The organism is Kineosporia sp. NBRC 101677 (assembly GCF_030269265.1).
Taxonomy (GTDB): Bacteria; Actinomycetota; Actinomycetes; order Actinomycetales; family Kineosporiaceae; genus Kineosporia; species Kineosporia rhizophila.
In genome coordinates, this window is record NZ_BSTA01000016.1 from 55,859 (window position 1) to 109,661 (window position 53,803).

At 69.2% G+C, this 53,803-nt stretch carries 61 protein-coding genes and 1 pseudogene (2 of these 62 cut by a window edge); 32 read left to right on the forward strand and 30 right to left on the reverse strand.

Annotated elements, in window-relative coordinates; genetic code table 11:
- On the forward strand, positions 1–275 hold the end of the coding sequence (locus QSK18_RS32655) for an ATP-binding protein (protein WP_285627302.1). It extends 853 nt beyond the left edge of the window; only the last 275 of its 1,128 coding nucleotides appear in the window; the start codon falls outside the window, past its left edge; its stop codon occupies positions 273–275.
- Between the two features lie 244 nt (positions 276–519).
- On the opposite strand, the gene QSK18_RS32660 is transcribed toward QSK18_RS32655, so the two are convergent.
- Together QSK18_RS32660 and QSK18_RS32665 are read right to left on the reverse strand one after the other, a co-directional pair.
- Positions 520–684 (reverse strand): hypothetical protein, encoded by a 165-nt coding sequence (locus QSK18_RS32660; RefSeq protein WP_232813198.1) that lies wholly within the window; start codon positions 682–684, stop codon positions 520–522.
- 185 nt (positions 685–869) lie between these two features.
- Entirely contained in the window at positions 870–1,445 is a 576-nt protein-coding gene (locus tag QSK18_RS32665; protein WP_232813197.1) for a TetR/AcrR family transcriptional regulator, read from the reverse strand.
- Between the two features lie 64 nt (positions 1,446–1,509).
- Here QSK18_RS32665 and QSK18_RS32670 point away from each other — a divergent pair, with 64 nt between their 5' ends.
- The 4 genes from QSK18_RS32670 (at position 1,510) to QSK18_RS32685 (ending at position 3,982) form a co-directional block, all read left to right on the forward strand.
- On the forward strand, positions 1,510–2,325 hold the full coding sequence (locus tag QSK18_RS32670) for an SDR family oxidoreductase (RefSeq protein ID WP_285627307.1): 816 nt from the start codon (positions 1,510–1,512) through the stop codon (positions 2,323–2,325).
- Positions 2,326–2,361: 36 nt separating this feature from the next.
- Positions 2,362–2,715, forward strand: coding sequence for a DoxX family protein (locus tag QSK18_RS32675; protein WP_232813195.1), 354 nt, complete (start codon positions 2,362–2,364; stop codon positions 2,713–2,715).
- Between the two features lie 267 nt (positions 2,716–2,982).
- Positions 2,983–3,396, forward strand: a complete 414-nt coding sequence (locus tag QSK18_RS32680; protein WP_232813194.1) for a DUF6326 family protein — start codon at positions 2,983–2,985, stop codon at positions 3,394–3,396.
- Positions 3,397–3,583: 187 nt separating this feature from the next.
- Positions 3,584–3,982: a peptidoglycan-binding domain-containing protein gene (locus tag QSK18_RS32685; protein WP_232813193.1), complete on the forward strand. Its 399-nt coding sequence runs from the start codon at positions 3,584–3,586 to the stop codon at positions 3,980–3,982.
- 32 nt (positions 3,983–4,014) lie between these two features.
- Here QSK18_RS32685 and QSK18_RS32690 read toward each other — a convergent pair whose 3' ends face one another.
- The 3 genes from QSK18_RS32690 to QSK18_RS32700 all read right to left on the reverse strand — a co-directional run bounded on the left by QSK18_RS32690 (position 4,015) and on the right by QSK18_RS32700 (position 6,356).
- A complete protein-coding gene (locus QSK18_RS32690) occupies positions 4,015–4,902 on the reverse strand; it encodes a glycosyltransferase family 2 protein (protein WP_232813192.1) in 888 nt (295 codons plus the stop codon).
- Between the two features lie 188 nt (positions 4,903–5,090).
- A complete protein-coding gene (locus tag QSK18_RS32695; protein ID WP_285627313.1) occupies positions 5,091–5,483 on the reverse strand; it encodes a four-helix bundle copper-binding protein in 393 nt (130 codons plus the stop codon).
- 66 nt (positions 5,484–5,549) lie between these two features.
- Positions 5,550–6,356: an alpha/beta fold hydrolase gene (locus QSK18_RS32700; protein ID WP_285627318.1), complete on the reverse strand. Its 807-nt coding sequence runs from the start codon at positions 6,354–6,356 to the stop codon at positions 5,550–5,552.
- Between the two features lie 37 nt (positions 6,357–6,393).
- On the opposite strand from QSK18_RS32700, the gene QSK18_RS32705 reads away from it, so the two are divergent.
- From QSK18_RS32705 to QSK18_RS32720, 4 genes are all read left to right on the forward strand, one after another.
- On the forward strand, positions 6,394–7,014 hold the full coding sequence (locus tag QSK18_RS32705) for a TetR/AcrR family transcriptional regulator (RefSeq protein WP_285627321.1): 621 nt from the start codon (positions 6,394–6,396) through the stop codon (positions 7,012–7,014).
- Between the two features lie 410 nt (positions 7,015–7,424).
- The gene (locus QSK18_RS32710) at positions 7,425–9,215 is read left to right on the forward strand and encodes an AbeC-like domain-containing protein (protein WP_285627324.1); all 1,791 of its coding nucleotides are present in this window, start codon (positions 7,425–7,427) and stop codon (positions 9,213–9,215) included.
- A complete protein-coding gene (locus tag QSK18_RS32715) occupies positions 9,212–9,613 on the forward strand; it encodes a hypothetical protein (protein ID WP_285627327.1) in 402 nt (133 codons plus the stop codon). The genes QSK18_RS32710 and QSK18_RS32715 overlap by 4 nt, the downstream gene beginning before the upstream one ends.
- Before the next feature lie 338 nt (positions 9,614–9,951).
- Positions 9,952–10,407: a hypothetical protein gene (locus QSK18_RS32720; RefSeq protein WP_285627329.1), complete on the forward strand. Its 456-nt coding sequence runs from the start codon at positions 9,952–9,954 to the stop codon at positions 10,405–10,407.
- A 121-nt stretch (positions 10,408–10,528) separates the two neighbouring features.
- Here the strand turns inward: QSK18_RS32720 and QSK18_RS32725 are convergent, their stop codons facing one another.
- Positions 10,529–10,807 carry a hypothetical protein gene (locus QSK18_RS32725; RefSeq protein WP_285627332.1) on the reverse strand — a complete coding sequence of 93 codons (279 nt, stop codon included), beginning with the start codon at positions 10,805–10,807 and terminating at the stop codon, positions 10,529–10,531.
- A gap of 168 nt (positions 10,808–10,975) precedes the next feature.
- On the opposite strand from QSK18_RS32725, the gene QSK18_RS32730 reads away from it, so the two are divergent.
- The 5 genes from QSK18_RS32730 to QSK18_RS32750 all read left to right on the forward strand — a co-directional run bounded on the left by QSK18_RS32730 (position 10,976) and on the right by QSK18_RS32750 (position 15,292).
- The gene (locus QSK18_RS32730) at positions 10,976–12,367 is read left to right on the forward strand and encodes a saccharopine dehydrogenase NADP-binding domain-containing protein (RefSeq protein ID WP_285627335.1); all 1,392 of its coding nucleotides are present in this window, start codon (positions 10,976–10,978) and stop codon (positions 12,365–12,367) included.
- Between the two features lie 167 nt (positions 12,368–12,534).
- Positions 12,535–13,005 (forward strand): Lrp/AsnC family transcriptional regulator, encoded by a 471-nt coding sequence (locus QSK18_RS32735; RefSeq protein WP_285627338.1) that lies wholly within the window; start codon positions 12,535–12,537, stop codon positions 13,003–13,005.
- A gap of 113 nt (positions 13,006–13,118) precedes the next feature.
- Positions 13,119–13,556: a hypothetical protein gene (locus QSK18_RS32740; RefSeq protein ID WP_285627341.1), complete on the forward strand. Its 438-nt coding sequence runs from the start codon at positions 13,119–13,121 to the stop codon at positions 13,554–13,556.
- A 157-nt stretch (positions 13,557–13,713) separates the two neighbouring features.
- Positions 13,714–15,024 (forward strand): APC family permease, encoded by a 1,311-nt coding sequence (locus QSK18_RS32745; protein ID WP_285627346.1) that lies wholly within the window; start codon positions 13,714–13,716, stop codon positions 15,022–15,024.
- A gap of 31 nt (positions 15,025–15,055) precedes the next feature.
- A complete protein-coding gene (locus tag QSK18_RS32750) occupies positions 15,056–15,292 on the forward strand; it encodes a hypothetical protein (protein WP_285627349.1) in 237 nt (78 codons plus the stop codon).
- 124 nt (positions 15,293–15,416) lie between these two features.
- On the opposite strand, the gene QSK18_RS32755 is transcribed toward QSK18_RS32750, so the two are convergent.
- Both QSK18_RS32755 and QSK18_RS32760 read right to left on the reverse strand, forming a co-directional pair.
- A complete protein-coding gene (locus tag QSK18_RS32755; RefSeq protein WP_285627350.1) occupies positions 15,417–15,977 on the reverse strand; it encodes a hypothetical protein in 561 nt (186 codons plus the stop codon).
- Between the two features lie 158 nt (positions 15,978–16,135).
- Positions 16,136–17,533 carry a sulfatase-like hydrolase/transferase gene (locus QSK18_RS32760; protein WP_285627353.1) on the reverse strand — a complete coding sequence of 466 codons (1,398 nt, stop codon included), beginning with the start codon at positions 17,531–17,533 and terminating at the stop codon, positions 16,136–16,138.
- A 163-nt stretch (positions 17,534–17,696) separates the two neighbouring features.
- Between QSK18_RS32760 and QSK18_RS32765 the strand changes: the two genes are divergently transcribed.
- From QSK18_RS32765 to QSK18_RS32785, 5 genes are all read left to right on the forward strand, one after another.
- A complete protein-coding gene (locus QSK18_RS32765) occupies positions 17,697–18,476 on the forward strand; it encodes a hypothetical protein (protein WP_285627356.1) in 780 nt (259 codons plus the stop codon).
- Positions 18,477–18,656: 180 nt separating this feature from the next.
- Entirely contained in the window at positions 18,657–19,472 is an 816-nt protein-coding gene (locus QSK18_RS32770) for a PIG-L deacetylase family protein (RefSeq protein ID WP_232813169.1), read from the forward strand.
- Entirely contained in the window at positions 19,469–20,680 is a 1,212-nt protein-coding gene (locus QSK18_RS32775; RefSeq protein WP_285627360.1) for a M20 metallopeptidase family protein, read from the forward strand. Before QSK18_RS32770 ends, QSK18_RS32775 begins: the two co-directional genes overlap by 4 nt.
- 152 nt (positions 20,681–20,832) lie before the next feature.
- Positions 20,833–21,591 carry an expansin EXLX1 family cellulose-binding protein gene (locus tag QSK18_RS32780; protein ID WP_285627363.1) on the forward strand — a complete coding sequence of 253 codons (759 nt, stop codon included), beginning with the start codon at positions 20,833–20,835 and terminating at the stop codon, positions 21,589–21,591.
- Positions 21,592–21,777: 186 nt separating this feature from the next.
- Positions 21,778–22,839 carry an SPL family radical SAM protein gene (locus QSK18_RS32785; RefSeq protein WP_285627366.1) on the forward strand — a complete coding sequence of 354 codons (1,062 nt, stop codon included), beginning with the start codon at positions 21,778–21,780 and terminating at the stop codon, positions 22,837–22,839.
- A gap of 533 nt (positions 22,840–23,372) precedes the next feature.
- On the opposite strand, the gene QSK18_RS32790 is transcribed toward QSK18_RS32785, so the two are convergent.
- From QSK18_RS32790 to QSK18_RS32810, 5 genes and pseudogenes are all read right to left on the reverse strand, one after another.
- Positions 23,373–24,752 (reverse strand): glycoside hydrolase family 43 protein, encoded by a 1,380-nt coding sequence (locus tag QSK18_RS32790; protein ID WP_285627369.1) that lies wholly within the window; start codon positions 24,750–24,752, stop codon positions 23,373–23,375.
- On the reverse strand, positions 24,749–26,218 hold the full coding sequence (locus QSK18_RS32795; RefSeq protein WP_285627371.1) for a family 43 glycosylhydrolase: 1,470 nt from the start codon (positions 26,216–26,218) through the stop codon (positions 24,749–24,751). Before QSK18_RS32795 ends, QSK18_RS32790 begins: the two co-directional genes overlap by 4 nt.
- Positions 26,219–26,236: 18 nt before the next feature.
- A complete protein-coding gene (locus QSK18_RS32800; protein ID WP_232813163.1) occupies positions 26,237–27,295 on the reverse strand; it encodes an arabinan endo-1,5-alpha-L-arabinosidase in 1,059 nt (352 codons plus the stop codon).
- A gap of 361 nt (positions 27,296–27,656) precedes the next feature.
- A pseudogene (locus QSK18_RS32805) lies at positions 27,657–27,851 on the reverse strand (4-hydroxythreonine-4-phosphate dehydrogenase PdxA); the annotation flags it as partial.
- An 8-nt stretch (positions 27,852–27,859) separates the two neighbouring features.
- Positions 27,860–28,687, reverse strand: coding sequence for an SMP-30/gluconolactonase/LRE family protein (locus QSK18_RS32810; RefSeq protein ID WP_232813162.1), 828 nt, complete (start codon positions 28,685–28,687; stop codon positions 27,860–27,862).
- 115 nt (positions 28,688–28,802) lie between these two features.
- Between QSK18_RS32810 and QSK18_RS32815 the strand changes: the two genes are divergently transcribed.
- On the forward strand, positions 28,803–29,483 hold the full coding sequence (locus tag QSK18_RS32815; protein WP_285627376.1) for a bifunctional 4-hydroxy-2-oxoglutarate aldolase/2-dehydro-3-deoxy-phosphogluconate aldolase: 681 nt from the start codon (positions 28,803–28,805) through the stop codon (positions 29,481–29,483).
- A gap of 61 nt (positions 29,484–29,544) precedes the next feature.
- Here QSK18_RS32815 and QSK18_RS32820 read toward each other — a convergent pair whose 3' ends face one another.
- The 5 genes from QSK18_RS32820 to QSK18_RS32840 all read right to left on the reverse strand — a co-directional run bounded on the left by QSK18_RS32820 (position 29,545) and on the right by QSK18_RS32840 (position 34,129).
- A complete protein-coding gene (locus QSK18_RS32820) occupies positions 29,545–30,597 on the reverse strand; it encodes an aldo/keto reductase (protein ID WP_285627378.1) in 1,053 nt (350 codons plus the stop codon).
- Positions 30,597–31,508, reverse strand: coding sequence for an NmrA family NAD(P)-binding protein (locus QSK18_RS32825; protein ID WP_285627384.1), 912 nt, complete (start codon positions 31,506–31,508; stop codon positions 30,597–30,599). The genes QSK18_RS32820 and QSK18_RS32825 overlap by 1 nt, the downstream gene beginning before the upstream one ends.
- A 67-nt stretch (positions 31,509–31,575) precedes the next feature.
- Positions 31,576–32,535, reverse strand: a complete 960-nt coding sequence (locus QSK18_RS32830) for an alpha/beta hydrolase (protein ID WP_232813158.1) — start codon at positions 32,533–32,535, stop codon at positions 31,576–31,578.
- Positions 32,532–33,317: an alpha/beta hydrolase gene (locus QSK18_RS32835; protein ID WP_285627394.1), complete on the reverse strand. Its 786-nt coding sequence runs from the start codon at positions 33,315–33,317 to the stop codon at positions 32,532–32,534. Before QSK18_RS32835 ends, QSK18_RS32830 begins: the two co-directional genes overlap by 4 nt.
- The gene (locus QSK18_RS32840; protein WP_285627397.1) at positions 33,314–34,129 is read right to left on the reverse strand and encodes an alpha/beta fold hydrolase; all 816 of its coding nucleotides are present in this window, start codon (positions 34,127–34,129) and stop codon (positions 33,314–33,316) included. Before QSK18_RS32840 ends, QSK18_RS32835 begins: the two co-directional genes overlap by 4 nt.
- A gap of 142 nt (positions 34,130–34,271) precedes the next feature.
- Here QSK18_RS32840 and QSK18_RS32845 point away from each other — a divergent pair, with 142 nt between their 5' ends.
- Complete coding sequence (locus tag QSK18_RS32845; protein ID WP_232813155.1) at positions 34,272–34,841, forward strand: TetR/AcrR family transcriptional regulator; 570 nt, start codon at positions 34,272–34,274, stop codon at positions 34,839–34,841.
- Between the two features lie 131 nt (positions 34,842–34,972).
- Entirely contained in the window at positions 34,973–35,866 is an 894-nt protein-coding gene (locus tag QSK18_RS32850; protein WP_285627399.1) for a hypothetical protein, read from the forward strand.
- Between the two features lie 103 nt (positions 35,867–35,969).
- Here QSK18_RS32850 and QSK18_RS32855 read toward each other — a convergent pair whose 3' ends face one another.
- Positions 35,970–36,866 carry a hypothetical protein gene (locus tag QSK18_RS32855; protein ID WP_285627402.1) on the reverse strand — a complete coding sequence of 299 codons (897 nt, stop codon included), beginning with the start codon at positions 36,864–36,866 and terminating at the stop codon, positions 35,970–35,972.
- A gap of 137 nt (positions 36,867–37,003) precedes the next feature.
- Positions 37,004–37,381 (reverse strand): hypothetical protein, encoded by a 378-nt coding sequence (locus QSK18_RS32860; protein WP_232813152.1) that lies wholly within the window; start codon positions 37,379–37,381, stop codon positions 37,004–37,006.
- Positions 37,382–37,553: 172 nt separating this feature from the next.
- Between QSK18_RS32860 and QSK18_RS32865 the strand changes: the two genes are divergently transcribed.
- From QSK18_RS32865 to QSK18_RS32875, 3 genes are all read left to right on the forward strand, one after another.
- A complete protein-coding gene (locus QSK18_RS32865) occupies positions 37,554–38,396 on the forward strand; it encodes a helix-turn-helix domain-containing protein (RefSeq protein WP_285627407.1) in 843 nt (280 codons plus the stop codon).
- A 126-nt stretch (positions 38,397–38,522) separates the two neighbouring features.
- Complete coding sequence (locus QSK18_RS32870; RefSeq protein ID WP_285627410.1) at positions 38,523–39,251, forward strand: SDR family oxidoreductase; 729 nt, start codon at positions 38,523–38,525, stop codon at positions 39,249–39,251.
- Positions 39,248–40,123, forward strand: a complete 876-nt coding sequence (locus QSK18_RS32875) for an SDR family oxidoreductase (RefSeq protein ID WP_352396708.1) — start codon at positions 39,248–39,250, stop codon at positions 40,121–40,123. The genes QSK18_RS32870 and QSK18_RS32875 overlap by 4 nt, the downstream gene beginning before the upstream one ends.
- Before the next feature lie 42 nt (positions 40,124–40,165).
- Here the strand turns inward: QSK18_RS32875 and QSK18_RS32880 are convergent, their stop codons facing one another.
- Both QSK18_RS32880 and QSK18_RS32885 read right to left on the reverse strand, forming a co-directional pair.
- Positions 40,166–40,720 carry a TetR/AcrR family transcriptional regulator gene (locus QSK18_RS32880; protein ID WP_285627416.1) on the reverse strand — a complete coding sequence of 185 codons (555 nt, stop codon included), beginning with the start codon at positions 40,718–40,720 and terminating at the stop codon, positions 40,166–40,168.
- Positions 40,721–40,776: 56 nt separating this feature from the next.
- Complete coding sequence (locus tag QSK18_RS32885; protein ID WP_285627420.1) at positions 40,777–41,211, reverse strand: nuclear transport factor 2 family protein; 435 nt, start codon at positions 41,209–41,211, stop codon at positions 40,777–40,779.
- A 97-nt stretch (positions 41,212–41,308) separates the two neighbouring features.
- On the opposite strand from QSK18_RS32885, the gene QSK18_RS32890 reads away from it, so the two are divergent.
- A complete protein-coding gene (locus QSK18_RS32890) occupies positions 41,309–41,779 on the forward strand; it encodes an Lrp/AsnC family transcriptional regulator (protein ID WP_232813146.1) in 471 nt (156 codons plus the stop codon).
- 117 nt (positions 41,780–41,896) lie between these two features.
- On the forward strand, positions 41,897–43,198 hold the full coding sequence (locus tag QSK18_RS32895) for an APC family permease (protein ID WP_285627424.1): 1,302 nt from the start codon (positions 41,897–41,899) through the stop codon (positions 43,196–43,198).
- Positions 43,199–43,232: 34 nt separating this feature from the next.
- Here QSK18_RS32895 and QSK18_RS32900 read toward each other — a convergent pair whose 3' ends face one another.
- Positions 43,233–43,946 carry a GntR family transcriptional regulator gene (locus QSK18_RS32900; protein WP_285627427.1) on the reverse strand — a complete coding sequence of 238 codons (714 nt, stop codon included), beginning with the start codon at positions 43,944–43,946 and terminating at the stop codon, positions 43,233–43,235.
- Between the two features lie 185 nt (positions 43,947–44,131).
- On the opposite strand from QSK18_RS32900, the gene QSK18_RS32905 reads away from it, so the two are divergent.
- On the forward strand, positions 44,132–45,334 hold the full coding sequence (locus QSK18_RS32905; protein ID WP_285627430.1) for a carbohydrate-binding protein: 1,203 nt from the start codon (positions 44,132–44,134) through the stop codon (positions 45,332–45,334).
- A gap of 57 nt (positions 45,335–45,391) precedes the next feature.
- Here the strand turns inward: QSK18_RS32905 and QSK18_RS32910 are convergent, their stop codons facing one another.
- From QSK18_RS32910 to QSK18_RS32920, 3 genes are all read right to left on the reverse strand, one after another.
- On the reverse strand, positions 45,392–46,456 hold the full coding sequence (locus QSK18_RS32910) for a CDP-glycerol glycerophosphotransferase family protein (protein ID WP_285627433.1): 1,065 nt from the start codon (positions 46,454–46,456) through the stop codon (positions 45,392–45,394).
- Positions 46,457–46,537: 81 nt separating this feature from the next.
- Positions 46,538–47,110 carry a TetR/AcrR family transcriptional regulator gene (locus tag QSK18_RS32915; RefSeq protein ID WP_285627436.1) on the reverse strand — a complete coding sequence of 191 codons (573 nt, stop codon included), beginning with the start codon at positions 47,108–47,110 and terminating at the stop codon, positions 46,538–46,540.
- 15 nt (positions 47,111–47,125) lie between these two features.
- Positions 47,126–47,866 (reverse strand): SDR family NAD(P)-dependent oxidoreductase, encoded by a 741-nt coding sequence (locus QSK18_RS32920; RefSeq protein ID WP_285627439.1) that lies wholly within the window; start codon positions 47,864–47,866, stop codon positions 47,126–47,128.
- A gap of 287 nt (positions 47,867–48,153) precedes the next feature.
- Between QSK18_RS32920 and QSK18_RS32925 the strand changes: the two genes are divergently transcribed.
- Positions 48,154–48,609: a hypothetical protein gene (locus QSK18_RS32925; protein WP_285627442.1), complete on the forward strand. Its 456-nt coding sequence runs from the start codon at positions 48,154–48,156 to the stop codon at positions 48,607–48,609.
- A 62-nt stretch (positions 48,610–48,671) separates the two neighbouring features.
- On the opposite strand, the gene QSK18_RS32930 is transcribed toward QSK18_RS32925, so the two are convergent.
- The 4 genes from QSK18_RS32930 to QSK18_RS32945 all read right to left on the reverse strand — a co-directional run bounded on the left by QSK18_RS32930 (position 48,672) and on the right by QSK18_RS32945 (position 51,673).
- Positions 48,672–49,004 carry a hypothetical protein gene (locus QSK18_RS32930; protein WP_285627445.1) on the reverse strand — a complete coding sequence of 111 codons (333 nt, stop codon included), beginning with the start codon at positions 49,002–49,004 and terminating at the stop codon, positions 48,672–48,674.
- Between the two features lie 123 nt (positions 49,005–49,127).
- Positions 49,128–49,640, reverse strand: coding sequence for a DUF6924 domain-containing protein (locus tag QSK18_RS32935; RefSeq protein WP_285627449.1), 513 nt, complete (start codon positions 49,638–49,640; stop codon positions 49,128–49,130).
- Positions 49,641–49,957: 317 nt separating this feature from the next.
- Positions 49,958–50,683, reverse strand: coding sequence for a UMP kinase (gene pyrH / locus QSK18_RS32940; protein WP_285627452.1), 726 nt, complete (start codon positions 50,681–50,683; stop codon positions 49,958–49,960).
- 99 nt (positions 50,684–50,782) lie between these two features.
- Positions 50,783–51,673, reverse strand: a complete 891-nt coding sequence (locus QSK18_RS32945) for a LysR family transcriptional regulator (RefSeq protein WP_285627455.1) — start codon at positions 51,671–51,673, stop codon at positions 50,783–50,785.
- Between the two features lie 108 nt (positions 51,674–51,781).
- Here QSK18_RS32945 and QSK18_RS32950 point away from each other — a divergent pair, with 108 nt between their 5' ends.
- The 3 genes from QSK18_RS32950 to QSK18_RS32960 all read left to right on the forward strand — a co-directional run.
- Entirely contained in the window at positions 51,782–52,570 is a 789-nt protein-coding gene (locus tag QSK18_RS32950) for an inositol monophosphatase family protein (RefSeq protein WP_285627458.1), read from the forward strand.
- Between the two features lie 3 nt (positions 52,571–52,573).
- Positions 52,574–53,173 (forward strand): NAD(P)-dependent oxidoreductase, encoded by a 600-nt coding sequence (locus tag QSK18_RS32955; protein WP_285627460.1) that lies wholly within the window; start codon positions 52,574–52,576, stop codon positions 53,171–53,173.
- 323 nt (positions 53,174–53,496) lie between these two features.
- Positions 53,497–53,803 carry the beginning of a glycoside hydrolase family 6 protein gene (locus QSK18_RS32960; RefSeq protein WP_285627463.1) on the forward strand. It continues 1,493 nt past the right edge of the window, so only the first 307 of its 1,800 coding nucleotides appear in the window; its start codon is at positions 53,497–53,499; its stop codon lies off the right edge, out of view.

Here is a 53,803-nt window from a genome sequence, read left to right on the forward strand (position 1 = left end):
CCGGCCTGCCCCCGGCCAAGTTCATCGATGCGGCGATCCGTTTCACTGCCATTCTCAATCGCTCCGATGGCCCTCAGCGGAGCCGAGCGTCGCTGACCTCCACTCAGCGGCGGGTTTATGACGCATTGGAGCGCGACTCCACGGTGAGGGATCTGGAGGACGTTCTTGGGCTGACGGGGGCAACTCTTCGGAAAGCCCTGCGGGTCCTGGTCAACTCGAACCTGGTGACGCAGCAGGGCGGGCGAGGGCGCCCAACCACCTATCGCCGTCTGTAACTCTTCTCCCGCGACCTGATGACGTGAGAGGTGCCGTCCGGTTACCAAGCCGCTGTTGCCGATCGGACAATGGTGATGATGTTCCCGGGCACTCGATCGGATCGGTTGCTGCGTAGGGCCGTCGTTCAGTCGACATCCATTGGGACGCAGTGGGAGTCGGTGGGGCGAAGAGGAGCGAGCGGTTGGCCGTTCCCGTCCACGACAACCCAGTGCGCCTCGTCATCGGTGAACGTGTACCGCTCTCCTACGGCTCGTCCTGCAGGCCCATGCCGACCGGCCCTTGACGGCCGTCTTCCCGCAGTTCGGAGGAGTAGCCGACCTCGACCTCCAGGCTGGGGGACGGCGTCGTGAAGCCGGCCTGGAGGGCGGCCTGCCACTGCGTGCCCATGAGTTCGCAGGTCTGCTGCACGGTCCGCCCCGGCCTGACGTTTCCCCGGATCCCCGTGCACTCCCGAGATGCGCACCGCATCCCCTCCGTGGCCTGTCGGCAGGGGCCTATCTATGGCCATTGGGTGGGGTGGATCGGTCTTCATCGAGGTGGCCTGCCGGGATGCGCGCCGGTGGACCGGGAGGGCAGCACGCCTACCTGGGTGATCAGACCGAATGGGTGGTTCCTGCGGCCGGGCGTGCTTGGTCGAGGCAGCGCTGCAGGCGGCCCAGGTAGTCGTCGAACGACTCCTCGGGGGCCCAGGTCTGGTAGGCCGTGCCGGCCGCGGCCTGGAGAAGATTGAGCTGCAGGGTGGTGCTCAGCCCGTCGCCGTGTTGCTGAACCGCCCATTCGACCAGGTCGGTGCGGAACTGTGCCCCGAAGGCCTGGGTGCGCTGGGCGAGGGCGGGGGAGGCGGCCTTCAGCCGGCGCTGCAGGGGCATCCGGTCGCGCAGGGTCTCGTTGAACCCGAGCATGATCGCGCTGAGAGAGTCCCACAGCGGCTCGTCGGCGGGGCGCTCGCTCATCAGGGCGCGCCAGTTCTCGCGTTCTTGCGGGTCCTGGTCGAAGACCACGGCTTCCTTGCCCGCGAAGTAGTTGAAGAACGTGGCCCGGGACACGTCGGCGGCTTCGGCGATCTGCTCGACGGTCGTGCCCTCGTAGCCCTGTTCCTCGAACAGCCGCAGCGCGGCGGCGCGGATGCCGCGCCAGGCGGCAAGCTTCTTGCGCTCCCTGAGATTCATCGTGGACGAGTGTACTCTCTGGACGTGTCTATAGTTAGACGCGTCCAATCTTGAGGAGTGAGTCATGAGTAAGGTCTGGTTCATCACCGGCACGTCCCGCGGCTTCGGCCGTTCCTTCGCCGAGTCCGCCCTGGAACGGGGGGACCGGGTGGCGGCGACCGCCCGCAACCTCAGCAGCCTGGACGACCTGGTGGCCAAGTACGGCGAGGCGGTGCTGCCGCTCGCGCTCGACGTCACCGACAAGTCGGCGGTCATCGCGGCGGTGCAGGCCGCGCACGAGCGGTTCGGCCGACTGGACGTGGTGGTCAACAACGCCGGCTACGGCCTGTTCGGGATGGTCGAGGAGATCACCGAGCAGCAGCTGCGCGAGCAGCTGGAGACGAACCTGTTCGGGGCGTTCTTCGTGACCCAGGCGGTGCTGCCCATCCTGCGCGAGCAGGGGGCCGGGCACATCGTGCAGATCTCCACCATCGGCGGCATCGGCGCCTTCCCCTCCCTGGGTGGCTACCACGCATCCAAGTGGGCGCTGGAGGGACTGTCGGAGTCGCTGGCCCAGGAGGTCGCCGGCCAGGGCATCAAGGTCACGCTGGTCGAGCCGGGCGGGTACGCCACCGACTGGGCGGGCAACTCGGCCGCGCACGCCGAGCCGAACCCGGTCTACGACGGAATCCGCCAGGCCATGTCCGAACGTAGTGGCGACGCCCAGTACGGCGACCCGAACGCGGCCGGCCCGGCGCTGCTGAAGATCGTCGACGCCGAGAACCCGCCGCTGCGCGTGCTGTTCGGCTCCCAGCCGTTGGACATCGTGAAGTACGTGTACGCCCAGCGGCTGCAGACCTGGGACGAGTGGAGCGAGGTCTCCCGGCAGGCCCAGGGCTGAGCCGAAATCTGCTGGATCTGAAGGAGGAGCGCGGCCATGGTGGTCACCGGTGTCGTCCTGAGCTTGCTGCTGGCCGCGCTCCTCGCGCTCACCGGCAGCGGAAAAGTACTGAATACGTCGTCCTCGCAAGGTATCCGGGATTCTCTGACGGTACCGCCGTCGTTGTGGCGGGCCATCGGCCTCTTCGAGCTGGTACTCGTCGTGGCCCTGATCCTGGGGGCCTTCCTCCCGGCGGCCACCGTGGTGGGGGCGATCGGCGTGGTGGTCCTCATGATCGGGGCGATCGTCACGAGGTTGCGGGCGCTGGGAGTCGCACAGCCGGCCGGCCTGGTGGCTGACGGCGTCGTCCTGCTTGTCGGCGTTCTCGCAGCGGTGCTCCGCACAGCCTGAGCCGGGACTCGGTCACGGCCCGGCGCTCACAGCTGAACGGCTCGCTCACAGACACTGATGTGGGCGACCCGCAGGAACCTCCCGAACGGTGAGGGGCTCAGCCGATCGGCCGGATGAGACTCACGATGCCTCCTTCTTCCGGTGGCCGAGCCCCAGGGATGCCTCAGGGACGCCACGGATCCCGAACCCGCTGCCGCCCGGACGACTCTGAGAAGAGCTCGCCGGGCGGCACGAGGCGGCCCGGCCCGAGGAGACCGAGGCCCTCCCATGCCGACCACGACCAGCGAAACACTCAGCACCCCAGCGAAAATCTCCCTGCTGTGGGTGTTCGTCTCACTCAACTACATCTACTGCGACGTGCTCGGGCACATGGACCGCCAGGTGCTCCAGGACTATCTGGCCGGTGAGATCAGCGGGGTCCAGGTCACGCAGCCGTTCCTGCTGGCGGCCGGGGCGCTGGTGGAGATCTCGTTCGTGATGGCGCTGCTGTCCCGGCTGCTGCCGGAGCGGGCCAACCGGCGGGCGAACCTGGTCGCGGGGGCCTTCCTGACCGCGGTTCAGGCGGCCACATTGACGTGGGGCACGGTGACGATCTACTACGCGTTCTACAGCGTCATCGAGATCATGGGCACCGGCTACGTGGTCTGGCTGGCCTACCGCTGGCGGTCCGGCCGGCCCTGAACCAGCGGAGGCTGGGTGCCCGAGGTCTGCCGTGGTCACGCTCGCCGCAGGGGGGAGCGGCGTAGCTGCGACGATACCCCAGTGATGCCCGGGCGAAACAGACCTGTTCTTCGTTTATGTGGTGATTTAGGGTGTGGGTCGGTCGCTGTCACGGCGGTCTGCAGCTGTGTAACGTCAAGGAGATGGCATGACCCTGCGCAAGTACTTTGCTGTTGCCGCAACCACTCTGGCCCTGACCGGTGGTGCACTTCTCGTGGGCCCGGCCAGCCCGGCGTTCGCGGCGTACAACTGCACCTTCGACCAGGATGCCCGCAACAACGCCTACGCCGGCTACTACGCGGGTAACACGACCCAGCCATCCTCTACCGGCCTGTCGCAGGCGGGTATCGAGGCGCAGTGCCTGCTGCAGTACCGCGGTTTCAGCCCGGGCACGATCGACGGCGTCTTCGGCACCAACTCGCAGAACGCCGCCAAAGCCCTCCAGCGCAAGGCGAACTCACGGTACGGCGCCGGACTGACCGTGGACGGCAAGGTCGGCCCGGCCACCTGGCCCTACCTGCGCAGCCTGAACTACAACTACCGGTAACACCTCCCGCTGGCGGGGCGGCGGGTAGAGCCTCAGCGCCCCGCCGGTACCCGTGTGTCATGCCCGACGACCTCGGGCTGCTGCCGGTAACCCACGTGCCATCCCAGCACCCACACCAGCGCCTCGGGTGAGGGGTGCCGGCGCAGCAGACGGCCCAGGCCGGCGAGGCGAGAACCGCCCCCTCGGGGCGCGGTCTGGGCCGTACTGAAACGCTTCTCCAGCAGGGCCTGAGCCCGCCCGTAACCCTTTCCCTGCTGCCACATTCCCCAGAAGGTGGAGCGAAGACGCACGTGCACCACGGCGTCCGGGGCGAACACCAGCGGCGTGCCCGCAGCCTGAACCCGCCAGCTCAGGTCCGTGTCCTCCAGAATCCGCACCTCAGGGTCGAACCCACCCACCGAGACGAAGACACTGCGCCGGATACCCAGGTTCTCGGCGCTGGCGTGAGGAAGGCCCGGCCCGAACGCGGACTCCTGCAGGCCGTCGTTCTGGGGAAGCGTGCGTGAACGAATAACTTTGGACGAGTTGAGCTGAGTCGCGTCGAGCCGCCCGGCGACGAACGGGGTCCGTTGCAGAGCAAGCATCATCTGCTCCAGCCAGTCCGGAGCGACCTCGTCGTCCGCATCACAGAACACCAGGAAGTCGGCCGTGGACGTGGCGGCGGCGACGTTGCGGGCGTACCCGGCGCCCGGGTACGCGCCCGCGTCGATGATGCGCAGACCCGGCAGGCGGTCGGTGTACTGCGCGGCGACCTGCCGGGTGTCATCGATGGAGCCGTTGTCACTGACCAGGACTTCCCAGCTGCCACGGTACGTCTGCCCGGCCAGCGCCTCGAGCTGCGCGGCCAGGGTGTGCGCCGCGTCGCGGCAGGGGATGACCACACTGACGGAAGGGCTGGCTGAAGGGCTGAGAGAAGACATGGGGGAGCCGACCTCCGAGCACGATGAGCGTGTCGTCGGACGCATCGGCGCACCCGGCGGGCGGGGCACCTTCGGCCAGCACTTCGCTGGTCATCCTGCCTGCCCAGGCGCGGCAAGTCTCCAGGTGTGCAGGCATTTGTACACACTGTTAACCCGGCCGACATCGCTGCGCCCGCGGCCGGGAGACCTCAGCTCATCGAGGCCAGCAGCTCGCGGCAGGCGCTCTCGCAGGCCCGGCACACCTCGGCGCAGATCCGGCAGTGCTCGTGCATGTCCGCGTGGCGCTCGCACTCGTCGCCGCATGAGCGGCAGGCCGCGATGCAGACCTCGAGCTGGGCGCGGATCACGGCCGTGTTGTGCCCGCTCTGCCGGCTCAGCACCCGCGCGGTGGTGGCGCAGGTGTCGGCGCAGTCGTTGTCCACCCGGATGCAGTCGAGCATCCCGTCGCCCAGGCAGGCGTCGGCGCAGGCCGTGCACGTCTGGGAGCAGGCCAGGGCCTGCTCGATCGCGGCGGCCAGCAGGTCGGGGTTGATGTCACTGGTGGCCGGAAAGCTCTTGATCATGGCCAGGACGTTGCTCATCGTTGCTCCTCAGCTGCTCGTGCGTGGACCCAGGCAACCAGCGGCGGCGTGACCACGCATTGTCAGCTACCCGTCCGCCGGGGCGCCCTCAGCCGGTTCACCAGCGCGGCGAGGTGGTCCGGGGCCTCGAGATGGGCCAGGTGGGCCTGCCCGGCCAGTTCGTGCACCGTGGCGGCTGGGACGCGACGGGCGATGTCGTCGAAGGTCGTGCCGTAGGGCGCCTGACCCCGGTTTGCGCTCGCCCACCACGAGGTCGATCCGGTCGGCTCTACGGGCGAGCACGGTGGGCAGTGGGGCCTGGTTGATGGCCAGCGTCTCCTGGTAGAGCGGTGCGCTGAGCTCGCGCAGACCCGACCAGACGCCGGAGTCGGACCGGAGCGCCTCGACGACCTCGCTGGGCATGGCGGCGACCTGCCTGAGTGCCACCTCGACGACTCGGTCGAGGTCCTGCGCGTCGTCGGCGGCCTTCAGGTCGGGCAGGGCCGGGGCTCCGAACGGAGCCATGATCGGCTCGTAGGCGATCAGGTGCGCGACCGGGACCCGGTCGGCCAGGTGCAGGGCGATCAGCCCGCCGTAGCTCCACCCGAGGACGGCCTGCACGTGGGAGAAGCTGCGCAGGACGGCCGTGGCGTCCTCGATCTCCGTCTCGAGGGTGTAGGTGCTGGTCAACGGGCCGGAGGGAGCCCGGCCGCGTCGGTTCACCACGGCGATCGTCGGCCAGCCTTCCAGGTGCTGGGCCACGGGGCCCCAGGCGGCGGCATCGGCCATGACGCCGGGGATCACGACGATGGCCGGCCCGTCCAGGGCTCCGTACACGTCCACCTGGATCCAGCTGCCGTTGACCTGGATCTCTTTCTGGATCATCTGCTCCATAATTCGATTCTGGAACGATCGCACTAGAATCGTCAACATGACCGCCCCCACCCGCCGCACCGCCGGACGTCCCCGGTCCTTCGACCGTGCCGACGCGCTGCGCCAGGCCGCGGTCCTGTTCTGGCGGCACGGCTTCTCCGGCACCTCGACCCGGATGCTGAGCGAGGCCCTGGGCGTCTCCAGTTCCAGCCTCTACGCCGCCTTCGGCAGCAAGGCCGGGCTGTTCGACGAGGCGGTGCGCACCTATGCGCTGCGCTACAGCGCCATCTACGAACGCGCCGTGGCCGAGCCCTCCCTGGCCCGGGTTCTCGAACGGGTGCTGATCGACTCCGTCGAGGAGTTCAGTCGCGTCGAGCAGGGGCACCCCGGCTGCCTGACCAGCAGTGCCGTCATGGCCGACACCTCGGCCACCCTCGACGTGCGCACCTACGTCGCCGATCTGCAACGGGCCGACGAGGCGCTCCTGCGTACCCGGATCGAGCAGGCCCGGGCCGACGGCGACCTGTCGGCAACCATCGACCCGATCGTGTTGACCGAGCTGGTCCAAGCGCTCTGGCAGGGGCTTTCGGTCCGCTCCGACCTGGGAGCCGGCCGGGACGAGCTGCTCGGCGCAGCCCGGTTCGCCCTCGTCCTCATCGCTTCGCCCGAGCGTTCCTGAGCCGGTCAGCCTTCACCCGCGTGGTCGCACGCCTCTGAGCGGTCACCCCTGGGTGGACCGTACACGGGGCAAGGCGACGTGGAAGCGCGGCCAGGCCACGGGAAGCTGGTGAGCCCGACGATCACAGGAGCCCTCTCGCGACGCGCCGACCCGTTCCCGCGGCTCGGCCAAACCGATATCAACGGGACGTTCGATCACGCACCCTTGGGGTGCGGAGCGTGAAGGGGCGGTGTGGCCGGCGCATCCCGGCCCGCACCGCGCTTCTGGGGGCAGGACCATGCGCCGACCGGTGTCCCCCTGAACGGGGTGGCGCAGCTTTCCGTAAACCCTGACTGCTCTCACCTTTCGGCTGCTAACTTGGCTGCGGGGGAGGTTCCTGCTCCGCTCTCCCTTTCTCGGGGGGAGAAATCATGACCACGTGGCCTGGCAGCATGGCCTTTTCCGGTCCCGACGGGCCGCGGGGGGAAAGTCCTTCAACGGCCGGTCCCGTCCTGGCCGACGGGAGAACCGGATCGCCCTGGGCCTCCAGTGAGGCGACCCGTTACCTGTGCGTCGGGGCGTACCTCGACCGGAACTTCCGGCGCCGGGTGATGAGCGAGGTCCTCGGCGCCGAACACCGGGCAGTAGCACCGTCGTACGGCATCGACATCATTCCGGTGCTACGGCACTGTCTGCGGGCCCAGACGCGAGAGCGACTGCGGAACATCGCCTTCGCCGTCCTCTTCATGGTGCTCCTGCTCATCAACGCTCCGCTGACCATCATGGCGCTGGCGACCGGGTACGGATGGCGCCTGACCTTCCTGACGTTCGGTGCCCTGGCGCGTCGCCAGTTCCTGCGGGCTGCAGGACTGTTGGTGCTCAGTGTCGCGGTCAGTGGCCTGGTGGCCCTGGTGCTGGTGTCCCTGGCTGCCCTGCAGTACATGGTCAGCACGGCCACCGGTTACTCAGGTGAACTGGGCAGTTCGTTCGGTGGTGAAGTCTCCGGCAGCGCAGCCGGCTTCGTCCTGCTCCTGTGGGGCAGCGCCTGGGGCATCCGGTTCGCCGAGATGGTGACCAATCACCGCACAATCCTGTCCGAGCTCTCCCCAGGCCGCTTCGTCCCCGACAACGCTCCGCAGGAACCCGCCCGTCACGTGCACCGGCTGGCGTTCCTGGCCCACGCCCAGACCGGTAACATCACCTACTACGCGCGCACGGTCGCCGACCGGCCCTTCGTCGGCTCAGGATATCTCGAAGAGCCCTGGCATCTGGCCGTTCCGCTGCGCAGGCGCTCCGACGCCGGGGATCCGGTCGAAGAACTCACGGTGCAGACTCTTTACCGGCGGATGCGACGAGCGCTGGCCTCCCTTGCCGACGAGACCCTGCCACCCGGACAACGCATCGTCGGGCTGTCGATGCAGCCGCGGCTGTTCGTGCCGGGCCTGCTGCGCCCGAGCGACGGCCTCATCGACCGCCAGCGGGGAAAGCCCCGTCACCATCTCAGCCGGGCCGAACTGGACGAGTTCGAACAGCACGACCGCAACCGGGCCACCGAGTACCTGACCGTCCGGATCGGGGCGTGGGAGGGCGAGCTCGAAGTCACGATCTTCGTCTACTTCAGCATTCGCGGCAACACGCTCTACATGGAGTTCGTCGGCGCCAGCCTGCCCTCGGTCCGCGAGCTCTACCACAGCGCCGACACCCAGCAGCAGTTGCAGCCGTCGGTCTACGCCAGCCTCGGATTCAAGGCCCTGGCCGGTCTGCCGATGCTGTTCCTGCTGGCGCCGGTGGACTTCTACCACCAGAGCCGCGACCGGATCCGCGCCGCGATGGCGGTGCGCCGAGAGGCCCAGGACATCAGCACCCGCCTGGCCTTCGACTACGGAGTGCGCAGCAGTGTGCGCGAACTCGGCGCCGACTACGAGAACGACCAGTTCTTCCAGCGGCTGGACGGCCGGCGGTACATCTTCCTGGTCGAACGCCGTGTGCGGGACGCCGTGGCCGAGGTCCTGCACGAGTTCGGTTACTCCACCGAGGAATTCCTGGAGCGCACCCAGATGATCATCAACAACACCACCCAGATCAACGGCGGAACGTTCAACAACCAGGGTGGCGCGATGGCTTTCGGGGCGTTCGCCCAGGCCATGGCCGAACCGGGGTCCGGCCCCGTCCCGTATCTGCCGCCGCGCTCCGGCCCACCGGCGGCCGGAGCCGGGTCATGAACCCGAACGGCGAGGTGAGCATCAGCGGGGGCACTTTCAACAACCAGGGTGGCGCGATCGCCTTCGGAGCCGGCGCGGAGGCCACGTCCCAGGTCTCGCAGGCGGCTTTCGCACAGCAGCCGCTGCCGGAGGTCCTCGGCGCCGACGAGATCCGGCTCCTTCGGGCCCAGCTCGCCGAGCTGCAGGTCCTTCTGGCGCAGGAGGGCGTAGACACAGACCAGGCCGGGGCGGTGGCGTTACAGGCTGGACTGGTCGACCAGGCCCTTACCACCTCCGAGCCCAGGCGGCGCACCGTTGCGGCCCTCGTCCAGGGCATGGCCGAATCGGCCAAGGCCCTCACCGCGGTGGGCGAGTTCGCCGGGCGTCTGGTGGGCCTGGTCACCACGGGAACGTTCTGATGCATCCCGCCCAATGCCCGCTGTGCAAGGCCACAACCAGGCCCGGCGACCTGATCTGCGGGCTCTGCGGAGAGGAACTCATCGCCCCTGAACCGGCGCACCTACCTGAGCCAGGACCGCAGTTCTCGAGTTCAACCGCGCATTCCGCGGGCCGGTCCAGGCCAGGGCTGCGACCGGTGGCCGTGCTCCTGGCCGTGGCGGTGGTTGCGACGGTCGGCATCCTGGTGGTCCGGGGCTTGGGAAAGGATCAGAACGGCGAGTCCATCACGGCATCCGGAACGGCCGCGAGCTCCGATCGCCCCAGTGAGTCTCCCGTTCCGACGGTCACGGTCTCAGACGTGTATGCCACCGAGGATGCCCAGGGAGCGGCCCAGGCCCTCGATGAGGAGGTGATGACCGATGAGGAAGCAGCCGCCGAACTGGACATGCTGGCTGACAGCAGCCTACATACCAGGTATCTCGACGGCCGTTGGCTGGCCCAGCTCTCGTCCAAGTCGCCCGGTACCCACGACCCGCTCCAGGTCACGGCCGACGGCCGTCACATCTTCCGTTCCACGGACATCCTCGTCCAGGTCGAAGAACTGATGGAGCGCTCTGACCTGGGTGAGGTCTTCGTGGTCCGCAGCACCGACTACGGCAAGCGTCAGCGGCACAAGGGGCAGGCCATGTGGGTCGTCTTCGCCGACGCCGGTTTCGATTCCGGCGCCGGCGTGACGTCTTGGTGCCGTAAGCATTTCACTGCACGGGGAGAGGCACTGGTGAACATGTGCGCTCCCCGTCGTCCCCGCTGGTGAAGAGCGCCGTCGTCTGCCCGTGAACTCCGGTAGGTCGCCGCCGGGCCGACTGCGCGGCGGCGACCTCGTTCCGTCTTCTGCTCAGGAGACCCCGACGACAGCACATTGCGCTGCGGCAGGCTCAGCGCCGCCCCGGATGCTCCGGACCCTCGTCACCGGGAACTGCTTGCTCAGCGTCCTCCGGATCAATCAGAACCCCGGCCAGCGGGTTGCCCGCGCCCACCCCCGAGTTCGGGTCTCCGTCGTTGGGATCCGGCTGGCCGGGCACCGAGCCCGGCTCGCGCCCGCCCGAGAACACGGCGCCGCCGCCGGAGCGGGAGCCGGTCTGAGTTGCCTGCGACTGCGCCTGCTGAGACTCGACGTTGTTCCGGGGATCGATGTCCTGCGGTTGCTGGCTCACCGTTGATCTCCTTTCGTGGGCGATGTCCCACTCAATCACGAGGGTTCCTGGCCTGCGCATCGAGCGGCCGGCGATGGGGCCGGGTGAGGCTCCGGCCAGACCTTCCCGCGCAGGGGCGACCCACTCCGAGTCCGGGTGCGGGCGAGAAAGGCAGTGTTAATTTCGAGTATGTCCACCCCACCCTCCACCGGTAGTCCCCTCGAGGCTGAGGCCGTGCCGGAACGCCCTTACGAGCTGGTCGTCCTGGGGGCCAATGGTCTGACGGGGCGCCTGGCGGTACGGCACCTGACCGCACTCGACCGGGCGGCGGCCGAAAACCCGGGGGAACCTGCCGTGCGGTGGGCGGCAGCGGGCCGAAACCTGGCGCGGGTCAGGGACGCCCTGAAGGCCGAGGGCGCCGAGGCACCCGTGCTGAAGGTGGACATTGAGGACGAGGCGTCGCTGGATACGCTGGCCCAGGCCACGGCCGTCGTCCTCAGTTTCGCCGGGCCCTACACCGCAACCGCAGAAAGAGTCGTGGCCGCATGCGTCCGCAACGGCACCTCCTACGTCGACATCAGTGGTGAACTTCCGCTGCTGCGGCGGATTATCGAGCGCTTCGACGGCCCGGCCCGGACGGCCGGCGTCGCTGTGGTGCAAATGGCCGGCTGGGAGGCCCTTCCGGCAGATGTGACCACACTGCTGGCCAGTCGGGCGGCCGTTGCCGCGCAGAGCCAACCCGGTGCAGCGGCCGAACAGCCTGGTTACGACGGGCCCGGCGCTGCCGGGCCCGTCGTAGAGGTGGAGGTGACCTTCTCCTACGACCGCGTCCCTGCCGGTGTCTCGCTGCGTAACGCGATCTCCGCCGGCACGCTGGGCAGCATTGTCGAAATCCTGCGGGACCCGGGAGCGGGTGTGGTCGGCGATCCGGGGGGACTGCTGATCGACGCCGGTCAGCAGGAACGGGTGCGACGGGCCAGTCCTGTGACACTCCGCCCGCGCCTGCGCGCCGGGCGGGTCCTCGGACCGGTCACTCCGGTGGCGTTCCTGAACCCACCGGTCATCCACCGCACGGCTTGCCTGCTGGCCACGCAGGCCGGCGCCGAGTACCTCCCGGCCCGCTACCGGGAGGGGACCGACCAGGGGCCGCTGCGTCGCCTCGTCGCAGCGGCCGCGGTCGTCTTCGCCGGCGCTCTGGCGGGGATGCAGTGGGTCGTGGTCCGGCTCGCGCGCTCTCCCCGTGGGGTGCGTCAGATCCTGCTGTCCCGGGCGGCTTCGATGCTGCCACCGTCGGGTACGGGCCCCGAAGGCGAGCTCCTCAGCGACTGGGCCTGGACGGTGCAGGCCCACGCGCGCACCCGGTCGGGTTCGGCCGGACGAGCCAAGATCTCCGGAACCGGGCACCCGGGCTATACAGCCACGGCCGTCATGGCCGGCCAGTTGGCTCTGCTGATCTCCCGGACACCACCGGCCCGGCGTAGGGCCGGCTGCCTCACACCCGCTCTGGCGGTGGGAGCCGATGGGATCACCGGCCTGAACGGGCCGGCGCTCACGGTGGAGACGTTGCCAGAAGATCGGTGAGTAGCCCCCCCGGGACAGCGATCCGTGGAGCACGCAAGACGTTCAGCTGCCGTTGCGGAGCCGGCAGCTGGAGCGGGGAGGTGAGGAACCCCGCTCGCCGGCCCGGCCCCGAACGCCGTGACGGCCATCCGCCCACCCGCAGGAGGGCATCCCCTAGGTTCGGGGGCATGGACGAACGGGATGCCGCGATCCTCACCGAACTGCAGAAAGAGGCCCGACTGACCAACCGCCAGCTCGCCGCCCGGGTGGGGCTGGCGCCCTCCAGCACGTTGGTGCGCACCCGGGCCCTGGAGCAGTCCGGCGTCCTGGCCGGCTACCACGCGCGGGTCGACCTGAACCGGATCGGCCGGGGTGTGCAGGCCATGATCGGGTTCCAGATCCGCCCGCTGAGCCGCGAGGTGATCCAGAACTTCAAGGCGTACGCCCTGCAGCAGCCCGAGGTGCTGGCGGTCTACGTGGTGGCCGGTGGCGACGACTTCCTGGTGCACGTGGCCGTGCCCAGCGTGGAGGCCATGCACACCATGCTCGTCGACCGCTTCAGCGCCCGCAAGGAGGTCATCACGTTCCGGACCTCGCTGGTCTACGAGCACACCGCCAACCACGAGGTGCAGCCGGCGCAACTGTCCGACGAGGACTGACCGCACGGCGCAGAGACGGGCAGAGATGGGCAGCGACCGGCCAGCCGGGCCCTTTCAGGGAGCTGACGGACCCGGGTGGGCCGCTGCCCCCGCCGTTGGGCGATCATGACAGTGTGCGCCCATACGTTCCATTTGCCGTTCCTGTCATCGTCGTTGCCTTGGCAGGCTGTGCAGAGGCCGCCCCGCCGGCAGCCGCAGCCCCGACCGTGTTGCCCTCTACCGTCCCCGCCGCGAAGCAGGCCACGAGCAGCACCTACACGGTGGGCGGCGGCCAACGGCTGGCCGGGCAGATCCGAGAGATCTTCTTGCAGGACGGTGCCGTGAGGGCGAGGGTCAGCTGCCCCGACTTCAAGGGCAGGACGGACGCGAACGGGATGTTCACGGGCATCGACGGGACTGAGGTGAACTGTCGTGCCATGGTCACCCGGCAAGAGGGCACCGGTCTCGAGAACGAGACGCAAGTAGCGGTCGGATGGAGCGGCGGCGAGCAGTTCATGACGATTCTGGAAGTAGGTCCGCCGTTCGGCACTGATGCCCCACAGGCGAACTGACCGGGGCCGCCCCGCGTCTTGCCGGACGTCGTAGGACTGATCGCCGATCCCGGGATCGGCCCGAACAAAGTTCGGCGAAGGCCGCGCGGGATGCCGTTCTGGCGAACGTTGTTCCGTGCCACGGCAAACAGACTCCCGCGAAACTACTTTCACGGCCGTGCGTGACTCACCCACCGCCGCCGCCGGCGAACACCAGAACGCATCACCTGGCAAGCCCCGGTTGGGGCTTCTGGCCGGGACCGCGCTCTACGTCGGAGCCGTCCTGGGACCAGGAGTGATGGTCCTGCCCGCGCTGGCCGCCGAGGCCGCAGGTCCCGCCTCACTCGTGGCCTGGCTCGTCCTGCTGTTCTTCAGCGTGCCCGTAGCCGCCACGTTCGCCGCCCTCGGGGCCCGTCATCCCGACGGCGGGGGCGTGGCCACCTTCGTCACCCGGGCCTTCGGGCCGCGATGGGCTGTGCCGGTGGGCTGGTGGTTCTTCGCCGCTGTACCCGTCGGGGTTCTGTCCGGGGCCCTGGTCGGCGGCAACTACGTCGCGGCGACTCTGGGAAGGGGGCCGGGGACGGCCCTGTGGGTCGCGATGGTCATCCTCGCCGCCGCTTTCGCCACCAACTACGCGGGCCTGCGACTGACCGGTCGGGTCCAACTGGTCATGGTCGTCGTCTTGGCCGTGTTCTTACTGGTCACCGTCGCCGTCTCGGCCCCCGCCGCCCGCCTGGAGAACTTCACCCCGTTCGCGCCGCACGGATGGATGGCCGTCGGAGCTGCCGCCACCGTCCTGTTCTACGCGTTCTCCGGCTGGGAGGCGGCCAGCCACCTGTCGGCCGAGTTCAGTGACCCACGCAGGCAACTGCCGCACGCCACCGCACTGACCCTGGCCCTGGTCTGTGTGCTCTACCTGACGCTGGCCGTCACGACCATCGCCGTTCTCGGCGACCGGGCCGCCGGCACCGCGGTTCCGCTGAGCCTTCTGCTGGAGGTGACTCTCGGACCGGGCGGGCGCACCGTCACCGCGGTCGCTGCGCTTGTTTTGAGCCTTGTCGCCGTGAACACGTACCTGGCCGGTGGTGCTCGTCTGGGCGCCGCGCTGGGGCGAGACGGGGCCATGCCCCGAGCGCTGGCGAAAGGTGCTGGCGTGGGGGACGTACCGCGGCGCAGCCTGACCGTCCACCTGGCTCTGTGCCTCATTGCGGGCGTCGTCGCCACGGCCTCGGAGACTGACCTGGACACTCTCATGCGGACCACGTCCGCCTGCCTGGCCGCCGTCTCCTTCGCCGGAATGGCCGCGGCCCTACGGCTGCTGCCCACCCGCACCGTGACCTGGTACGGCGCACTCGGGGGCCTGGTGTTCACCGGCCTCGTCCTGGTCTTCTGCGGCGAGCTCCTGCTGGTCCCGCTGGTTCTGGGAGCAGGCGCCCTTCTGTGGCCAGGCCCCAGGCGGATCACACGACCGCAGGAGTTCGGTTCGTGAGTCTGCACCACCTCGTGCACCACCAGGGCCGGTGGATCAGCCACGTTCCCGGAGCACCGGACGGCCCGCCACCGGCGCAGCCCGGCCGACCTCACCCGCACCATCACGAGCCGTCGCTGGGCCCACCGCCGATTCCTTCGGCTGGACGCGTGGCGATGCCCCGGTAGGCCGCCTGGAACACACCAGTCCGGAACCCGCGGCAGGCCGGTCGCTGGTGCTGGCCCTGCCCATCGCCGCGGACATCAACGCCAAGGCGGCCAAGGTCTGAACGGTGATCCACCAGCCCAGACCTCGGCCGGCCACGGCGCAACCCGTCGGCGAGGAGCTGGCCCGGTACACCGGAAGCGCCATCACCTTGGCCTACCGGCACGACCCCACTGACCGGATGCGTTTCAGGCGGCGATCCGCGTAGCCCTGGCCTTGGCGAACGCGGCAATACTCCGGGCGTAGTGCGGGGTCTCGAGCTCGCAGTGCTTACCCGAGGATTCCTGGCGGGCAGCGGCGGCCTGCTCGAACGTCTGGTCGTTGGCGGCGATGAACTGCAGGAAGTCCTCGGTGGGGTGGGATGTGACGGTGTTGGTGTAGCGCAGCCGGTCACCTTCGAGCTGCTCCATGCGCAGCTCCCAGATCACCTGGGTCGTGGTCCACCCGGCCGGGGTGAAAACGTCGGACAGGGAGACCATCCTGCAGTAGTGCGCGCTCGCGATCTCGTAGCGGTACTGCTGGATGACCAGGCCGGTCCCGATCATCTCCACGTTGATCGACATCGGGGTGCCGTCGTCGTCCACGGTGTAGCCGGCCGCCTTGTGGTCGCCGGGTGCGCAGCGCTGGTACTCGTGGGTGGGCAGGGTCTTGAGCCAGGTCTCGATGTCCACGTGCTCGAAGGGCGCGCTCACCTCGGCGGTGACGACGGCGTGGGAGAGCTGCAGGTCGGTACGCACGGTGGTGGTCATGGTCATCCCTCTCGTTGGGCGCCGTCGGCTCGGGTGAGCCTGGCCGGCGGGGCGTTCTGCCCGTGCCCAAAAGCATTCCTCAGAAGGGATTGCCGCGTCATTGCCGGTTCCGGTACCTCTCTCTACCGGCTAGCGGGGGTGTGATCGTCACCAGCGGCTCAGCTGTAGGGCAGCAGTGGAGCGTTGATCTCCTCCCACTGCGCCCGCAGTTCACTCACCAGCTCGGGATGCTTGGCCGCCAGGTTGGCCTGCTCACGCGGATCGGCCACCACGTCGTACAGGGCGTCGGTGCCGCCGGCGGTCAGCCGCAGGTACTTCCACTTGCCCCGGCGCAGGGCCCGGTCGGTGCGGGTGCGCCAGAACAGGTCGCGCTCGGGCGCCCTGTCACCCTCCAGCAGGTATCCGGCGAGACTCTCACCGTCCAGCGGGAAGTCGGGATCCGGGCTGGCGCCGGCGATCTCGAGCAGGGTGGCCGTCCAGTCGTGGGTGACGACGGGAACGTGGCTGACCTGCCCGGCCTTGATCCGGGCGGGCCAGCGCAGGATGGTCGGCACCCGGATGCCGCCCTCGTTGAGACTGGCCTTGAGCCCGGACAGCGGCCAAGTGTACGAATAGCGCTCGCCGCCGTTGTCACTGGCGAAAATGACCAGGGTGTCGCGTTCCTGGCCGGTGCGGCGCAGCGCGGTCAGGACCTGGCCGATGCGGGTGTCGAGGTTCTCGACCATCTTGCGGTACGTCTCCAGTGAGCCGCCGTCGGCGTGCTGCAGGGCGCGGCGGTCCCCGGCCAGCAGCGCTGCGGTGACCTCCTTGCTGACGGCCCGGTCGCCCGGGGCCTCCCAGGGCCAGTGCGGGCTGGTGAAGTTCAGGTTCAGCAGCCACGGGGTGCGGTGCTCGCGGCGCACGAACTCCTCGGCCCGGTCGGCGATGAGATCGGTGTAGTACTGGTCGGACTCGACGGGTTCCTCGCCGTCGTACAGGTCGTGCACACCCATGTGGCTGTACTTGGAGTAGTAGTCCAGGCCGCCGGAGTAGTTGCCGAAGAACTCGTCCCATCCGCTGCGCAGCGGGCTGAAGTTCGGCAGGAAGCCGCCGTGCCACTTGCCGATGAGGGCGGTGGTGTAGCCCACGGTCTTCAGCAGCGAGGCCAGGGTCGGGTGCTCGGGGGCCAGCCCGTCGCGGGCGTTGACGGCCGCGATCGGCTCGGGCAGGCCCGCCGTGGTGCGGGCGGGGTAGCGGCCGGTGTAGAGCGCGATGCGGGTGGGGGAGCAGACCGCGCCGGCCGAGTAGCCCTGGGTGAAGCGCAGACCTGAGCGGGCCAGGGCGTCGAGGTTGGGGGTCTTGATGTCGGGTGAACCGTAGCTGCTCAGGTCGGCCCAGCCCAGGTCGTCGGCCAGGATGAACAGGATGTTGGGCCGGCGCGCAGCTCCCGGCGCTGCCCTGAAATCGCTTTCACCGGTGGCAGCCTGGGCGGGCTGGGCCGTGGCCACCCCGGCGGCCGTGGCGCCGGCGGCCAGAGCGCCGAGCACGTTGCGGCGGGTGGTGCCTTGCTTCGTCACATGAGCTCCCCAGGTCGAAGAACTCGCATTATCGACAAATTCCATAGACAAAGGGGACTTATGTAACGCAGGGCACATGCAGCAGTCCGTGCGTTCCTCGTAAGGCCTGAGGACCAGTAGCGTCAGGTCGGTCTAACCCTATGAACTCGGGAGGATCTGTCCGATGCTCAGCCCTCGCCGTCCCGGCGCCGTGACCGCCGTTGCCCTGGCGGGGCTGCTCGCGCTGAGCGCATGCGCCGGTGAGCCCACGGTGAAGCAGGTGTCCGATGCCACGGCCGCCCCGGTCGATGTCTCCCCGTCCGCCGGGGCCCCGACCCAGACCGAGGCTCAGCCCAAGGCCGGCTGCAAGGTGGGCGGCGTGGACATCCCCGCCGACGCCGGGGTGGGCCTGGCCGGTGACCTGGACGGGGACGGGCGGGACGACCAGGTGTGGCTGGGCCTGAAGGGGGACAAGCGGCTGCTCGGTGTGCGCACCGCCAGCGGGGCCAGCTTCGCCACCAGTTTCACCGCCGACCAGGTGGAGAACGCCCAGGCCTCGGCCGTCGGCAACCGGCTGGGCGACGGCACCGCGATCATCCTGCTGGCCACCGCCTACAGCGCAGCGCTCTACGCGGTGATCGACTGCAAGATCGTGCCGAGCATCAACCTCCAGGGCAACCAGTACACCTTCGACCTGGGCATGAACGGCCGCGGCACCGGGGTGGCCTGCCCGGCCAAGGGCAAGAAGCGTTACCTGGCCGGGTTCAACGCCAAGCAGGACGACGCCGACAGCAGCGACCGGGTGATCCGCACCCGGATCGACCTCAGCGAGGACGGCGCCCGGGCCGACAACGGCAAGGAGACGGATCTGGGCAACGTCGGCTACGACTCGCCGGTGACCATGCTCGCCTACGGCGTGACCTGCGGCGACGCCGAGGCTGCGCTGGAACCGGAGCGTTCCTAGGAAGTTCTGATAAAGTCTACCGACCTAGTAGAGATGACGGGTGCGGCGGCGCACCCCGAGCAGCCGGAGGCCCGCGTGCTCCACCAGGCGACGACCGTGGTCACCCTCTGCTGTGCAGAGCGGTGTTGTCGGGGCTGAACCTTCGCCCACCGACCCTTCTCGCCGCCGGAGTACTTCCTCATGTCTGCTGTGCTCGCCCCGCTCGTCCCTGTCGTTCCTGCCCCCGCCCGCTCGCTGAGCGAGCACTCGGTCGTCTTCGTGCACGCCCACCCCGATGACGAGGCCATCTTCACCGGGGCAGTGATGCACGCCCTGGCCCGGGCCGGTGCCCGGGTGACGCTCGTGGTCGCCACCGACGGCCACGCCGGTCAGGATCTGGCCGGGGAGGGCCGGCACGTCGGCCGGGTCCGGGCCGGTGAACTCCAGCGGGCGGCGAGCGTGCTCGGCGTCCACGAGCTGGTCACCCTGGGCTGGGGTGACTCCGGGCTCGGCACCACCCGGCCCGGGCAGGCCCTGTCCGAGCAGCCGGTGCAGGCCGTGGCCGAACAGGTCGGCGAGATCGTGCAGCGCGTCGGCGCCGACACCCTGGTCGGCTACGACGAGGGCGGCATCTACCCCCACCCCGACCACGTCGCCGTGCACCGGATCGCCGCCCAGGTGGCCCGGAACCAGCAAGGCCTCAGCTACTACGAGGCCACCGTCGACGCCGAGACCCTCGACCGGCAGAACGTGCGGCACCTGGTCCTGGGCGCCAACGACGCGGTGCGGCGCACCGGGCGGGCCAGCGGCCCGGTGGGCGTGCCGAAGGCCCGCATCGGCGCGCACTACCAGGCCGGGGAGAGCGACTTCGCCGCCAAAGTGGCCGCCATGCGCCAGCACTCGAGCCAGATCGACGCCGCTCACCTGCAGCAGGACGGCCTGCACTCGGCCTACGGGGTCGAGTGGTTCACCCGCAGCGGCCCGGCCGGGGCCATCGACCGGCTCACCGACCGTTGAGGACACCTGCGAACCCAACTGAAGACGGGCAACTCGCCGACATCCTGCCCGGCCTCCTGGACTTCTACCGGGACCTGCACGCCCACCCCGAGATCGCCTTCGAGGAGGTCCGCACCACCCGGCGGGTGGCACAGGAGCTGTCCGGGCTGGGTTACCGGGTCACCACCTCGGCCGAGGTCACCGGGCTGGTGGCCTCGCTTGAGAACGGCGCGGGCCCGATGGTGGGCCTGCGTGCCGACCTCGATGCGCTGCCGATCGTTGAGCAGACCGGCCTGCCCTACGCCGCCCCGCCCGAGCTGGGCGCCATGCACGCCTGCGGTCACGACCTGCACACCACCGCCCTGCTGGGAGTGGCCCGGCTGCTGGCCTCCACCCGCCAGGACTGGTCCGGCACGCTCGTCCTGATCGCCCAGCCCGCCGAGGAGACCGGCACCGGTGCCTCCCGGCTGGCCGCCAGCGGACTGCTCGATGAACACCCCACCCCGTCGGTGCTGCTCGGCCAGCACGTGGGCAACTTCGACGCCGGCACCGTGCGTTCGCGGGCGGGCGTGCTGATGGCCGGGCAGCGCAACTGGCGGATCACCCTGCGCGGACCGGGCGGCCACGCCTCGGTGCCGCACGAGAGCGCGAACCCGCTGACCGCCGCGGCCCAGCTGATCCTGCGCATCCAGGCGATAACAGGCTCTGAGCTTCCAACGGGGGAGCGGGCCGTCATCACCCCGACCACCGTCCACGCCGGCCAGGCCACCAACGCCATCCCGGCCGAACTAACCGTGACCGTGTGCTCCCGGGCCTTCTCCAGCCACACGCTGGACACCATCGACGCAGCCGTACGCCGCATCACCGCAGGCGTCGCCGCCACCGAGCGCCTGGAGCACGAGATCGAGGTGTTCAACCCCTTCCCCCTGAACGTCAACGACGAGGCCACGCTCGCCCAAGTGCAGGCGGTGCTCGAGCAAGAGTTCGGCACCTACGAAGAAATGCCGCCCATGCTCGGCTCCGAGGACTTCGGCAACCTCGCCGCCCACTACGGCATCCCCTCGGCCTTCTGGCTCTTCGGCATCGCCACCGCGCCCGCCGTGACCTCCCCGCAGGCCCGGTCCGGACACTCGCCGCACTTCGCCCCCGATCCCGAGCAGGCCGTGCCGTTCGCCGTGCGGGCGCTGCTGGCGGTCACCCGTTCCTGGCTGGGAGGCCGGCCCTGCTGAGCCAGTCGATCCATGTGTAGCGATTCCGGTAGCTCGCGCAACGCATGAGAACCGCACGAGCCCGCCACCGACGTCCACAATCAGGTTTGTTCTTAACCGGGACAGAACGCCCACCTGAGGCAACATGCGTCAAAATCCCGACCGTGTCCCGAATGAAGATCCAGGCCGCCGTCGCCGCGGCCGCGCTCGCCCTCGTCGTCAGCTCCGGGGTGTACGTGGCCCAGTCCAGCTCCGCGGCCAACCCCACCGCCGCCAGCACGACCAGCACCACCAGCACCACAAGTACGACCGGCACCCTTACCCAGCAGGCCGTGTCGCCGACCAAGAAGTACAAGGGCGTGGCCACGCACTACGACGCCGACGGAACCGGCGCCTGCAGCTACCCCAAGTCCAAGAACATGATGGTGGCCGCGCTCAACACCAGCGACTACCAGAACGCGCAGATGTGCGGGGCCTTCCTGAAGGTGACCGGCCCCAAGGGCAACAGCATCCGGGTCAAGATCGTCGACCTGTGCCCCGGCGACTGCCGCCTGCACCAGCTCGACCTCTCCCGTGAGGCGTTCGCCAAGCTCGCCGATCCGGTGACCGGTCAGATCAACGTGACCTGGAAGCTGGTCACGCCCAAGCCGGCCGGCCCGGTGAGCTACGTGTACAAGGACGGCTCGACCAAGTGGTGGTGCGGGGTGCAGGTGCGTAACCACCGCAACCCGATCAAGAAGCTCGAACTGAAGACGGCCAGTGGCTGGGTCAACCTGGCTCGCAAGGAGTACAACTACTTCGAGTCGCCCAAGGGCGTCGGCTGTGGCAAGAAGATCCGGATCACCGACATTTTCGGGCACCGCCTGGTCGACTCCGGCATCAAGATCTCCACCAAGGTCCAGAAGGGCGCCAAGCAGCTGCCCGCCGCCTGAGTGACTGTCTGAACCCAACAATGGACGCCGGTGGGCACCTTCGCGCGAAGGTGCCCACCGGCGTCCTCACGTTTCTTTGTAGGCCCACCGAGAACTAATCGCGCTGCCGCGGCTGTTGCCAACCTGCAGATGAACACGACACCGACAGCCCGCGCCGGACGTGACCGAAGCGCCCGAAGGGCCCCGTTGTGGACGCCGCGTCGCGTCCTGGTCACCCGCTCGGCCCTGGAGCACGAGCACGGCCGCGCCATCGTGGCCCGGTGCGAGGCCGCCGGGGTCGCGCAGATCGAGCTGCTCAAGGGCGACCGCCTGCCGTCGCTGAAAGCCGGCGACGAGCGCACCACCTACGCCGCGGCCAAGCAGACGCTGGCCGTGACCGTGGCCCCGCCGAGCAAGCGCCGTCTGCAACCAATCGCCCCCAGTGCCGACTGGCGTTTCGACCTGGCCGAGGGCTGCCCGGCGCACTGCCAGTACTGCTATCTGGCCGGTTCGCTGACCGGCCCGCCGATCACGCGGGCCTACGCCAACCTCGAGGAGATCCTGGCCGGGCTGGACGCCGCAGTGGGACAGGGTTCGGTCACCTCCGGGACGGCCGCCCGCAGCGCCGAGGGCACCACCTTCGAAGCCTCCTGCTACACCGATCCGCTCGGCATCGAGCACGTCACCGGCTCGCTGTCCGCAGCGGTGGCGCACTTCGGTGCCCACGACTGGCCCGGCCGCGTGCAGTTGCGTTTCACCACCAAATACGACCAGGTCGAGCCCTTGCTGACGGTCGATCACGGCGGACGCACACGGGTGCGGGTCTCGGTGAACACCGGCGCGGTCAGCGAGCGGTTCGAGGGCGGCACCGCCGGCGTGGGGGCCCGGCTGGCCGGTGCCCAGCGGGTGGCCGAGGCGGGCTATCCGGTGGGGCTGGTGATCGCCCCGATCATGCCGGTGCCCGGCTGGCGAGAAGGCTACGCTCAGCTGCTGTCTCAGGCCGCGCAGGCGTTGTCGGGGGTTCCGGGGCTGGATCTGACCATGGAGTGCATCACCCACCGGTTCACGCCCGGCAGCAAGCAGACCCTGCTCGGCTGGTACCCGGCCACGAGTCTGGAGATGGACGAGGCGAGCCGGCGCGAGAAGCGTTCCAAGTTCGGCGGGGTCAAGCACGTCTACACCAAAGAGACGATGAGCGAGCTGCGTTCGGGCTTCGAGGACCTGCTGGCCGAGCACCTGCCGCAGGCCCGCACCCTGTACTGGACCTGACCGCTTCGGCGCTGGCACGGGTCACGGGTCGGCGGCCCTGATGAGGGCCGCCGACCCGCGCTCTCCTGGTTGAGTCTGACTCGACAGCGTTCGGACGTAGGTGATGCCAGCAATCCAAAGCCGATCGTGCTTACATGATCAGCAGTTGGTTCCGCTCGTCACCACCCATTCACCGGAGGGCAGCGTCGACACCGTTATCCGCCAATCGCCGCTCTCAAAGACGCGATCACTTGACTGCGTATCCTCGCCTACCTCTGACCAGCCAGCTTGCGGCTGACCCTCGTCCGACGTCTCCGTCCAGGCAGTAATGGCTGCCTGGGGGTCTTTTTCGCCCACAGCATCGGCGGCGAGACTGTAGTCAAGACTGCGACAGTCAGCTCCGCATCCGGACAGTCCCGTCAGTGCACACATTGTCGCCAAGAGGACGGCACTCAGCCGTCTCTGCATCCGCTCCGACCCGGCCCTGTCCACGCTGTCAGTCAAACAGTTCTGGACGGAACAAACAAGCCGGAGCGCGAGGTAACAAAGTGCTCTTAGAAGCCGATCCGGAAGGTCGCGTCCTGCCGATCACCGGCCGCCGAACTGCTGCTCAGCGGATCGAGTCGCAGCACGAAGCCGGCGTGCCGGATGTAGTGGGTGGACACGTTGTGCGAGCGGAACGAGGTCCAGGTGCTGTCGGCCAGGCCTGGGGTTCGGTGGAACGTGGCGTCGCCCGCGAAAAGGCTGGTGCCGTCGTTGGGGGCCAGGGCCAGGGTGTAGTTGGAGTGGCGGAGGTAGTGGTTGGCCACGTTGACCGACTGGAACGAGACCCCGGAGGAGTCGGCCAGGCCGGGCACCAGGCGCCACTGGGAGTCGGGGTAGGGGTCGAAGGGGTAGGGGTCGATGCGGGCGGCGTAGTTGGCGTGCCGGATCAGGTGGTCGGGGTAGTTGTAGGACTTGATCCGGTTCCAGGCCGGGGAGCCCCAGCGACTGAGCAGGTTCGACTGTTCGGTGGCCGTGATCGGTGTGATGGTGGGGTGTTTGGCGTTGAGTGGCTGGGTGTACTGGGCCTTGGTCAGCGGCGTCCAACTGTCCAGGCCGATGTTGCCCGAGCGCCAGACGTACAGTTCGCCGTTGTTGGGGGAGTAGGAGTCGCCCCACAGCCACCACTCGTTGCGGTCGTTGGCCTTGACCACGATCGGCGCCTCGATGCCGCCGTTGACCACCCCCGCGGTGTAGGTGCCGTTGTCGAAGCTGCGCGGGTTGAGGGTGCTGGAGCGAGCGCCGTACAGGCGCCCGTCCACAAAGCTCTTGTAGTACAGATAATGGACGTTGTTGTGGACGTGGGTGGTGGCGTCCAGGACGTTGAAGCCTGGGTCGAAGAACAACTGCGCCGGGCCGACCGTGCGGAAGTCGCTGGTGTAGTTCACCCAGAACCCGTCCCGGCCGCCGCTGTTGGCCGAGTAGATGATGCCGTACTGGCCGCGGGCGGCGTCCCAGAAGGCTTCCGGGGCCCAGGTGTGGGTGTTCATGGTGTGCATCCGCAGCCGCCGGTAGCCGGTGAAGCTACGCAGGTCGGCCGAGTCCCAGCAGTGGATGTACTGGTTCGGCTGGGTGAAATCGGCGCCGGTCAGGTCGGTGGCCAGGACGACGAAGGTGCCGTCCTGCTTGCGCAGGAGGTACGGGTCGCGCAGGCCCCCGGTGCCGGCGGTGGGGGTGACGACGGGGTTGTTCTGGTTCAGAGGTGTCCAGTTCAGGCCGTCGGAGCTGACGGCCAGGTGCAGGCCGTAGTCGGCGCCGAGCTGGCTGGGGGATTCGGTGAAATACCCCATGACGTAACCGGCGTAGGTGGCGGCGAGGGCGGGGCGGGCGACGGCGACACCGGCGGCTGCGGCCAGGCCGGAGGCGATCAGGGTGCGTCGGGTGAGCATCATTCTCCCGAGGGTGCGGTCAGGGTCACACCCAGGCGGACCGGCGTGCCGAAGTTGGGGGTGTCGTCGGCGTTCCAGGTGAACTTCTGGGCGCGGGTGGAGCGGTTCATGTCGCAGCCGCCGGCCGCGGAGTCGTTGGCGTGGTAGACGATCCAGTCCTCCTTGCCGTCGGGGCTCTTGAAGAAGCCGTTGTGCCCGGGCGCGAAGACGCTGTTGGCGTCGCTGCGCTGGAACACCGGGGTCGACTTCTTGGTCCAGTGCGCCGGGTTGAGCGGGTCGGTGCCGGTCAGGGTGAGCAGGCCCAGCTTGTAGTCCGGTCCCCAGCAGGCGCTGGCCGAGTAGACGACCATCACCTTCCCGTTGCGGTACAGGGGTTCTGGGCCCTCGTTGACCGCGCCGGTCTGCCGTTCCCACGCCAGGGTGGGGGAGCTGAGCCGGGTGCGGGTGCCGGTCAGCGTCCACGGGTTGCTCAGCCGCTGGATGAAGTTGCTCTGCCCGGCGCCGTCACCGCCGTAGGTGCCCATCAGGTACAGGTTGCTGCCCACCTTGAGCACGCTGGCGTCCAGGGCCCAGTCGCTGCCGAGGTCGGCCTTGAACGTGTAGGGGCCCATCGGGTCGGTGCCCGCGGACTCCAGCACGTGCAGGCGCTGGGTGGGGTTGTAGTCCGAGACGTTCTGACCGGCGGTGTAGTAGAAGTACCAGCGGCCGTTGATCAGGTGGAACTCGGGGGCCCACATGTTGCAGCAGCCGTTCGCGCGGCCGGCCAGGTTGAAGACCACCTGGTCGGTGGCGGTGGCCAGACCGGCCAGGGTGGCCGAGCGGCGCATGGTGACGGTGGAGTTCCAGGTCGTGGTGGCCAGGTAGTAGTAGCCGTTGTGGTACTGCAGCCACGGGTCCGGGCCGTTGCGTTTGATCGGGTTGTTGAACGTCTTGGGCGCAGGCGGTGTGGGCACCAGCAGCCACTGCTGGTTGGCGCCGCCCAGGTCCTGGAACTGCGAAACCTTGGCGCCGTCGGCGGTGGAGTGCTCCCACACGTCCAGGGCCTTGCCGCTGTTGCGGTTGATCAGGCGCACGTGGCCGTCGGCGGAGTCGGCCAGACTGAACTGCTGACGGGCGTCGTTGCGGTCGGCGTTCTGCACCAGCTGGATGCCGTCGGCCGTGGTGGGCAGGTCGAGCACCTTGCCGCTGTGCACGGACTGCACGCGGTACCAGCCGCCGCCGGAGTCCAGGAACTTCCACTGCTGCCAGGCGCCGTCGTTACGGGAGAACTGGTTGATCGCCGCGCCGTCGGTGGTGGCCAGGTTGAACACGTCCAGTGCCTTGTTGCTGTTGCGGTTGATCAGGACGTAGGCGGTTCCTGGTTGCACGGTGGCGGCGGAGGCCTCGGTGCCGGTGGCGACCAGGCCGATGGTGACCAGGACGCTGGTCAGGCTCGCGGCCAGGAGGGCGCGCAACTTCGTTGTTCGCACGTGGGGCTCCTTGAGGTTCTAGTAGACGAAAGGCCAGCCGGCGGAGTCGTATCCGAGCAGGTTGATGCCCAGCAGGGAGGTGCCGTTGTCGGCGTAGTAGTGGTAGACGAGGACGTCACCGTCGCTGTCGGCCAGGACGGCCTGGTGTCCCGGGCCGTGGATGCTGCCGTGCCCGGCCAGCACCTGCGTGCCGCCGCCGGAGTTCAGGGCGACGCCGTTGCGGTCGGTGTAGGGGCCGGTGACGCTGGTGGAACGCCCGACCATCACCCGGTAGGTGCTCGAGGCGCCCGCGCAGCAGCGGTCGAACGACGTCCAGAGGTAGTAGTAGGAGCCGCGTTTGACGATGACGGGGGCCTCGATCGCGCCGCCGTTGCGTCCGGCGACGCTGCGGAGGGTGCTGTCGGTGCGCAGCCCGGTGGAGGGGTTGAGCTGGATCAGCTTGATCCCCGACCAGAACGAGCCGAAGCTCAGCCACCACTTGCCGTCGCTGTCGACGAACAGGTTCGGGTCAATGGCGTTGTAGGTGTCGGAGGTGCGGGTCTCGATCACCAGGCCTCGGTTGGTCCACGACCCGGCAGCGCCGGTGGTGCTGGTGGCCAGGAAGATCGCCGAGCGGTTGGAGCCGAAAGTCGAGGCTGAGTAGTACAAGTAGTAGGTGCCGTTGCGGTAGGTGAGGTCGGGCGCCCACAGGTCCCGGCTGCCGTTGGTGTACGTGCTGGTCCAGGGGGCGCCGTCGGGGAACACCGAGCCCGCGTTGCGGAAGGTGATGCGGTCGGTGGACGTCTTGAGCGTGAGGTTGGGCCCGGTGTGGGCCAGGAGGTAGCCGCCGTTGTTGGGCCTGCGCACGATCGTCGGGTCGTGCACGCCGGTGTCCCCGGTGACGTAGCCCGGGTTGGGGTAGGCGGCCGGCGCGACGGTCGGGGTGGCGGCCACGCGCGAGACCGGGACGGCGCTGTGCGGGGCGGCGTCCGAGGGCCCGGCGGTCGCCGCCGCGGCGCTCGAGACCAGAGCGAGTGCGGTGAGCAGGGTGAGGAGTCGCCGCCTGGAAATCCGGGCAGGCAGAAGCGAAATTGCCATGGCTGTCCTTCGATGAGAGCGGGTCACGACTGGTGGGGTCGCCGACGCCGCCCTGGTCCACGGCCGGGGGGACCAGAACAGAGACGGAGGATCCGGAGCGGTCAGCTGTCAGGGTGTGAACTACGCATTACGGACCAACGCTCGTCGATGTTCTCGTTCACTTCTCGGCCGGTCAAGACATGCCACTTGGCGCCAAAGCCCCCTTGACAGGGTCTTTTGGCTGGTCAAACGGAGGACAGCGGCGATGTTAGCGTGAACATTTGCGACTTTTGCAGCGCTGAACGGTTCGCTCGTCGGCCGGATGCTGGCCAAACGCAGAAGGGTTGCCCCGCCGATGCGGGGCAACCCTTCGGGCTGTTGGTCAGGCCGGCGAGGCAACCCCCGCCGAGGCCGCCCGCCACGCGTCGTCCCAGCCCGGCGCCAGCGCCGCGGCCCGTTCACAGGCCAGTACCAGGCTGGCCTCCCGGGCGATTCCCTGGCCGGCGATGTCGAAGGCGGTGCCGTGGTCGACCGAGACCCGCACCACCGGCAGGCCGATCGTGATGTTGACCGCCTCGGCCTGTTCTAGAGATGGGACAGCGGGGCGGCCAAGGTGTGCCCGTCCAGGCCACCCCGCGCGTCGAGCCCGACGGCGGCGCTGGTGATCACCACCAGCGGATCGGGGCCGGGCATGTGCAGCACACTGGTCGGCTGCGAGACCGGCAGCGGGACACGTTTCAGCAAGGCCCCGTCGGACGAATAGACGTCGAGGCGGGACGCGCCCCACACCGCGTTCCAGACCTGGTTCTGATCGTCGGTGAACATCCCGTCCGGCGAACCGCCGGTGACCACAGCGAAAGTCTCCCATTCGTGCGGGGCCCTGACCGACGTCCTCAAGATCCGGCGAGCCGAGGTGTCGGCGACCAGCGCCGTCTGGCCGTCCTGAAGGAACGTCGGCCCGTTCGGGATGTCGATGCCGGATCGAAGCTGAGACAGCCTCCCGGACAACGGATCCCAGCGCCACTGAGCGCCCTGCGGCGTGCTGTCGTCGTGGACCATCGTGCCGAACCAGAACGAGCCGTCCGGGGCGAAGGCGCCATCGTTGACCCGGTGCCGGGCCGGGTCCAGGCCCGTGTCGGCCACCGTGACGAATTCCCCGGCCGGGCTCAGATGGGCCAGCCCGGTGCCCACCGCGGCCAGAACGCGACCATCCGGGCCCGGTTCCACAACCCCCAGGGGCCGCCCTGCACTGTGCTTGAGGCGGCCGGGCTCGGCCGAGGCCGGGTCCCAGCTGTAGGCGTGCCCCTGCAGCAGATCCACCCACTGCACGAGGCCGTCCACGCGGCGCAACCCTTCTCCCAGCTCGTGCGGCGTACTGCTGACGATCCGCCACACGCTGTCGCTCGCGGTCATACGATCTGCTCCCAGTTGCGTGTAAGGCTCACCATTCGGCGTATGAGCCATCCTCGTCGCGCCGGACGGGGAGGACCAAGCCGAGGCGCAGGCGGGCCCGGAACGGAGGAGCATCATGAACGACACCGAGTTCTTCGACGAGGTCTTCTCCCTGTCCAAGGTCATGGGCATTTTCCGGGGGATGACCCCGGAGGCGACCGTGGCGATCTGCGAGGCCGCCTGGGGTGCGGGTGCGCAGGCTGTGGAGGTGCCGGTACAGGACGAGGCCGGGTTCGAGGCCCTGGAGGCGGCCGTCGAGGCCGGGCGCCGGCACAACCGGTACGTGGGGGCCGGGACGGTGCGCGAGACCGGGCAACTGCACCGGGTGGCGCGCCTGGGGGCACATTTCACGGTGGCTCCGGGCCTGGACGCCGACATCTTCCATCTGTCGAAGGAACTGGGGGTTCCGCACCTGCCGGGCGTGGCCACGTCCACCGAGATCCACACGGCGCTGAAGCTTGGCCTGCTCTGGCTGAAGGCCTTCCCTGCGTCCGTTCTGGGGCCGGACTGGGTCAAGGCCCAGTTGGCCCCGTTCCCTCAGGCGCGGTTTGTGGCCACCGGAGGGATCGGGGCCGGGAACGCCGAAGAGTTCCTGCAGGCCGGGTGCCGTGGTGTGGCCATCGGCTCGGCCTTCGCCGATGCCGAGGAGATCTCCCGGCTGGTTGCGGCCGGGCTGGTGCAGACGGGCCGGAAGCCCTTGTCTGCGCGGACCCCCTTGTCTGCACGGAACGACGACGGCCTATCGGGCCGACCGTAAAGGCTGAGCGTGCAGCCGGTCTGATACACGGGCCGGCCCGACGGGCGAGGACGTGCCCGGCTCAGGCGACCGGCCGAACCCGGTCGAAGCGGTCCGAGACGCCCCCGAGGACAGCATCGGCGTAGCTGCGCAGAGAGGTCTCGGGGTACTCCACGGCCGGTGCGCTCACCGCGTCCAGGGCCTCCAGGTGCTCCTGCGAGACGGTGAGGTCGAGGGCCGCCAGGTAGTCCTCGAGCTGCTCCAGGGTGCGGGGGCCGATGACCGGGATCAGCGGGGTGGCCCACTGGCGGGCACGGTGACGCAGCCACGCCATGGCGATCCGGGCCGGCTTCTCGCCGGTGTCGGCGGAGACCTTGAGCAGGGCGTCCAGGGTCGCCCGCTTCTGCGGTGTGTCCTCCTTCTGCCCGATGGCGACGGGTCCGGACAGGCGCCCCTGCTCACCGGTGCGGTACTTGCCGGTGAGCAGGCCTCCGCCGAGGGGCGAGTAGAGCATGACGCCCAGGCCGAAAGCCTGTGCTGCGGGCAGGATCTCCCGGTCGCCGCCGCGGTCGAGCAGGTTGTACTCGATCTGCAGACCGGCCAGGGTGGCCGAGCGGTTCAGGCGGTCGGCCAGTGAGGCGGCGTAGGCCGTTCGCCAGGCGGGGAAGTTCGAGAGCCCACCGTGGCGGATGTCGCCGGCTCGGACCAGGTCGTCCAGTGCGCCGACGATCTCCTCGGTCGGGGTGACCGAGTCGGGCTGGTGCACCAGGTAGACGTCCAGGTGGTCGGTGCCCAGCCGCTTCAGGGTGCCGTGCAGGGCGTACTTCATCGACTTGCGGTTGTTGCCGGTGCGGCTGACGCCCAGATCGGGGTGCGTGCCCAGGGTGTACTTCCCGGCCAGCACGAAGGAGTCGCGGTCGGCGCCGAGCAGTTCGCCCAGCACCTCCTCGGCCTGACCGAAGCCGTACACGTCGGCGGTGTCGATCAGGGTTCCGCCGGCCTCGGCGAAACGGTCGAGGATGCGGCGGGACTGCCTGAGGTCGGCCCCGCCCCAGTTGGTGCCGAAAGAGGCACTGCCGAGCGCGTACTCGGAAACACGTATCCCGGTGCGGGTGCCGAAGGTGGTGTAGCGCATCAGGACTCCTGAACAGAAGTGGGGACGGCGAACAGGCCGGTTCCCTGGAAGGCGTTGCGGTTCGCGGCGACGAAGTCCGCGACGCTGGTCGGTTCGTGGCCGGTGATCTGCTGCACGGCGTCGTTCGTGCCGGCGAAGATCCCGTTGCGGTAGTCGAGGGCCACGTTGGCGAAGTGCTGCACGGTGTGCTCGGAGACGCCGCGCGCGAGCAGACCCGTGCGGTAGATCTCGATGTCGATCGGGTCGTAGCGCACCGGCCGGCCCAGGACCCGGCCCACGACGGCCGCGATCTGGGTGTGGTCCAGCTCTTCCCGGCCGTACAGCCGGTAGGTGCGGCCCGCATGCGGCCGGGGGTCTTCCAGCACGGCGGCGATCACCCGGGCCTGGTCGTCCCCGGTGATCGGGGCGTGACGGCCCTGACCGAACGGCAAGCCGATCACGCCCTCCTCGCCCTGCTCGTACCAGCCCCAGGCCAGCCAGTCGGCGAAGAAGGTGGGCTGCAGGTGCGTGACGGCGAACGGCCCACGATCCAGCAGGCGTTCGCTGAGCCAGTGCTGGCGGGCTGCGTTGCTGGTGGCGTTCCGGCGGGCCGAGACCTGCGACATGTTCACCACGGTGGCCACACCGGCCTCGGCGGCGGCCTGGGCCACGGCGGCCGTGGCCTCGATCAGGCCCGGAGCGACGGGGTAGCAGAAGTACAGGCCCTCGGCGCCGCGGGCGGCGTCGGCCACCGCCGCAACGTCGCGCAGGTCACCCACGACCACGTCGGCTCCCAGATCGGCCAGTGCACGGGAGCGTTCGTCGTCGCGGTGCACGAACGCGGTCACCGCATGACCCTTCTCGCGCAGCAACCGGACGCTGGTGAGGCCGGTCTTGCCGGTGGCGCCGGTGATGAGGAATCGGCGGCTCATGAAAATCCTTTCTCAGGGGGACGGCCTGCCCAGGTCGGGTCGGCGGCCTGGGCAGACTCGGGCTGACTCAGCGGGTGAGCAGACGGGCGATCCACGCGGCCCGGGTCTCGCGGGCGGCCACGGACAGGGCCGCCTCGGGGGCCAGCAGCTCGAACAGGTGGTATCCGCCGGGCCAGATGTGCAGTTCGGCCTCGCCGCCGGCCGCCCACACGGCCGAGGCGTAGGCCACGTCCTCGTCGCGGAAGACCTCGGCCGAGCCCGCCTCGACGTAGGTGGCGGGCAGCCCGGTGAAGTCGGTTGCCCGCAGGGCGGACTCGTACGCGGTGATCTCCTCGCCGCCGCGCCGGTCGCCGAGGTAGAAGTTCCAGCCGGTGTCGTTGCTGGTGCGGTCCCAGATGCCGATGCCGTCAATCTGCCGGGCCGAGACACTGTCGTTGCGCTCGTCGAGCATGGCGTACATGAGCACCTGCCCGGCCAGGGCGGGGAAGCCGCGGTCGCGCGCCATCATGGTGATCCCGGCGGTCAGCCCGCCGCCGGCGCTGCCGCCGATGGTGATCAGGCGCTCGGGGTCGATGCCCAGTTCGGCAGCGTGCTTGGCCGTCCACACCAGCGCGGCGTAGGAGTCCTCCAGGGCGGCCGGGGCGGGGTTCTCGGGAGCCAGGCGGTACTCCACGGTGACCACCACGGCGTTGAACCGCTCCACGTAGTCCACCACCGGGGCGACCCCGACGAAGCGGTCACCGAAGATCATGCCGCCGACGTGGGTGAAGAAAAAGCCCGGCCCGGCGCCCTGGCGGGTGCGCGGCCGGAACACCGAGACCAGCACGTCGGGGGCGCCTTCCGGCCCGGGCACGGTGTGTTCCTCGTGGACGATCGCCCGGCCTTCCAGCAACTGCTCCAGGGAGGGGGTGAACCCCGGGCCGCGCAGGGCCTGCAGGTGCTCGGGGCGCAGGGTCGGGGTGATCGACTGGTTGACCACGTCGAGCACGGTCTTCAGCTCGGCGTCGAACGGGGGAGGGGTGATCATGACATTTCCTTCAGATGGGTGAGAACGAGGTCGCAGACCTCACGCCAGCCGCTGTCGAAGACCAGCGAGTGGCCCTTGCCGGGCAGTTCGCGGTACTGGGTGTTCAGGCCGGGCCGGTACAGGTCGGCGGCCTGGCGGGCCACCACCGCGGGCACGGTGTGGTCCCGGCCGCCGCCGATGATCAGCAGCGATCCGCGGCGGCTGTCGTCCAGGTCCACCGCGCTCGGTGAGGCCGGGTCCTTCTTCGCCGCGGTGAGCTGGAAGATCGGTTTGCCCGGGCCGGGGATGGCGTACCGGCCGTACAGTTCGTCGGCCTCCGCGCGGCTGAGCGCGTTGGCGAAGCCGTAGCGGAACTGCCGGCGGCTCAGCTGGACCGCCTTGTCCAGGTTGGAGCGGCGCCGCAGCACCGGCAGGGCGCTGCGGATCTGGGGGATCGGCAGGGCCCGCACGCCCCGCACCGGTGCCGGGTCGATCGCCACGGCCGCCTCGGCCAGGCCCGCGGCCAGCAGCTTCTCGGCGACCAGACCGCCGAAGGAGTGACCGACCACGATCGGCGGCTCGTCGCGGCCCTTCAGGTGGGCGGCGTAGTGGTCGGTCAGTTCCTGGATACCGGTGCCGGCCAGGCGCTCAGGATCCTGCCGGGTCGCCGGGGCGGTCGCGGCCTCGCCCGGCCAGCCCAGGGTCCAGGCGTCGTAGCCGGCCGCCCCGAATGCCTCCAGCCAGGGCGTCCAGGCCGAGGAGTGGATCCACAGACCGGGGATGAACAGGACGCTGCGGCTCACCTCCGGGCCGCCCGTTCGATCGCGGCGGTGACCACGGCGGGCTTCTGCAGCATGGACAGGTGGTCGGCGCTCACCTGGGTGACGTGCCCGTGCGCCCGCTGCGCCATGGCGAGCTGTTCGGCGGCCGGGATCACCCGGTCGCCGGTGCCGACCACGAACTCGCTGGGCAGCGTCTTCCAGGCCGGTTCACCCGAGGGCTCCTGCAGTGCCCCGGCGGCGATCGGCGACTGCGCGGCGGCCAGGGCCTTGGCGCTCTTGGCGGGCAGGTGGGCGGCGAAGATCTCGCGGAACCGGGACCGCTTGACGTACAGGTCGACGTCACCGGCGGGCATCGCCGGATCCTGCACGACGTCGAACACCGTCTCGACCGGCGCCGCCAGGGCGGAACCGGGCTTGGCGCCGGTGAGCTGGACGATGGTCTCGCCGGCGGCCGGGGCGAAGGCGTCGATGTAGGCGAGCGCCCGTACCCGGGGCGCCTGGGTGGCGGCGTTGGTGATGACCGCTCCGCCGTAGGAGTGACCCACCAGCACGACCGGGCCCTCGGTGGCCTGGTTGACGAAGGCCGCCACCGAAGCCGCATCAGCGGCCAGACCGCGCAGCGGGTTCGGTGCGTTCAGGACCTGGTAGCCGTCGTGCTGCAGGCGCTGGGTGACGGGGGCGAAGCTCGAGGCGTCGGCCCAGGCGCCGTGCACCAGCACGACGGTGGGCTTGGCGCTGGTGCTGGCTTGTGCGGTGGCCGGGACAGCGGTGGCCGCGCCGCTCAGGGCGGCGACGGCGGCCAGGACGAGCAGGGGGCGTTGGGGCTTGGACACGAAGGAAGCCTTTCGCTGAAGAGCGGTAACGATCGTTCCCGCTTGGCTTCAACAAAAGCACGCTCGCTTGAAAGTTTGCAAGCAGCAAAGAGGTTCTGGCCCACTGGTGGCGTAACGATCGTTACCGCTGTACAGTGACGCGATGACGACTGGAGCAACCGCGGTCGGCCCGAGAGAACGGCTGCTGGAAGCCGCGAGCCGGCTCTTCTACGCAGAGGGCATCAACGCGGTCGGGGTGGATCGGGTGCTCCAGCAGGCCAACGTCACCCGGGCCTCGATGTACCGCCACTTCAGTGGCAAGGAGGAGCTGGTCGTGGCCTACCTCAAGCGCGAGGACGTGACCATGCACCAGATCTGGGACGAGGCACTCGCCCAGGCGGTCTCGGCCGATCACAAGCTCGAGCTGGCCATCGAGGGCATCGCCGACGACGCCATGCTGCGCCACACCCTGGGCTGCCCGTTCATCAAGGCCGCCGGTGAGTTCCCCGACCCGGCCGGCCCGGTCCGGCAGGTCGTCACCCAGCACCGGGCCTGGTTCCATCACGATCTGCTGACCATGCTCACCGAGGCCGGCCGCGAAGACGTCGAGCTCAAGGCCTCCGCCCTCGCCATGCTGCGAGACTCGTTGCTGGTCGGGAGCTTTCTCGACGACCGGCAGGGAGCCCGCAAGACCTTCGTCCGCACCGCCCGCTGGATGGCCGGGCTCCGCTGAGCAGCAGCCGGCTCAGCTCAACGGTGGATTTCGCGATCGGCCAGCGTTTCCCACCGCCGACGCGCTGATCTTCGCTGCCACGCTTCGCGTGACAGCGACCCGTCCGGAGTCGCCGACATCTGGGGGGAACCATGAGACGTCTGTTCGCCGGGCTGCTGGGGGCGGCCCTGCTCGCCGCACCGGCCCTCGTCGTGAGTGACGCGGCCCGGGCCGACGTGGCCGCGCCCTGCTCGACCGCTCCGAACTCGCAACTGTGGGTCAAATTCGCCAGTCCGAAGGCCCACTCGTCCACCGACCACGCCGCCACCGGGCTCGCCGTCAACGGCCGGGTCACCGGCAAGCTCAGCCAGAAGGTCACGGGCGTGGAACTCTTCGCCAACGGGACGTCGGTGGGGCAGGCCACCCTGAAAGCCCGCAAGCAGGGCTCGACCCGCATCCGCCTGTGGTCCAGCGGTGACGTAGCCCTCGACGTCGGCCACCACGTGCTCGTGGCCTGCGCCACCACCAGCACCGGCGCGGTGGTGGGCAAGGAGATCCACGCCTACGTGACGGCGCCTCTGGGCAACAAGGTCCTCGCCTCGTCCCAGCCGGGCGACCGTTTCATCGCCGACGACGGCGAGGCCGGCCGGGCACACCTGAGCAGGGGACACCTCGGCTGCTCCACCACCTCACCTCTGGGGGTCTGCCAGGGCGGTTCGTGGCCCGATCCGCTGGTCGTGCCCAAGATCTGGAGCCACGAACTGACCCGTGACGGGCAGAACGTGCTCACGTTCACCAAGACCTTCACACTGACCGCCGCGCAGGCCGCCCAGCCCGGAGTGGTCGCGGGCTGGGCCGACGACTCGTTCACGGTGCAGCTGAACGGCACCGAGGTGCTCAGCGGCGCCAACTGGAACAGCTCGTTCACCACCCCGGTGACCCTGCTGCCGGGCAAGAACAAGATTGTGGTCACTGCGACCAACCTGGCTGGTTTCGACCAGCAGGGCAATCCGGGCGGGGTGGCCTGGAAGCTCTACCAGAACTGACCGCCGACCAGAGGGCTGCACACGTCTGAGGCAGCTCAGTCAAACCCAGAACGAGCTGTGGGTGGCGACCATCCACAGCTCGTTCGACACTCTCAGCCGTTGATCAACCGTCCGTGCGGGCTGGTTCCAGCGAGGAGTGCACCGCGGGCAGGCGCACGAGGAAGGTGAGGAACCCGGCGAAGGGGCCCGCCGCGAACGCCAGGGCGGCGACCCAGGTGAGGATGATCGGCGACTGCGCGTGCAGCTCCCAGCCCGCCACCCCCGGCCAGCCGCCGTCGCGGAGGTAGGCGGTGGCCATCAGCAGCAGGACGGCACCGCATCCCATGGTGGCCACCGCCACCTGCCGCGCGGTCAGTGCCGTCCCGGCCACTGCACATCCGCCCACCAGAAGCGCCCAGCCCAGCATGCCCATCGGCTGAGGCGCATTCGCGTTCATCATCATGGGCACCTGCGCGGCCAGGGACACGCCCGTGGCGAGGATGTACAGGGCGGTGCCGGACATCAGCGGCCGCCTGCACTCAGGTGGGTCCGGATCGGCCAGGACGCCGATGGAGTCGAGGTGACGCGTCGCCCACCAGGTGCCCGTGCCCAGGATGGCCAGCACGATGCCTGCGACCAGCGCCCGCCACCAGAACACGGTGTCGACGCCGTTGCCCAGGGCCAGTTGTTCGGACACCGGCACGGCGACGAGCGCCATGGGTCCGATGGCCGCGCCGATCAGCGTCGGGGCGGCCATGGCGGCCCGCCCGCGCACCACCAGAACGCTCGCCACCATGACCGCAATCAGCCCGATTCCGGTCATCGACGCGGTGTGCAGGGGCAGCGAGTACATCTCGAAAGAGCTGATGTCCTCGGACGCGAGCCAGAAGCGGTGAGTGCGCTGGGCCATCCAGGTGATACCGGCGACCCCGATGGCGAGTGCGGCGCCGGTCAGCAACAGCCCGGTCGCCACGTCGGCGCGGCGGGAGGCCAGGGAACGAGACTCTTGGACGTCGTCCATCCCACCCCCTTCGGCAGGAGGGCCGCGCATCTGAGGAATTTTCGATCCCGCGCGTACAGACCCACGAAAGCCCTCCCCGACGTCCATCGGTTCTGCTCGTCGGGAAGGGCTTTCAAACTATGGACGGCGGTGGGCCCCTATCGCGGAAGCGTCAGGTACCGTCCGTCGTTGCGGTACAGGCGAACCCCGTCCGAGTACGGCTGCGTTCCGATCACGGTGGTCTTCCAGACGCCGTTGCACTCCTGGGAGCTGGGCGAGGTGTTCTTCCAGCTGTTGGAGTCTTCGGAGTAGTACTTGGCCTGCACGCAGTAGCCGTCGGAGGCCTCGTCGCGGGTGCGGACCTTCCAGCCGACCCCGGCGCCGACGCACAGCTGCCCGCCGCCCCAGGACGAGTGCACCTCCGCCCCGCACACCCAGGTGACGGCCTGGGCCGAGTTGGCGGTGCCGACACCGAGCCCGGCGAACGCCAGAGCGCCGGCTGCGGCCAGGGAGAGGGATCTGAGTCGGGTGAGCATTCCGTTGCCTCCGATCGAAGACCTGTGAGGGTGATCATGCTGCTGCCGCGACCTGCCTCACTCAAGCAAACCCGGAGCGCTGTACCCCCATCTCCGCCCTTCGTTCTGATGCAACACCTTCGCGCCGGACGGTAGTGGTGCGGCCGGCGCCGTCGTATTCGATCATGGATGCATGACACGACCCGGTCTGCCCTCCCGTATCGTGCGTTCCAGTTCGCGGCTCGGCTGGACCGCGGTCCGACTGGACGAGTACGAGGACCCTTTCGTCGCGGAGCCTTTCGCCACGCGGTCGCCGTCCCTGACGCTGGTTCGGGTGTCCAGTGGCCGCTATCGCATCGCCAGCCGGAACGGGCGCCGCTGGACCAGTGACGACTACCGGCCGGGGTCCATCGGGATCACCGCCCCCGGTAAGGAGAACGTCCTGCGCTGGCAGGCCACCGCCCCGGCACGGATGCGCTCGCAGCACCTGCACCTGGCTCCGTCGCTGGTCCCGGCCGGCGTCACCTTCCCTGATGCGCTGACCTTGGACGACGCCTACGTACAAGCTTCGCTGCAGACTCTGGTGTCCGCTCTGGACGACGAGGCCCCGGCGGTCTATGCAGACTCCGTCGCGGCTGCTCTGGCGGCGCACGTCGTGTACCGCGTGGCACCCACCTCGCTTCCCCGGAGCAGGCCGGGCCGGGCAACGCTCAGCGCCGGGGAGGTGGACCTGGTCGTGGAGTTCATGCACGCGCACCTGGCTGATGACATCTCCTTGGAGCAGCTGGCCGAACTGCTGGGGCTGAGCAAGTTCCACTTCCTGCGGGTGTTCCGAGGCGCCACCGGACACACGCCGGCCCGTTACCTGGGCAGACTGCGACTGCGGCAGGGGGCCCGGCTCCTTCGCAACTCCGACCGGCCGGTGGCGGCAATTGCCGCCTCGTGCGGCTACCGCAGCCCGGGGCAGTTCGCAGCGGCCTTCCGCCGGGAGTACGGCTGCACCCCCAGGGCGTACCGGGCCCGGCCCGGGCGGTAGCGCAATAGCGGGCGATAACGGAGCAAGAACGGGACGTTGGGCCGTTCCCGGCTTGCGGGAGAAGGGCGTTCGCACTGTGCTCGGGAACTCCAGGAACCGCGGAGATCTTCGAGGAGTGATGGGCGGATGCAGAATCGGGTTGCGATCGTCACCGGCGGGTCCGGCGGGATCGGGCAATCGGTGTCGGAGCGTCTGGCCGCCGACGGGATGAGCGTGCTGGTCGCCTATTCGGGTGGGCCGGAACGGGCTGACGAACTGGTCAGGTCGATCACGGACAAGGGTGGCTCGGCGGTCGCCGCCCGGGCCGACGTGGCCCGGCCGGACGAGGTGGGCTCGCTCTTCGACACGGCCGAGGCCGAGTTCGGCGGAGTGGACGTGGTGGTGAACACCGCCGGGATCATGTTGTTGTCACCACTGGCGGAACTTTCCCTGGAGGATCTGGACCGCACGTACCAGGTCAACGTGCGTGGCACGTTCGTGGTGAGTCAGGCTGCGGTGAAACGGCTCCGGCCGGGTGGGGCGCTGATCAACTTCTCCTCTTCGGTGGTGAAGCTCGCCCTGCCCACGTACTCGGCCTACGTGGCCAGCAAGGCAGCGGTGGACGGCATCACCCGGATCCTCGCCCAGGAAGTGCGGGGTCGTGACATCACGGTGAACGCGGTCGCCCCCGGGCCCACGGCCACCCCGCTCTTCCTGAACGGCAAGCCGCAGGAGGTGGTCGACCGGATGGCCGCTCAACCGCCGCTGGAGCGGCTGGGCGAGCCGGCCGACATCGCCGAGGCCGTCTCGTTCCTGGCCGGCCCGGCGCGGTGGGTCAACGGACAGGTCGTCTACGTGAACGGAGGCATTGCCTGATGGGCGTCGTCATCGTGACCGGGGCCTCGAGCGGGTTCGGGGCCATGACTGCCCAGGAACTGCTCAAGACCGGGCACACCGTCTACGCCGGCATGCGTGACGTGGCCGGCCGTAACGCAGCCGCTGCGGCCGACTTCGAGAAGCTGTCCGAAAACGCGGTCACGGTCGAGATGGATGTGTCGTCACAGGAGTCGGTGGATGCGGCGGTGGCGCGGGTCGTGTCCGAGGCAGGGCGGATCGACGTGGTGGTGCACAATGCCGGCCACATGACCCTGGGTCCGGCCGAGGCCTTCACCGTCGAGCAGGTGGCCTCGATCTACGACACCAACGTGCTGTCCACCCATCGCCTGAACCGGGCTGTCCTGCCGGTGCTGCGTGCGCAACGCGACGGGCTGCTGGTCTGGGTCGGATCGTCCAGTGCCCGGGGTGGCACACCTCCCTATCTGGGCCCCTACTTCGCGGCCAAGGCGGCGGAGGACGCGCTGGCGGTGAGCATGGCGGCCGAGGTGTCGCGCTTCGGGATCGATTCGGTGATCGTGGTGCCGGGCTCGTTCACCTCGGGCACCAACCACTACGCGCACGCGGCCCAGCCGGACGACGGTGAGGTCCGGGCGGCCTACGAGGCGGAGTACGGCGACGACATCCAGATGTTGCTGCAGCGCCAGGCGCAGCAGTCGCCGGCTGACGCCGATCCGGGCGAGGTGGCCCGGGAAATCGCGCGGGTGGTCGCGCTTCCCAAGGGCTCGCGGCCGTTCCGGCTGTACATCGATCCGGCCCAGGACGGGGCCGAGGAGGTGTTCCGGATCGGGGACCGGGTGCGGCGCGACTTCTACCGCAACCTCGGCTTCGCAGACCTGCTGAAACCCGTGTAGTTGCGGCCCGGCCCGGGTGCGCCCTGGAGCACCCGGGCCGAATCAGAGCGGCTGTTCCTGCCGTGGCGTCATCGTGCGGGCCCAGGACTCCTCGACGTCGGCCAGATTCAGCATCACCGTGACGTTCTCGAGCATGCCGGCCCCCAGCCACTGGCGTACGGCCTCGTCGTCACCCAGCAGATCGCGGGCCAGGGTCACCTGCCTGGCGTAGCAGGACCGCACGGCCTCGGCGATCAGGGGTTCCTCGGCCGCGCAGTTGGCGTGCATGAGAAAACGCATCACGTCACGGTTCTGGATGAGTTCGCGGTAGCCCGCGCGTGCTGCCTGCATGGCGGCCTGCGGTGTCCGGGGCCCGTCCTCGGCCCCGGTACTGAGGGCGGCCGTGATCAGGTCGGAGACGTGCAGGACGGCGCCGGCGAACAATGTCGCCTTGTCCGCGAACAGCCGGTAGATGTACGGCTGGGAGATGCCGGCCCGCTCGGCGATCTCCGCTGTGGTGGTGCCGTAGAACCCTTTACGGGCGAAGCAGGTCACGGCCGCTTGCAGGACGACCTGTCGTCGTTGGTCGCTCTTGTCGCTGGAGCCAGGGGCGGGCATGGCTGCAGTCAATCACGGCCGGGCTCGGGTCCGGTCAGCCGCTACGGGCGGGTGCTCTACACGGTGGGCTGGTCGGCGGGGGTGAGGGCCTCGATCGCCACCAGCGGGTTCCAGTAATCGACGAAGCGGGTGATCCGCCCCTCGCCGTCGGTGCGGACCACGGCCACGACGGTCTGCTCGTAGGGCTTGCCGGTGGGGATCGCGGTGCCGGTGGAGCGGAACTCGGCGATCGCGGTGTGCGGGTCGGTCAGGTCGTGGAAGACCAGGTCGACGAAGCGCACGTCGAAGGTCTGCGGGAACGAGCGCATGTGCTCCAGCAGGGCCTGACGGCCCTGGACCCGGGTGGGGACGCCGGTGGGCGCGAAGGGGAACTCGATGACGCCTTCGGGGGTGTACAGCTCGACCCACTCGTCGATCTGGCCGGCCGAGACCAGCCGGAGGTGCTCGGACAGGGCGTGCTGGGCGGGGGAGGGCTGAGTGGTAGGGGACATCGACTGCTCCTGTGTTTGTGACTGACCAATAACAAACGTACGTCAGGAGTGTTCGCCGGGCAAGCGAGGCGCCGCCGGCGTCCCGTAGGTTCGGCTCATGGACGAACGGGATGCCGCGATCCTCACCGAACTGCAGAAGGAGGCCCGACTGACCAACCGCCAGCTGGCCTCCCGCGTGGGCCTGGCGCCCTCCAGCACCCTCGTGCGCACCCGGGCCCTGGAGCAGTCGGGTGTCCTGGCCGGCTACCACGCACGCGTCGACCTGAACCGGATCGGCCGGGGCGTCCAGGCCATGATCGGTTTCCAGATCCGGCCGCTCAGCCGGGAGGTGATCCAGAACTTCAAGGCGTTCGCCCTGCAGCAGCCCGAGGTGCTGGCCGTCTACGTGGTGGCCGGTGGTGACGACTTCCTGATGCACGTGGCCGTGCCCAGCGTGGACGCCATGCACACCATGCTCGTCGACCGGTTCAGTGCGCGCCGGGAGGTCATCACCTTCCGCACCTCACTGGTCTACGAGCACACCGCGAACCATGCCGTGCAGCCGGCCCAGCTGGACGACAGCGATTGATCGCCCACCCGGGCATCGAGCCGAACAAAGTTCGGCGAAGGCCGTCCGGGATACCGTGTTCACGAATGTTGTTCAGCGGAACGGGTAAAGCCGCTGTGCGGACCTACTTTCACGGCTGTGTCTACTTCGGCTGAACACCAGCAGTCATCACAGGAACACGCCGCGACCGGTACACCCCAGCTCGGGCTCCTGGCTGGAACCGCTCTCTGCACCGGGGCTGTGCTGGGACCCGGGGTGATGGTGCTGCCGGCGCTGGCCGCCGGCGCAGCCGGCCCCGCCTCGCTCGTGGCCTGGATCCTGATGCTGCTCTTCAGCGTGCCCATAGCCAGTACGTTCGCCGCCCTGGGAGCGCGGCATCCCGACAGCGGCGGGGTGGCCACGTTCGTCACCCGGGCGTTCGGGCCCCGCTGGGCCGTTCCGGTCGGCTGGTGGTTCTTCGCAGCCGTACCCGTCGGGGTGCTGTCCGGTGCCCTGGTGGGAGGGGAGTACCTGGCGGCGTCCCTCGGCGGCGGGCCAGCCGTGGCGCGGTCGATCGCGATAGCCATCCTGGCAACCGCATTCGCCACCAACTACGCGGGACTGCGCCTGTCGGGCCGGGTCCAACTCCTCCTGGTCGTCGCCCTGGCCGTCCTCCTGCTGCTCACGGTCGTCGTCGCTGCACCCGCCGGCCGCTCGGCGCACTTCACCCCGTTCGCACCACACGGCTGGGCGGCCGTCGGAACCGCCGCTGCCGTCCTGTTCTTCGCCTTCTCCGGCTGGGAGGCAGCCAGTCACCTGTCGGCCGAGTTCCGCGACCCACGACGGCAACTGCCGCTCGCCACCGGACTCACCCTGGCTCTGGTCAGCGTGCTCTACCTGTCCTTGGCCGTCCTGACCATTGCGGTGCTGGGAAACACGGCCGCCACCACGTCGGTCCCACTGAGTCTTCTGCTGGAGGTGGCTTTCGGGCCGGCCGGGCATACCATCGCAGCCGGCGCAGCAGTCGTCCTCAGTTTCGTCGCCGTGAACACCTACCTGGCCGGCGGTGCACGCCTGGGGGCGGCGCTGGGGCGTGACGGCGGAATGCCCCGGGCCCTGGCCAAAGGTGGCGGCGTGGGCGACGTACCCCGGCGCAGCCTGAGCGCTCAGCTCCTGTTCTGCCTCATCGCGGTACTGGTCACCACCGTCATGAAGATCGAGCTGGACACTCTCATGCGGACCACGTCTGCCTGCCTGGCCGCTGTCTCCTGCGCCGGAATGGCGGCGGCTCTGCGCCTGCTGCCCTCCCGCACTCTCACCTGGTACGGCGCCCTGGCGGGGATCACCTTCACAGCGGTCGTTCTGCTGTTCTGCGGGGTCCTGCTGCTGATTCCGATCGTGCTGGGGGCCTGTGCACTCCTGTGGCCGGGTTCTGACGGAACTGGCCGCGCCGGTAGGTGAGCCGGTCGCCGTCCGTCCTCGCAAACGTCCTCAATCAGCCGCTGGAATCATCGAAGCGCAACTGGGCAGTGATCCGGTAGCGGTCGCCGCGGTAGATCGAGCGCGTGTACTCCACCGTGCGGGCCTCGGCGTCTTTCGTGGTGCGCGCGAACAGCAGGGCCGGGGCGTGCACCGGCACCCCCAGCAGGGCCGACTCGTTCACGTCGGTCACCGTGGCCTCGGTGGTCTGGACCGCGGTGGCGACGTGGACGTCGAAACGCTTGCGCAGCACCTGGTACAGCGAGCCGGCCTCGAAGTCCGCCGGGGTTATGCCCGGGACCAGCCCGGCCGGCAGAGCGATGTGCTCGATCGCCATCGGCTCGTCGTCGGTGATCCGTAGCCGCAGCACGGTCAGGACCTCGGTGGCCGGCGAGATGTGCAGCCGGGCGCCCAGTCTCGGGCCGGCCGGAGCGATCTGGAACTGCTCGACCCGGCTCAGCCAGGCGCCGTCGGCCGGTGGGACCGCGAACCCGGACGACCCGTCCAGGCCCGCCAGTGGCTGCGACACCGGCCGGGCCGTGGTGAAGGTACCCCGGCCGGGATGCCTCACCAGCAGGCCGTCGCGGGCCAGCTCCTCGATGGCCGCGCGCAGGGTGGGCCGGGAGACGCCGAACTGCTCGCTGAGGTCGCGCTCGGACGGGATGAGTGCCCCCGAGGGGTTGTCCTCGATCAGCTGGCGCAGCTGGTCGCGGACCCAGATCCGTTTCATCCCCACCTCCTGGGACCCATCATGCCGTACCTGACCAGTGGTCAACTCATCACTCCAGCTCAGGAAAAGTAAGGGCTCTTGACATTTACCAGTGGTTAGCCCACCGTTTGAGTGGTTCGTCCGATTCGCCGGGCGCATCCGGCCCGGCTCAGAGCACGATCCCTGCCCCCTGAAGGAGATCTGTGATGACTGGAAGTGCCTGGAGAAGAACCAGATTCGGCGCGGCCGCGATGGGTGCGGCGCTGCTGGCCTGTGGTGTGCTGACCGCCGTGATCGGTGGTGGCGGCGCCGCCAACGCGGCCGCCAGCACCTGCGGTGTCCTGTTCGACGACTTCAGCTACGCCTCCTCGACCGACGCGAAGTTCACCGGCAACGGCTGGGTGGCCCGCAGCAACGCGGGCGGTCCGGGAGTACCCGGCGCCACCTGGAAGGCCTCGAACATCACCTTCCCGACCGTCGACGGGCAGAAGGTGGCCCAGTTGGAGAGCAGCACCGACGGCACCGCGGCCGGCACCGTGCAGTCCGAGTTCCTCACCGCCGAGCGCAGATTCAAGGAGGGCACGTACGCGGCGCGGATCAAGTTCCACGACGCCCCGGTCTCCGGCCCGGACGGCGACCACGTCAACGAGACGTTCTTCGCCATCGGCCCGGCCCAGACCCAGACCTTCGACCCGCTGTACTCCGAACTCGACTTCTCCGAGTACCTGCCCAACGGCGGCTGGGGCGAACAGGGGCCGATCAACTACCAGACCAGCTGGAACGGCTACCAGGACGACCCCTGGGTGGCCCGCAACGCCCACGACCAGCAGCGCACCAGCATCGCCGGCTGGCACGACATCATGGCCACGGTGTCCGGCGAGCACGTGAAGTACTACATCGACGGCACGCTGGTGGGCGACCAGTCCTACGACGACGCGACCGGCACCTACCCGGTCTGGCCGCGGGCGTCGATGTCGGTGAACTTCAACCTGTGGTTCATCGACACGGCCGCCCACACCGGCGGGAACAGCGTCTACCAGGAGCAGGTGGACTGGTTCTTCCACAGCAAGGACACGGTGCTCACGCCCGCCCAGGTGGCCTCGGCGACGGCCGGCTACCGCAGCGGCGGCAAGACCTTCGAGGACACGCTGGGCACCGGGACCTGCTCGAACCCGCCGACCACCCCGCCGGTCACGCCCCCGGTGACGCCGTCCGCCACGCCGACGGTGACCCCGACCACCCCCGGCACCCCGGACAACTGCACCTCGGCCCGGGCCTGGGCCTGGTCGCAGACGTACCTGTCGGGTGACCGGGTCAAGCACAACGGGCACCTGTGGCAGGCGAACTGGTGGACCCAGGGCTCTGAGCCCGGCCTGACCGCGCAGTGGCGCGACCTCGGCCCCTGCTGATTGTTTCGCCGATGCACTGCCCCAGAGTTCCGGGGCAGTGCATCGGCTGCGTTCCGGTCAGGCGGAGCGCGGAACCAGACGTTCCAGGAGTCGCTCAGCCGCGTGGCCGTCTTCCAGGTAGCAGAACTTCTGCTGGAACCGCTCGTACGCCTCGCCGTACTGCTTGCGCATCCGGTCCAGGTCGCTCAGCTGCCCGATCAGCTCGTCCTGGGTGCTGACCATCGGGCCGGGCGGGTCGAGGGACAGGTCGAAGTAGAAACCCCGCACCTCGGCCGCGTAGCGCTCCAGGTCGTAGGCGTACAGGGCGAGCGGCTTACCGGTCACCGCGAAATCGAACATGGCGGAGGAGTAGTCGGTGACCATCACGTCGGCCGCCAGGTACAGCTCGGCGATGTCCGGGTAGCTGGTCACATCGATCCAGCCCTGCTGCGCCCCGGCCAGCCCGCCCAGGATCTTGCCGTGCAGCCGGACCAGGAACACGCAGTCGAGCGCCTCGGCCACCTGCCCGTCCAGCGCAACCGCGACCGAGGCGTCCGCTCCGTTCTCGAAATAGGTGTCGTCACGCCAGGTCGGCGCGTAAAGCACAGCCAGACGTCCCTCTTCGATACCCAGCGAACGCCGTACCCGCGTACGGATCGTCTCCGCATTCGGCGACAACAGCACGTCGTTACGCGGGTATCCGGTCTCCAGCACTGTGCCCTCCCACCGGAAGGCCCGCCGCAGCATCTCGGTGCTGTAAGCGTTGGGGGAGAGCAGCACGTCCCAGCGGTCCACGTCGAGCGACAGCCAGTCCAGCAGGCCGTCCGGGGCCAGCAGCACGTCGTGGTGCACCCGCTTCAGCGGGGTGCCGTGCCAGGTCTGCACGTAGGTGGCGCCGGGCTTCTTGGTCCACTCCAGTTCGATGTGAACGTCGGAGACCACCAGGTCGGCCGACTCCAGCACCTCGATCGCGGCGGGGGAGTCGATGGCCACCGTGGTCGTGCCGGCGGGGAAACCGCCCTCTCGCCCCGGGTCGGCCAGCCACGTGTGCTCGTGGGAGTCGCCCCGGCGCAGCAGCGCCTCGTAGATCGCCTTGGGGTTGTCCGAGTAACGGCCGTACCAGCTGTTGTAGACGATCCTCAAAAGTGTCCTCTCTCAATGACACCAACAAATGGCGTCCCTAGAGAGTAAGTCGTCCTTTTCGAGATGTCGGCAGTGCGCCGATCAGGCCGCGGCCGCGAGCAGGACTTCCGCGGTGGCGCGGGCGTCCTCGGCGGCCGAGGGCCCGGCGCCGGACTGGGCGGCCAGGTTGGCCCCGTCATAGAGCTGGACCAGCTGATTGACCAGCCGTTCCGGATTCCGGTAGCCGCCCTGCTGCACCGGCACGGTGAACAGTTCGTGCAGCCAGGCCCGGAACTTCCGGATGCCCAGTTCCTCGGTACTCCCGGGCTGGACGACCCCGGTGTGGTGGAACACGCAGCCGGCGTACCCCGGATCGGCGAAGATCTTGCCCAGCGCCTCGAACACCGCCAGGATCCGGGCGTGCGGATCGCTCTCCTGCGCCGCGCGCGCGTCGATCGCGGCCACCCACCGGTCGTGCTGGCGCAGCAGGAACTCGCGGACCAGATCGTCCTTGCCGCTGAAGTTGTAGTACAGCGAGCCCTTGGCCACGCCGGACTCCTCGAGGATCCGGTCGATGCCGACCGCGTGGATGCCCTCGTAGTAGAAGAGCCGGTCGGCCGTCTCGAGCAGGCGCTCACGGGCTGAGCGTCTGCCCGGACCGGCCGCCGATGTCATGTCTGCATCCTATGTTCAGTCGGGAAGCCGGGGCTCCACGGCACTGAGGCCACCGTCCACCGGGATGGTGGCCCCGGTCACGAACGCGCTGTCGGGGCCGGCCAGGAAGGCGATCACCCGGCTGATGTCCTCGGCCTGGGCGATGCGCCGCAGCGGGGTCACCGGGATGTAGCCCTGGTAGAACTCGGCCGGGACGCTGGTCAGGACCGGGCCCGGGGCGACCGCGTTCACCCGCACGCCGGCCGGCCCGTACTCAGCCGCCCAGGCCCGCGTCAGCGATTCCACCGCGGCCTTGGTGGCGCCGTAGACCGCGTTGTAGTCGCCCGAGATCCTGGCCGCCCCGCTGCTGACGTTGATCACGCTGCCGCTGCCCCGCTCGGCCATCTTCGGCGCGAGGGCGTTGGTCAGGACGAAGACCGCGCGCAGGTTGCCCTCCAGCATGGCGTCGTACTGCTCGCCGGTGATGGTGGCGCTGGGGCCGAAACTGCCCAGCCCGGCGTTGTTCACCAGCACGTCCACCTCTCCGGCCTGCTCGGCCAGCCGGATCACGTCGTCGCGGTTCGTCAGGTCGGCGGCGACGAAGCGCGCCGAACCGCCGTCGGCCTGGATCTTCTGCACCACCTCGGCCCCACGCTGGGCGTCGCGGCCGGTCACCACGACGTCGGCCCCTCGTGCGGCCAGCGCGAAGGCCGTGGCCCGGCCGATGCCCGTGGTCGAACCGGTGATCAGGGCGGTCTTGCCGGTCAGTTCGCTCATGACTCCACTCCTCGTTTAGACAGGTCTGTCTAAGGACGAGTATTAGACGGACCTGTCTAAAAGGCAAAGTGGGCTGCGTTACACGCCTCATGGGCACGCAACGGGTCGCCCCGATCGCCGAGGTGACCCCGCTGACGCCAGGGCAATGGTGGCGACCTGACAAACCTCGGGCGCCGTCGCCTCATGCAAGACCCAGCCTTGACCGCGCCGCTGATGTCAATCCTTTGGGCCGCCAATGGTTTCCCTCCCGAGCAGCCACAGGGGCGGCAGCGGCGGGGTAGCGCCGAATGTCGGTCTGGCAGGCTGGCACGGTGGACTTCTGGTGGCCCGGCGCCGCACGCCCGGCCCGGGCGATAGCCCTCGTCGGCGCTGTCGCCCTGATGTACGGCACCCTCGTGCACCTCACCCAGTTGGCTGCTGGGGGTTGGGACCCCTACCCGTCACTGCCGAACTGGCTGGCGGTCTGCTTCGTCTCCCTGACCGTGCTGGATCCCCTTGCCGCCGTCCTGCTGTTGCGGCAGCGACAGGTCGGTCTCGTGCTGGCCTGCGCCGTCCTGTTGAGCGACTCGGCAGCCAACGGCTATGCCAACTACATCCTGGACAGCTCCCCAGGCATCACCACGGGCCGCATCGGCCATGCCGTGGTCACCGTTCTGGCCGTGACCTTCACAGCAGCAGCCACGCAGCTCTGGTCAACTGCGCGAAGCCAACCGCACGGACGGAAGGCCTCGTCGCTGCGCTGACACCGCTGGCGAGGCAGGCGGCCGCTGCGCCGATCGCCAGCGCCGGTCACACGGAAGAAGGGTTAAGTGGTAGGCGGATCCGCTACTGAGTCGAACAAGGCCCAACCGTCCAGCTCGTAAGGTCCGGCAGATTCGCTCGACCAACCGCGGTCCAGGGCAGCATCGAGCAGCGCGCGGACGGCACCCGGTTGGTTCAGATTCAGCCCTCGCCCGTCTGCGTGCTGGACCGCGCCCACGTGAAGCAGGCCGTCGGCGACGTAGTGGCCCTGGCCGGTGGTGAAGACCGCCAGCAAACACCCCGGCGAGCCGTCTCGGCGCAGCCGCACCACCTCGCGGCAAGGGTCGTGCCGGTGACTCAAGGTCCAGAAGAAGCGGGTGCTGCCAACCACCAGCACCCGGGTCCTGCGCCGACCCACGTCAGGATGACGGAGCCGGGACGAACGCGTCCCTTGTTCCGCCCGCGCTCTCCACCACCGAGGTGGCCCGGCACGGCACCTGCAAGGACAGGAGCGGGTGAATCACTTGTTCTCGAAATTGCGGAAGACACCCTGACCGTCGACCGCGGCGGCGTACTCCCAGAGGTCCATGTTCGCGACGGACAGGTTGGCTGTGATCGCCCCAATGCCGGGTGCGGTGGACCGGAAAACCCCGCCTCGCTGGGGCCATTCGTTCTCCCAGCCGCGACCTCCGGCGGCGGTCTCCTCGTCCCACTGGCCCAGTCTGCGGAGGGATGCTTCCCACTCCTCGTCGCTCTCCTCCAGGCTGACCACCAGTAACAGACGGTCGGGCGTGGTCATCGTCACCGAGTCGGCGAGCACCACGATCGTGTGCGGGTAGTCGGCCGGCGCCATGGTCAGGAACTTTTCCGGGCCGAGCCCGTCGTAGGCCGGGTCGTCGATGATCTCGACGTAGATCTCGAACTCTTCGCCCCACTTCTGGGCCAGGTCCGCCTGAACTGCGGCCCACGCTGACGGGTCGGAGAAGTCGGTGCGGATCACCAGGTGGTCCTCGGTCATGGGCAGCGTGGGCATCGGTCGCTCCGGTCTTGGGCATCATTCGCCACGAAGAGGGAAAAGTGCTCCGGTGCCTCCGTTACGGTCCGGGCCGTGGGGCGGGGCGCCCGTTCGATCTGGAAATCAATCGATCTCCGTGCGTCGTGCCTCCCAAACGTCGTAAGGCGCCTTGAGGAGAGTGCCGCCGCCGATTACCCAGGCCACGTACTGCGGCGCTCCATCAGTGAATGCCACTACGACGCCTGCCAGGGCGAGCGCAACAGCGTCATACGTAAGGGTCTTGGCTACCGGTGACATGGCTGGATCATGCCGCACGGTTTGTCCCGATCGGTGAATCAAGGTGCTTTCCGGTTGAGCACCGTTCCCACGTCAGAACCGGAGCAGATGTCGCGCATCACGCCGGGCGCGGCCACGTCGAACACGTGCATGCGCAGGTTCTGCTCGTTGGCCAGGACCATGGCACTGGTGTCCATGACCCGCAGACCGGCCTGCAGTGCCTCGTCGTAGGTCAGCCGCGCGTACCGCTGAGCACCAGGATTCGTCTTCGGGTCGCTGTCGTACACGCCGTCCACCCCGTGCTTGGCGACCAGAAGTGCGTCTACCTCCAGCTCCAAAGATCGCTGGACCGCTGGATAGTCGGTGGTGACGTACGGCTGGCCGATGCCCCCGCCCAGCACCACGATGGCGTTGTGCGCCAGATGGCGCTGAGCACGCAATCGGATGAACGGTTCAGCCACGCTATGGATCGGCACGGCCGTCATGACCCGGACGTCAGCCTCGGTCCTGGCCGTCAGCGCGCCGCGCATCATCAGCGCATTCATCATCGTGCCGAGCATCCCGATGTTGTCGGCCTCGGCTCGCCCGATGCCCCAGCCCTCGGCCATCCGGCCCCGGAAGAAGTTTCCGCCTCCGACCACGACGGCGATCTGCACCCCAAGGTCATGAACGGACAGGATTTCCTGAGCCAGATTGGCCAGGCTGACGGGGTCTACACCGGTCCCCGCATCACCGGCGAGGGCTTCCCCGCTCAGCTTCACCAACACTCTGCGGTATCGGGCCATGAGATGCGACTTCCTCCCTGGCCACCCAGACGGCGACCAGACAGACCCTACTAAACCCGGGGCCACCCGTCGCCTAGCACGCCCACTTACCCTCTGAGCTCATCCGACGCCCTGGACCACCGCGCGGACCGTCTCGCGCAGCCACCGGTGAGCCGGATCCTGCTCGTGGCGGCGGTGCCAGAACTGGAACAGCGAAACCGGGGGCAGGGGCAGCGGCAGGGGACGGGTCGCCAGGCCGAGCATGTCGGTGACGGGCCCGGTCAGGTGCCGCGGTACCACGGCGAGCAGGTTGCTGCGCGAGACCAGATGCAGCACGGACGTACTCGTCGGCCCGGCCACCAGTACCGTCCGGGTCAGGCCGGCCTCCTCGAGTGCGTCGTCGACCGGATCGCGTAGCCGCCCCCGGCGCGAAACGGTGGCGTGCTCCGCGGCGGCGAAGCGCTCCAGGGTGAGATCGCCCTGAGTAAGGGGGTTCCCGTCCCGCATGACTACCACCAACTCGTCGCGGCCCAGCAGTTCGGACTCCAGGTCGGCCAGCGCAGGCACCGAACCCCCGGCATGCAGATCGATCTCGCCCTGCCGGACGTCGCCGGTGTCGGTGGCGGGTTCGGCCAGGAACCGCAGCCGCACCCCGGGCGCTTGCGCGTGGACCCGGGCGGTCAGGTCTGCGGCATAGGCGGTGATCACGGCGTCGTGCCAGCGCAGGGTGAAGGTCCGGGCCAGCCCTCCGAGTTCGAGCTCCGCCTCGGGGGACAGCACCGCGCGGGACTGCCGCAACAACTCGGTGACCTGCGAGCGCATCGCCAGCGCGCGCGGGGTGAGCACCATCTCGCGCCCGGCCCGCACCAGCAGTTCGTCGCCGGTCGTGCGGCGCAGCCGGGCCAGCGTGCGGCTCATGCCCGGCACCGACACCTGGAGCCGCTGCGCGGCACCGGTCACGCTTGCCTCGCTCAGCAGGGCATCGAGGGCGGTCAGCAGGTTCAGGTCCACGCCGCATAGTTAACACCAGTGGTAAGGACTTCTTAGCGAGGTTGTCATTGCTGACAACTCTTGATCGCTTCTAGCTTGGGAGCACACCACCTAAGGAGATAGCAACCAATGAACGCCAACCTCTTGGACCAGGTCCGCACCGCCGTCGAAACCACCGGCCGCCATCTGGCCGACGCTTTCACCGGCCAGCACGACCTCACCACCTGGGACGAGGTCGTCGCCGCGATCGCAGCCGCCGACCAGCGCTCGCTGAGCGTCCTGCGCCCGCTGCTCGAGCAGGCCCGCCCGCAGGCCGGATGGGTGGAGGACGAACTGGAGGAGGGCCCGCTGCCGGACGGCGAGTGGTGGCTGACCGACCCGGTCGAGGGCGCCATCAACTACGTGCACGGCATCGACGAGTGGGCCGTCACCGCCACCCTGGTGCGCGACAACCAGCCTGTCCTCACCGTCGTGCACCTGCCGCTGGCACAGGTCACCTACACCGCCGTGGCCGGCGAGGGTGCCTACCTCAACGGCAGGAGGCTGACCGTCTCGGGCAAGAGCGAACTGCGGGGAGCCTTCGTCGCCACCGGCCAGGCCAGCCCCCGGGAGACCGCGGAAACCTGGGAGAAGATCGGCCGCTCGCTGACCGCCATGATGGGCGTCTCCGGCGTCACCCGCGCCTCGGTGCCGCCCACCCTCCTGCTGGTTCAGCTCGCGGCGGGCCGGCTGGATGTGTTCTGGCAGCACAGCTCCGTCCGGTCCGGTCTGCTGGCCGGGGCGCTGCTGGTGGCCGAGGCCGGCGGCACGGTGAGCGACCTGGACGGCCGGGCGTGGAGCCTGGACAGCACCGGGTTCCTGGCCTCGACCCCGAAGATCCACGCCGAGGCCGTCGCCACCCTCTCCCGGCTGGGCTGAGGCATGCGCATCGCAGTCCTGGCCGCGAACGGCCGCACCGGGAGAGAACTCGTGGCCCAGGCAGGCGCCCGCGGCCATCAGGTCGTGGCCGTCTCCCGTCGCCCGGACCCCGAACTTCCGGCCTCGGTCGGCGCCGACGCCACCGACCCGATCGCCCTGGAGAAGGCCCTCCAAGGAGTGGACGCGGTGGTCTCGGCGGTAGGTCTGGTCGCCGGCAGCCCACCCGACCTCCTCACCAAGGTGGCCACTGCCCTGACCGCTGCCACCGATCGTCCTTCAATTTGGCTCGGCAGTTTCGGGACCGGCGCCTCGGCGATCAAGGCCAACCGGCCCTCCCGCGCCGTGGTGAAGCTGGCTCTCGGGAGAGAGATCCCGGACAAGGTGAACGCTGAGCGGATCATTCTGGATGCCGGGGGCACCGTCGTGCACGCGGGGCCACTCACGGGTGGCCCCGTCAGCCGGAGTCTCCGGGTGGTTCCGTTAGATCAAATTGAAGGACGCGTGTGGTTCCGTCCCAATTCCCGCGCCACCGTCGCGGTGGCCATGTTGGATGCGGCCGAGCCGCAGTGGCCCGGTGCCGGGGGCGTCGCGGTGATCCGCTGAGGTGATCCGAGCCCGCCGGGCGCCGGAACGGGATGAATGAATTTCAGAAGATCCGACTCGGTGGGGGCCCGAATTCAGGCCCCCACCGGGCGATGCTGGGGTTTCGTACCAGCTCAGAGAGGGTGAGCCGGACTCCTGCGGGTAACGCTTTCCCGGACGTGGCCGAGCGGTTGCACTCCGTCGTTGACACGGGTGAAACGCCTCAGCAACCTGCTCGTAGCGCTTGTCGCTCGCACAACAGCAAGCGTCACCCGGTACCGCCGAACGGAAGTCAGGACGCGGTCATTCGCCGTTGCGGTGGTTCGAGCCATCAGGAGAATCGTATGAACAGGTTCAAGCAGGGCGTGAAACATTTGCGCCCGCAACGCGTACTGGCCGCCACAGCGGCCGTGGCAGTGGCCGGCGCAGGAATGTCGCTCGTATCCATGGGGACGGCCGCCGCCGCCCCCGGGTGCTCGGTCGCGTACACGGCGAACTCCTGGGGCAGCGGATTCACCGCCAGCATCGACATCACCAACTCCGGTGACCCGATCACCAGCTGGGCGCTGGAGTTCGACTACGCCGGCAACCAGGCGGCCGGCTCGGCCTGGGGCGGGACGCTGACCCAGACCGGCAAGCACGTGAAGATCG

Coding starts and splice junctions, on each gene's coding strand:
- QSK18_RS32870 (WP_285627410.1), top strand. CDS start 38,523: ATGCAGAATCGGGTTGCGATCGTCACCGGCGGGTCCGGCGGGATCGGG.
- QSK18_RS32680 (WP_232813194.1), top strand. CDS start 2,983: ATGCCGACCACGACCAGCGAAACACTCAGCACCCCAGCGAAAATCTCC.
- QSK18_RS32810 (WP_232813162.1), bottom strand. CDS start 28,687: ATGACCGCGAGCGACAGCGTGTGGCGGATCGTCAGCAGTACGCCGCAC.
- QSK18_RS32800 (WP_232813163.1), bottom strand. CDS start 27,295: ATGGCAATTTCGCTTCTGCCTGCCCGGATTTCCAGGCGGCGACTCCTC.
- QSK18_RS32955 (WP_285627460.1), top strand. CDS start 52,574: ATGCGCATCGCAGTCCTGGCCGCGAACGGCCGCACCGGGAGAGAACTC.
- QSK18_RS32770 (WP_232813169.1), top strand. CDS start 18,657: ATGTCTGCTGTGCTCGCCCCGCTCGTCCCTGTCGTTCCTGCCCCCGCC.
- QSK18_RS32830 (WP_232813158.1), bottom strand. CDS start 32,535: ATGATCACCCCTCCCCCGTTCGACGCCGAGCTGAAGACCGTGCTCGAC.
- QSK18_RS32675 (WP_232813195.1), top strand. CDS start 2,362: ATGGTGGTCACCGGTGTCGTCCTGAGCTTGCTGCTGGCCGCGCTCCTC.
- QSK18_RS32755 (WP_285627350.1), bottom strand. CDS start 15,977: ATGACCACCACCGTGCGTACCGACCTGCAGCTCTCCCACGCCGTCGTC.
- QSK18_RS32790 (WP_285627369.1), bottom strand. CDS start 24,752: ATGATGCTCACCCGACGCACCCTGATCGCCTCCGGCCTGGCCGCAGCC.
- QSK18_RS32905 (WP_285627430.1), top strand. CDS start 44,132: ATGACTGGAAGTGCCTGGAGAAGAACCAGATTCGGCGCGGCCGCGATG.
- QSK18_RS32865 (WP_285627407.1), top strand. CDS start 37,554: ATGACACGACCCGGTCTGCCCTCCCGTATCGTGCGTTCCAGTTCGCGG.
- QSK18_RS32670 (WP_285627307.1), top strand. CDS start 1,510: ATGAGTAAGGTCTGGTTCATCACCGGCACGTCCCGCGGCTTCGGCCGT.
- QSK18_RS32850 (WP_285627399.1), top strand. CDS start 34,973: ATGAGACGTCTGTTCGCCGGGCTGCTGGGGGCGGCCCTGCTCGCCGCA.
- QSK18_RS32920 (WP_285627439.1), bottom strand. CDS start 47,866: ATGAGCGAACTGACCGGCAAGACCGCCCTGATCACCGGTTCGACCACG.
- QSK18_RS32730 (WP_285627335.1), top strand. CDS start 10,976: ATGTCCACCCCACCCTCCACCGGTAGTCCCCTCGAGGCTGAGGCCGTG.
- QSK18_RS32695 (WP_285627313.1), bottom strand. CDS start 5,483: ATGAGCAACGTCCTGGCCATGATCAAGAGCTTTCCGGCCACCAGTGAC.
- QSK18_RS32780 (WP_285627363.1), top strand. CDS start 20,833: ATGAAGATCCAGGCCGCCGTCGCCGCGGCCGCGCTCGCCCTCGTCGTC.
- QSK18_RS32900 (WP_285627427.1), bottom strand. CDS start 43,946: ATGAAACGGATCTGGGTCCGCGACCAGCTGCGCCAGCTGATCGAGGAC.
- QSK18_RS32885 (WP_285627420.1), bottom strand. CDS start 41,211: ATGTCCCCTACCACTCAGCCCTCCCCCGCCCAGCACGCCCTGTCCGAG.
- QSK18_RS32825 (WP_285627384.1), bottom strand. CDS start 31,508: ATGAGCCGCCGATTCCTCATCACCGGCGCCACCGGCAAGACCGGCCTC.
- QSK18_RS32860 (WP_232813152.1), bottom strand. CDS start 37,381: ATGCTCACCCGACTCAGATCCCTCTCCCTGGCCGCAGCCGGCGCTCTG.
- QSK18_RS32685 (WP_232813193.1), top strand. CDS start 3,584: ATGACCCTGCGCAAGTACTTTGCTGTTGCCGCAACCACTCTGGCCCTG.
- QSK18_RS32715 (WP_285627327.1), top strand. CDS start 9,212: ATGAACCCGAACGGCGAGGTGAGCATCAGCGGGGGCACTTTCAACAAC.
- QSK18_RS32925 (WP_285627442.1), top strand. CDS start 48,154: ATGTCGGTCTGGCAGGCTGGCACGGTGGACTTCTGGTGGCCCGGCGCC.
- QSK18_RS32815 (WP_285627376.1), top strand. CDS start 28,803: ATGAACGACACCGAGTTCTTCGACGAGGTCTTCTCCCTGTCCAAGGTC.
- QSK18_RS32935 (WP_285627449.1), bottom strand. CDS start 49,640: ATGCCCACGCTGCCCATGACCGAGGACCACCTGGTGATCCGCACCGAC.
- QSK18_RS32845 (WP_232813155.1), top strand. CDS start 34,272: ATGACGACTGGAGCAACCGCGGTCGGCCCGAGAGAACGGCTGCTGGAA.
- pyrH (WP_285627452.1), bottom strand. CDS start 50,683: ATGGCCCGATACCGCAGAGTGTTGGTGAAGCTGAGCGGGGAAGCCCTC.
- QSK18_RS32915 (WP_285627436.1), bottom strand. CDS start 47,110: ATGACATCGGCGGCCGGTCCGGGCAGACGCTCAGCCCGTGAGCGCCTG.
- QSK18_RS32700 (WP_285627318.1), bottom strand. CDS start 6,356: ATGGAGCAGATGATCCAGAAAGAGATCCAGGTCAACGGCAGCTGGATC.
- QSK18_RS32710 (WP_285627324.1), top strand. CDS start 7,425: ATGACCACGTGGCCTGGCAGCATGGCCTTTTCCGGTCCCGACGGGCCG.
- QSK18_RS32890 (WP_232813146.1), top strand. CDS start 41,309: ATGGACGAACGGGATGCCGCGATCCTCACCGAACTGCAGAAGGAGGCC.
- QSK18_RS32705 (WP_285627321.1), top strand. CDS start 6,394: ATGACCGCCCCCACCCGCCGCACCGCCGGACGTCCCCGGTCCTTCGAC.
- QSK18_RS32665 (WP_232813197.1), bottom strand. CDS start 1,445: ATGAATCTCAGGGAGCGCAAGAAGCTTGCCGCCTGGCGCGGCATCCGC.
- QSK18_RS32735 (WP_285627338.1), top strand. CDS start 12,535: ATGGACGAACGGGATGCCGCGATCCTCACCGAACTGCAGAAAGAGGCC.
- QSK18_RS32765 (WP_285627356.1), top strand. CDS start 17,697: ATGCTCAGCCCTCGCCGTCCCGGCGCCGTGACCGCCGTTGCCCTGGCG.
- QSK18_RS32855 (WP_285627402.1), bottom strand. CDS start 36,866: ATGGACGACGTCCAAGAGTCTCGTTCCCTGGCCTCCCGCCGCGCCGAC.
- QSK18_RS32690 (WP_232813192.1), bottom strand. CDS start 4,902: ATGTCTTCTCTCAGCCCTTCAGCCAGCCCTTCCGTCAGTGTGGTCATC.
- QSK18_RS32880 (WP_285627416.1), bottom strand. CDS start 40,720: ATGCCCGCCCCTGGCTCCAGCGACAAGAGCGACCAACGACGACAGGTC.
- QSK18_RS32950 (WP_285627458.1), top strand. CDS start 51,782: ATGAACGCCAACCTCTTGGACCAGGTCCGCACCGCCGTCGAAACCACC.
- QSK18_RS32820 (WP_285627378.1), bottom strand. CDS start 30,597: ATGCGCTACACCACCTTCGGCACCCGCACCGGGATACGTGTTTCCGAG.